The 55973-nt window shown below is 70.7% G+C and carries 53 protein-coding genes and 2 pseudogenes (1 of these 55 running past the window's edge); 23 read left to right on the forward strand and 32 right to left on the reverse strand.

Features of this window, described 5'->3' with window-relative positions; all coding sequences use genetic code 11:
• The first annotated feature begins 176 nt into the window (after window positions 1–176).
• The gene (locus tag H0524_RS16770) at window positions 177–557 is read left to right on the forward strand and encodes a hypothetical protein (RefSeq protein ID WP_218942148.1); all 381 of its coding nucleotides are present in this window, start codon (window positions 177–179) and stop codon (window positions 555–557) included.
• A 432-nt stretch (window positions 558–989) separates the two neighbouring features.
• Here H0524_RS16770 and H0524_RS16775 read toward each other — a convergent pair whose 3' ends face one another.
• From H0524_RS16775 to H0524_RS16785, 3 genes are all read right to left on the reverse strand, one after another.
• Window positions 990–1631, reverse strand: coding sequence for an HAD family phosphatase (locus H0524_RS16775; protein WP_180199490.1), 642 nt, complete (start codon window positions 1629–1631; stop codon window positions 990–992).
• 71 nt (window positions 1632–1702) lie between these two features.
• Window positions 1703–1885, reverse strand: a complete 183-nt coding sequence (locus H0524_RS16780; protein ID WP_018726920.1) for a DUF397 domain-containing protein — start codon at window positions 1883–1885, stop codon at window positions 1703–1705.
• Complete coding sequence (locus H0524_RS16785; protein WP_180199491.1) at window positions 1876–2688, reverse strand: helix-turn-helix transcriptional regulator; 813 nt, start codon at window positions 2686–2688, stop codon at window positions 1876–1878. Before H0524_RS16785 ends, H0524_RS16780 begins: the two co-directional genes overlap by 10 nt.
• A 204-nt stretch (window positions 2689–2892) precedes the next feature.
• On the opposite strand from H0524_RS16785, the gene H0524_RS16790 reads away from it, so the two are divergent.
• A complete protein-coding gene (locus H0524_RS16790) occupies window positions 2893–3603 on the forward strand; it encodes an SDR family NAD(P)-dependent oxidoreductase (protein ID WP_180199492.1) in 711 nt (236 codons plus the stop codon).
• A 12-nt stretch (window positions 3604–3615) separates the two neighbouring features.
• On the opposite strand, the gene rarD is transcribed toward H0524_RS16790, so the two are convergent.
• Genes rarD through H0524_RS16805 form a run of 3 tightly spaced genes read right to left on the reverse strand, consistent with a single transcriptional unit; the run spans window position 3616 to window position 6160 of the window.
• On the reverse strand, window positions 3616–4563 hold the full coding sequence (gene rarD / locus H0524_RS16795; RefSeq protein WP_180199541.1) for an EamA family transporter RarD: 948 nt from the start codon (window positions 4561–4563) through the stop codon (window positions 3616–3618).
• Window positions 4564–4592: 29 nt separating this feature from the next.
• Window positions 4593–5555, reverse strand: a complete 963-nt coding sequence (locus H0524_RS16800; RefSeq protein WP_180199493.1) for a complex I subunit 1 family protein — start codon at window positions 5553–5555, stop codon at window positions 4593–4595.
• Window positions 5555–6160 (reverse strand): NADH-quinone oxidoreductase subunit C, encoded by a 606-nt coding sequence (locus tag H0524_RS16805; protein ID WP_180199494.1) that lies wholly within the window; start codon window positions 6158–6160, stop codon window positions 5555–5557. The genes H0524_RS16800 and H0524_RS16805 overlap by 1 nt, the downstream gene beginning before the upstream one ends.
• Window positions 6161–6336: 176 nt before the next feature.
• Here H0524_RS16805 and H0524_RS16810 point away from each other — a divergent pair, with 176 nt between their 5' ends.
• The gene (locus tag H0524_RS16810) at window positions 6337–7383 is read left to right on the forward strand and encodes a glucose 1-dehydrogenase (protein ID WP_180199495.1); all 1047 of its coding nucleotides are present in this window, start codon (window positions 6337–6339) and stop codon (window positions 7381–7383) included.
• 69 nt (window positions 7384–7452) lie between these two features.
• Here H0524_RS16810 and H0524_RS16815 read toward each other — a convergent pair whose 3' ends face one another.
• The 4 genes from H0524_RS16815 to H0524_RS16830 form a co-directional block, all read right to left on the reverse strand.
• Window positions 7453–8031 (reverse strand): NADH-quinone oxidoreductase subunit B, encoded by a 579-nt coding sequence (locus H0524_RS16815; protein ID WP_180199496.1) that lies wholly within the window; start codon window positions 8029–8031, stop codon window positions 7453–7455.
• Between the two features lie 170 nt (window positions 8032–8201).
• Window positions 8202–9704 (reverse strand): aspartate aminotransferase family protein, encoded by a 1503-nt coding sequence (locus H0524_RS16820; protein ID WP_180199497.1) that lies wholly within the window; start codon window positions 9702–9704, stop codon window positions 8202–8204.
• Window positions 9701–11194, reverse strand: coding sequence for an MFS transporter (locus tag H0524_RS16825; RefSeq protein ID WP_180199498.1), 1494 nt, complete (start codon window positions 11192–11194; stop codon window positions 9701–9703). The genes H0524_RS16820 and H0524_RS16825 overlap by 4 nt, the downstream gene beginning before the upstream one ends.
• Before the next feature lie 42 nt (window positions 11195–11236).
• Entirely contained in the window at window positions 11237–11542 is a 306-nt protein-coding gene (locus H0524_RS16830) for an MGMT family protein (RefSeq protein ID WP_180199499.1), read from the reverse strand.
• Window positions 11543–11555: 13 nt separating this feature from the next.
• Between H0524_RS16830 and proB the strand changes: the two genes are divergently transcribed.
• Complete coding sequence (proB, locus tag H0524_RS16835) at window positions 11556–12713, forward strand: glutamate 5-kinase (protein WP_180199500.1); 1158 nt, start codon at window positions 11556–11558, stop codon at window positions 12711–12713.
• Window positions 12714–12781: 68 nt separating this feature from the next.
• A complete protein-coding gene (locus H0524_RS16840; RefSeq protein ID WP_180199501.1) occupies window positions 12782–14023 on the forward strand; it encodes a glutamate-5-semialdehyde dehydrogenase in 1242 nt (413 codons plus the stop codon).
• A 4-nt stretch (window positions 14024–14027) separates the two neighbouring features.
• Here the strand turns inward: H0524_RS16840 and H0524_RS16845 are convergent, their stop codons facing one another.
• The 3 genes from H0524_RS16845 to H0524_RS16855 all read right to left on the reverse strand — a co-directional run bounded on the left by H0524_RS16845 (window position 14028) and on the right by H0524_RS16855 (window position 18134).
• Window positions 14028–14858 carry a prenyltransferase/squalene oxidase repeat-containing protein gene (locus tag H0524_RS16845; protein ID WP_180199542.1) on the reverse strand — a complete coding sequence of 277 codons (831 nt, stop codon included), beginning with the start codon at window positions 14856–14858 and terminating at the stop codon, window positions 14028–14030.
• Window positions 14859–14980: 122 nt separating this feature from the next.
• Entirely contained in the window at window positions 14981–16231 is a 1251-nt protein-coding gene (moeZ, locus tag H0524_RS16850; protein WP_180199502.1) for an adenylyltransferase/sulfurtransferase MoeZ, read from the reverse strand.
• Window positions 16232–16307: 76 nt separating this feature from the next.
• Window positions 16308–18134, reverse strand: a complete 1827-nt coding sequence (locus tag H0524_RS16855; protein WP_375372007.1) for a hypothetical protein — start codon at window positions 18132–18134, stop codon at window positions 16308–16310.
• Between the two features lie 442 nt (window positions 18135–18576).
• Between H0524_RS16855 and H0524_RS16860 the strand changes: the two genes are divergently transcribed.
• From H0524_RS16860 to H0524_RS16880, 5 genes are all read left to right on the forward strand, one after another.
• Window positions 18577–19236: a TetR/AcrR family transcriptional regulator gene (locus H0524_RS16860; RefSeq protein WP_018819709.1), complete on the forward strand. Its 660-nt coding sequence runs from the start codon at window positions 18577–18579 to the stop codon at window positions 19234–19236.
• A gap of 64 nt (window positions 19237–19300) precedes the next feature.
• Complete coding sequence (locus H0524_RS16865; RefSeq protein WP_018218186.1) at window positions 19301–19528, forward strand: DUF3107 domain-containing protein; 228 nt, start codon at window positions 19301–19303, stop codon at window positions 19526–19528.
• Window positions 19529–20150: 622 nt separating this feature from the next.
• Window positions 20151–21893: a DEAD/DEAH box helicase gene (locus tag H0524_RS16870; protein ID WP_180199504.1), complete on the forward strand. Its 1743-nt coding sequence runs from the start codon at window positions 20151–20153 to the stop codon at window positions 21891–21893.
• A 100-nt stretch (window positions 21894–21993) separates the two neighbouring features.
• Window positions 21994–23208, forward strand: coding sequence for an SAM-dependent methyltransferase (locus tag H0524_RS16875; RefSeq protein WP_180199505.1), 1215 nt, complete (start codon window positions 21994–21996; stop codon window positions 23206–23208).
• A gap of 124 nt (window positions 23209–23332) precedes the next feature.
• Window positions 23333–23749, forward strand: coding sequence for a helix-turn-helix transcriptional regulator (locus H0524_RS16880; protein ID WP_180199506.1), 417 nt, complete (start codon window positions 23333–23335; stop codon window positions 23747–23749).
• A gap of 2 nt (window positions 23750–23751) precedes the next feature.
• Here the strand turns inward: H0524_RS16880 and H0524_RS16885 are convergent, their stop codons facing one another.
• Complete coding sequence (locus tag H0524_RS16885; protein WP_180199507.1) at window positions 23752–25944, reverse strand: RecQ family ATP-dependent DNA helicase; 2193 nt, start codon at window positions 25942–25944, stop codon at window positions 23752–23754.
• Between the two features lie 103 nt (window positions 25945–26047).
• On the opposite strand from H0524_RS16885, the gene H0524_RS16890 reads away from it, so the two are divergent.
• Complete coding sequence (locus H0524_RS16890) at window positions 26048–26869, forward strand: hypothetical protein (protein ID WP_180199508.1); 822 nt, start codon at window positions 26048–26050, stop codon at window positions 26867–26869.
• 46 nt (window positions 26870–26915) lie between these two features.
• Here H0524_RS16890 and H0524_RS16895 read toward each other — a convergent pair whose 3' ends face one another.
• Window positions 26916–27662 (reverse strand): SDR family NAD(P)-dependent oxidoreductase, encoded by a 747-nt coding sequence (locus tag H0524_RS16895; protein ID WP_180199509.1) that lies wholly within the window; start codon window positions 27660–27662, stop codon window positions 26916–26918.
• Window positions 27663–27841: 179 nt separating this feature from the next.
• Here H0524_RS16895 and H0524_RS16900 point away from each other — a divergent pair, with 179 nt between their 5' ends.
• Window positions 27842–29176 carry a TrkH family potassium uptake protein gene (locus H0524_RS16900; RefSeq protein WP_180199510.1) on the forward strand — a complete coding sequence of 445 codons (1335 nt, stop codon included), beginning with the start codon at window positions 27842–27844 and terminating at the stop codon, window positions 29174–29176.
• Window positions 29166–29834 carry a TrkA family potassium uptake protein gene (locus tag H0524_RS16905; RefSeq protein WP_180199511.1) on the forward strand — a complete coding sequence of 223 codons (669 nt, stop codon included), beginning with the start codon at window positions 29166–29168 and terminating at the stop codon, window positions 29832–29834. The genes H0524_RS16900 and H0524_RS16905 overlap by 11 nt, the downstream gene beginning before the upstream one ends.
• A 30-nt stretch (window positions 29835–29864) precedes the next feature.
• Here the strand turns inward: H0524_RS16905 and H0524_RS16910 are convergent, their stop codons facing one another.
• The 3 genes from H0524_RS16910 to H0524_RS16920 form a co-directional block, all read right to left on the reverse strand.
• Window positions 29865–31418: a fused MFS/spermidine synthase gene (locus H0524_RS16910; RefSeq protein ID WP_180199512.1), complete on the reverse strand. Its 1554-nt coding sequence runs from the start codon at window positions 31416–31418 to the stop codon at window positions 29865–29867.
• A 36-nt stretch (window positions 31419–31454) separates the two neighbouring features.
• A complete protein-coding gene (locus H0524_RS16915; RefSeq protein ID WP_180199513.1) occupies window positions 31455–32468 on the reverse strand; it encodes a hypothetical protein in 1014 nt (337 codons plus the stop codon).
• A gap of 175 nt (window positions 32469–32643) precedes the next feature.
• Window positions 32644–33456 carry an inositol monophosphatase family protein gene (locus H0524_RS16920; protein ID WP_180199514.1) on the reverse strand — a complete coding sequence of 271 codons (813 nt, stop codon included), beginning with the start codon at window positions 33454–33456 and terminating at the stop codon, window positions 32644–32646.
• A gap of 335 nt (window positions 33457–33791) precedes the next feature.
• On the opposite strand from H0524_RS16920, the gene H0524_RS16925 reads away from it, so the two are divergent.
• From H0524_RS16925 to H0524_RS16935, 3 genes are read left to right on the forward strand one after another with little or no spacing between them, the layout of a single operon-like run.
• Window positions 33792–34142 (forward strand): type II toxin-antitoxin system RelE/ParE family toxin, encoded by a 351-nt coding sequence (locus tag H0524_RS16925; protein ID WP_255436013.1) that lies wholly within the window; start codon window positions 33792–33794, stop codon window positions 34140–34142.
• 54 nt (window positions 34143–34196) lie between these two features.
• The gene (locus H0524_RS16930; RefSeq protein ID WP_180199515.1) at window positions 34197–34589 is read left to right on the forward strand and encodes a helix-turn-helix transcriptional regulator; all 393 of its coding nucleotides are present in this window, start codon (window positions 34197–34199) and stop codon (window positions 34587–34589) included.
• Window positions 34586–35071 carry a hypothetical protein gene (locus H0524_RS16935; protein ID WP_180199516.1) on the forward strand — a complete coding sequence of 162 codons (486 nt, stop codon included), beginning with the start codon at window positions 34586–34588 and terminating at the stop codon, window positions 35069–35071. Before H0524_RS16930 ends, H0524_RS16935 begins: the two co-directional genes overlap by 4 nt.
• Before the next feature lie 86 nt (window positions 35072–35157).
• Here the strand turns inward: H0524_RS16935 and H0524_RS16940 are convergent, their stop codons facing one another.
• Complete coding sequence (locus H0524_RS16940) at window positions 35158–35997, reverse strand: alpha/beta hydrolase (protein ID WP_309225137.1); 840 nt, start codon at window positions 35995–35997, stop codon at window positions 35158–35160.
• Window positions 35998–36827: 830 nt separating this feature from the next.
• On the opposite strand from H0524_RS16940, the gene H0524_RS16945 reads away from it, so the two are divergent.
• On the forward strand, window positions 36828–37427 hold the full coding sequence (locus tag H0524_RS16945) for a hypothetical protein (protein ID WP_255436014.1): 600 nt from the start codon (window positions 36828–36830) through the stop codon (window positions 37425–37427).
• A gap of 128 nt (window positions 37428–37555) precedes the next feature.
• Here H0524_RS16945 and H0524_RS16950 read toward each other — a convergent pair whose 3' ends face one another.
• From H0524_RS16950 to H0524_RS16965, 5 genes and pseudogenes are all read right to left on the reverse strand, one after another.
• A complete protein-coding gene (locus H0524_RS16950) occupies window positions 37556–37744 on the reverse strand; it encodes a DUF397 domain-containing protein (RefSeq protein WP_180199518.1) in 189 nt (62 codons plus the stop codon).
• A 128-nt stretch (window positions 37745–37872) separates the two neighbouring features.
• Complete coding sequence (locus H0524_RS16955; RefSeq protein WP_255436016.1) at window positions 37873–38127, reverse strand: DUF397 domain-containing protein; 255 nt, start codon at window positions 38125–38127, stop codon at window positions 37873–37875.
• Between the two features lie 11 nt (window positions 38128–38138).
• A pseudogene (locus H0524_RS25440) lies at window positions 38139–38219 on the reverse strand (hypothetical protein); the annotation flags it as partial.
• A gap of 198 nt (window positions 38220–38417) precedes the next feature.
• Window positions 38418–38972: a GNAT family N-acetyltransferase gene (locus tag H0524_RS16960; protein WP_180199519.1), complete on the reverse strand. Its 555-nt coding sequence runs from the start codon at window positions 38970–38972 to the stop codon at window positions 38418–38420.
• Window positions 38969–39757, reverse strand: coding sequence for a GntR family transcriptional regulator (locus H0524_RS16965; RefSeq protein WP_180199520.1), 789 nt, complete (start codon window positions 39755–39757; stop codon window positions 38969–38971). The genes H0524_RS16960 and H0524_RS16965 overlap by 4 nt, the downstream gene beginning before the upstream one ends.
• A gap of 115 nt (window positions 39758–39872) precedes the next feature.
• Between H0524_RS16965 and H0524_RS16970 the strand changes: the two genes are divergently transcribed.
• Window positions 39873–40139 carry a hypothetical protein gene (locus H0524_RS16970; protein WP_180199521.1) on the forward strand — a complete coding sequence of 89 codons (267 nt, stop codon included), beginning with the start codon at window positions 39873–39875 and terminating at the stop codon, window positions 40137–40139.
• A 570-nt stretch (window positions 40140–40709) separates the two neighbouring features.
• Window positions 40710–40937: pseudogene (locus tag H0524_RS24960) on the forward strand (flavin reductase); the annotation flags it as partial.
• On the opposite strand, the gene H0524_RS16975 reads toward H0524_RS24960, so the two are convergent.
• Complete coding sequence (locus H0524_RS16975) at window positions 40933–41187, reverse strand: Smr/MutS family protein (RefSeq protein ID WP_018726495.1); 255 nt, start codon at window positions 41185–41187, stop codon at window positions 40933–40935. The pseudogene H0524_RS24960 and the gene H0524_RS16975 overlap by 5 nt on opposite strands.
• Before the next feature lie 111 nt (window positions 41188–41298).
• Window positions 41299–41661: a M48 family metallopeptidase gene (locus tag H0524_RS16980; RefSeq protein WP_180199522.1), complete on the reverse strand. Its 363-nt coding sequence runs from the start codon at window positions 41659–41661 to the stop codon at window positions 41299–41301.
• A 219-nt stretch (window positions 41662–41880) separates the two neighbouring features.
• Between H0524_RS16980 and H0524_RS16985 the strand changes: the two genes are divergently transcribed.
• Window positions 41881–42606, forward strand: a complete 726-nt coding sequence (locus H0524_RS16985; protein WP_180199523.1) for a methyltransferase domain-containing protein — start codon at window positions 41881–41883, stop codon at window positions 42604–42606.
• Between the two features lie 2 nt (window positions 42607–42608).
• Here H0524_RS16985 and H0524_RS16990 read toward each other — a convergent pair whose 3' ends face one another.
• Window positions 42609–45395, reverse strand: coding sequence for an adenylate/guanylate cyclase domain-containing protein (locus tag H0524_RS16990; RefSeq protein WP_180199524.1), 2787 nt, complete (start codon window positions 45393–45395; stop codon window positions 42609–42611).
• A gap of 117 nt (window positions 45396–45512) precedes the next feature.
• Window positions 45513–45725 carry a zinc ribbon domain-containing protein gene (locus tag H0524_RS16995; protein ID WP_026184886.1) on the reverse strand — a complete coding sequence of 71 codons (213 nt, stop codon included), beginning with the start codon at window positions 45723–45725 and terminating at the stop codon, window positions 45513–45515.
• 56 nt (window positions 45726–45781) lie between these two features.
• Between H0524_RS16995 and H0524_RS17000 the strand changes: the two genes are divergently transcribed.
• The 3 genes from H0524_RS17000 (at window position 45782) to H0524_RS17010 (ending at window position 51506) form a co-directional block, all read left to right on the forward strand.
• Window positions 45782–47053 (forward strand): lytic murein transglycosylase, encoded by a 1272-nt coding sequence (locus tag H0524_RS17000; RefSeq protein WP_180199544.1) that lies wholly within the window; start codon window positions 45782–45784, stop codon window positions 47051–47053.
• A gap of 72 nt (window positions 47054–47125) precedes the next feature.
• Complete coding sequence (locus H0524_RS17005; RefSeq protein ID WP_180199545.1) at window positions 47126–48142, forward strand: N-acetyltransferase; 1017 nt, start codon at window positions 47126–47128, stop codon at window positions 48140–48142.
• An 88-nt stretch (window positions 48143–48230) separates the two neighbouring features.
• Window positions 48231–51506 carry a lamin tail domain-containing protein gene (locus H0524_RS17010; protein ID WP_180199525.1) on the forward strand — a complete coding sequence of 1092 codons (3276 nt, stop codon included), beginning with the start codon at window positions 48231–48233 and terminating at the stop codon, window positions 51504–51506.
• 120 nt (window positions 51507–51626) lie between these two features.
• Here H0524_RS17010 and hemB read toward each other — a convergent pair whose 3' ends face one another.
• The 4 genes in view from hemB to H0524_RS17030 are tightly spaced (at most 13 nt apart) and all read right to left on the reverse strand, a layout consistent with a single transcriptional unit that may run on beyond the window.
• Window positions 51627–52610: a porphobilinogen synthase gene (hemB, locus tag H0524_RS17015; protein ID WP_180199526.1), complete on the reverse strand. Its 984-nt coding sequence runs from the start codon at window positions 52608–52610 to the stop codon at window positions 51627–51629.
• A gap of 13 nt (window positions 52611–52623) precedes the next feature.
• Window positions 52624–54204 (reverse strand): uroporphyrinogen-III synthase, encoded by a 1581-nt coding sequence (locus H0524_RS17020; protein WP_180199527.1) that lies wholly within the window; start codon window positions 54202–54204, stop codon window positions 52624–52626.
• The gene (gene hemC, locus H0524_RS17025) at window positions 54201–55169 is read right to left on the reverse strand and encodes a hydroxymethylbilane synthase (RefSeq protein WP_180199528.1); all 969 of its coding nucleotides are present in this window, start codon (window positions 55167–55169) and stop codon (window positions 54201–54203) included. Before hemC ends, H0524_RS17020 begins: the two co-directional genes overlap by 4 nt.
• A protein-coding gene (locus tag H0524_RS17030; RefSeq protein ID WP_180199529.1) for a glutamyl-tRNA reductase crosses the window boundary here: on the reverse strand, window positions 55169–55973 show its 3' portion. 563 nt of this gene lie beyond the right edge of the window; the window shows 805 of its 1368 coding nt (coding positions 564–1368); its start codon lies off the right edge, out of view — the gene reads right to left on this strand; it ends in the stop codon at window positions 55169–55171. The genes hemC and H0524_RS17030 overlap by 1 nt, the downstream gene beginning before the upstream one ends.

Genomic DNA, 55973 nt, shown 5'->3' on the forward strand with positions numbered 1-55973 from the left:
GGCTGCAATCCGGTGAACGGGAAGATCCACTCCGGGCGGGCTGACGTGATCACCTGCACCCCGAACATCCTGCACGACTGTCCCTAACAGACGGACATCGGGGTTACGAGACATCCCTTAGGGAGGCCGATTGACTACACTCACCCGCCGTGGCGGATGGTGGAGTCAAACCAGGAATGCGAGATGACCGTGCCTGGCCGTCCAACGCGATTCCGGTGTCGGCCGGGCTGGCCGTGGGAGCATTGGCCGTGGCGGTCTATTTCGCGCTATCAGATGCCGAGGTCGCGCTCGTAGTATTACCGTTCGTCGTCGCAGCGGCGTCCAGCGCGGGCCTGACAATCTCTGCGATCCGTTGTTGGCTCAGAGGCGAGGCGATCCCGACTCGGTTCAGCCTGCTTTCCTTGGCACTCGGACTCCTCGGCTTGAACCTCTCCTGGATCGTCGGCGTGGACGGAGTCGGCGCTGCATTCTTATCGGGGTTCGTGTTCGGGCTCGCAGTCGGCAACATCCAGGCAGTTCGTATGGCCCGCGCCAATCGTGGCGAGTCGGTGGGCTGAGCCCGAAGCGCTTCGGTATCCTCTCAGTTCTGGTTGGCCACTTCCAGCCCGAGGCCAACACTGGCATGCCGGCTCAGCGTAAAGGGCTGACCGTCCACCGTCATGCCGGACTTGCTGGGGCAGGGCATTGAAAGCGGAATGGCGCTCACCGGACCGGTGAGCGCCACCCAAAATTAGAGCCAGAACTCTGGTGGCCAAGGGCGCCCAGAGCGTTCGCCGTGATTCTACTACAGCTCACCGCCACAAACACCCCACTGCGCTGGCGGACTGCGGCGGCCAGGGCGTTTGAACGCTCGCTAGCTCAAGTCGAGCAATGGCCAGCGGAAGACACCGCGACGGCCACCTCCGCCCTGGTCCCGAGCCGGGTGATCGAGCCACGCGTGCTGGGCACCACCAGTGGTGGCGGTAATCCCGACACGATCGCGCCGCGGCTTATCGTGGCAGGGGCGTCATTCCGGTAGGCCCACTCAGGACGCCGGTCTGCACGTTGAACGCCGTCATGCCTGCCGAATTGGCCGCCTCGACACCCGCCTGCGTGTCCTCATAGACTAAGCAGTCGGCCGGCTCAGCATCGAGCCGCTGGGCAGCCAGCAAGAAGATATCCGGCTCGGGTTTGCCCCTGCCCCGCGGCACATCACTCCAGGTGACGACGACATCAAACAAGGCTGCAAGGCCTGTCGCTGCGAGCCCGGCAGCCACGACGTTTCCGGACGAGTTCGAGCCGATGCCGAGCCGCTGGCCGCGCTGCCGTGCGGTGCGCGCGACCAGGGCCACTTCGTCGATCACCTTGAGCTTGGGGGCGGCGGCCCGCACGTACCTGCGGCACCTGCCGATAATTTCGTCAATCGGTTCCGGCAGATGGCCAAACTCCTGCTCCCACACGAGCAGCAGGTCCGGCGACGCAATCGCCTGCCGCGGCCAATACCAATCCGGATCTAGCTTCACTCCCACATCTGCCATCGCACGCACCAAGGCCGTAAAACAGACCTTACTGGAGTCCACCAGGGTGCCATCCCAGTCAAATATCAGGGCCTCGTAGGCCCTACCGTCCGGCACGGTCGCGCGCGTGGTCATTGGGTAAACCTCCCAGCAGCGAGCCTTGATCCGACCAGAATGGGTTCACCCACGGACCTGGACGATGGGCACTAGCGTTGCAGCGAGGCCAGGAAGGACCGCCAGGAACCTGGATCGATGTTCAGCGCCGGCCCCGCCGGATCCTTACTGTCCCGCACCCCCACCACACCGGCCAGGTTCGTTGCCACTTCGACACAGTCGTTGGTCTGAGCACTGCGACTGCTCTTCCGCCAGGTAGCACCCGTCAAGTCCATGACTCCGTCACTTCCCTCACCAGTTCGATCGACTTCTGTGGAGGCAACGCCTCGCCAAGGCTAGCTTCCCAGACCCGTTGCAACCGCCCGAGATCCGACGGTTGATCGACTTCCTGCCCACCCACCTGCGTTGCCAGGAACGCCAACTCTGTCTCCTCACGGAGGGTCGCGAGGATGAACGGCCCGCCCATCCCCGGATACTCCTGCCCTGACAGTGGCACGACGTGTAACCGAACACGGGGATGCTCGGTCGCCACCCGGGCGAGGTGAGCAGTCTGGTCGTACATGGTCTTGCGGGTCCCGACCTGACGACGCAGAGCGGCCTCGTCTACCACCGCCACCAGGCGCGGCTGCTCCTCGTCGTAGAGGATGCGCTGTCCTTCCATCCGCTCGTTGAGCCGAGCCTCCACCTCCGCTGCCTCAAGCAGGCCACCCGCCTCAAAGACGGCGCGGGCGTATGCCTCGGTCTGGAGCAGGCCGGGAACGTAGAGCGGTTCGAACCACCGCAGCACCCGCGCCTGCGAAACGATCTCGCCGCCGCCGCGTAGCCACGGTTGGGCACGATCCAGACTGACCAGATTCGCCAACATGCGGGTGAAGAGGCCGCCGGTGTCCAGCGCCTTGTCGAACTGCTCGAGATACTTGCTGGTCGGGGGCGCCTGCCCCAACTCCACCGCGCTGATCATCGACGGTGAATAGTTGATGAACTTGGCCAACTCCTCCTGACTCCAGCCCCGCCGAACCCGCGCCCGCCGCAGCTCCGCCACCAAAAACGCCGCAGCGGTCATCTCTCCAGTCGCCATCTCCAACCGCCCTCCACGAACCGGTTGATCGACTCCAATACCGCGCCACCCGCAACCCCAGCCCCACCCAAAGGCTCTCGCGCAGACGGCCAAACCCTTCCGACCGTAGCCGCGCCCCCAGCACACTGTGAAGCACGACGCCCGCCTCCATTCCCGAGCACACCGTTCTGGACGATCAACTCCACGGTTTGATCACATAGTCGGATGAACAACGTTGGGAAGCGCGTAGCGGTTGTTACGGGAGCCAACCGAGGACTCGGCTACGCGATCACGCGGCGACTGGCCGCGCAAGGCCTACATGCGGTGCTGACGGCCCGAAGTGAACGGGCTGCCGAACAGGCTGCGGCGAAGCTTCGCGAGGAAGGGCTGTCGGTTTCGTCGCACCAACTCGACGTGACCGACCCGGCGAGCGTCGTCCGGGTGATGGCAGACACTGGAGTCACTTTTGGTCGGCTGGACGTGCTGGTAAACAATGCCGCCGTAGCCATCGACCGAGGCCAGCAAGCAAGTGCGGCAGACATGGAGAAGGTTCGCGCAACCATTGATGCCAACCTGATGGGAGCCTGGCGTTGCTGCACAGCAGCCATACCCGAAATGCGCAAACTCGGGTATGGCCGCATCGTAAACGTCACTACCCATATGAGCACCTTCGGGCAGATGAATTCTGGCAGCGTGGCCTACCGAATCTCCAAAACCGGGCTGAACGCCTTGACCTGCATCCTGGCCGCGGAGCTCCATGCGGCGAACATCCTGGTGAACGCCGCCTCACCAGGCAGGGTCGCCACCCGAATGGCCTATGGGAAAGCAGAGCAGACTCCGGACGAGGCTGCCGACACCTTCGCTTGGCTGGCGACGCTGCCAGATGACGGGCCCACCGGGCAGTTGTTCTACCAACGCGAGCCGCTTCAATGGTGACCGTCGATAGGGCTAGCGACGCAGGGACGGTGACGTACCCGCTCCGGGTTGAACCGCGGCCAAAGCTCCTTCCGCAGGTTGCGGGGTGAGGCGACGGGCGGCGCGGACGGCATCGACGGTGAAGACGGCGAGCGCGAGCCAGACCAGGGCGAAGCCCGCCAGGCGAGCGGGAGGCATGGGCTCGCGGAAGATGATGACGCCGCAGCCGAGTTGGAGAATCGGGGCGAGATACTGAAGCATCCCGAGGCTGGTGAACGGCAGTCGGTTGGCCGCACCAGCAAACATCAGCAGGGGAATCGCGGTTGCCGCACCGGCCGAGACCAACAGGGCGGTGTGTCCCGCCGACACCGCCCCGAACGCGGCCCCGCCGGTGCCACCCAGCCACGCCAGGTACGCGAGCGCGGGTAGGGCGAGGACCGCCGACTCCACGAAGAGCCCCTCGGCGGCGGGTAGGCCGAGGCGCTTCTTGACCAGTCCGTACCCGGCGAAGGTGAACGAGAGGACCAGCGCCAGGTACGGTGGGCGGCCGTAGTCGACGGTCAGCACCACGACCGCCGCCCCGCCCACCCCCAGTGCCGCCCACTGCGCGGGGCGCAGCCGCTCCCGCAGTACGAAGACGCCGAGTAGCACCACGACGAGCGGGTTGACGAAGTATCCGAGGGAGGTCTCCACCACCCGCTCGGAGTTGACCCCGTAGATGTAGGTGCCCCAGTTGAGGGCGACCAGTACGGCGGCGATACCGAGCGCGGCCAGGGCCCGCGGTCTGCGCAGCAGCGCGCGCAGGAAGCTGCGGTTGCGCATCGCTGCCAGCACCAGCGCGACGAAGACCACGGACCAGACGATCCGGTGGGCCAGGATCTCCACCGGGCCCGCCGGCCGCAGCAGTCTCATGTAGAGCGGGGAGAAGCCCCAGAGCACGTACGCGCCGATGCCGTACAGGTAGCCGAGCTTGCGAGGCATCACCCCGTAACGCTAAGGGACGGCATGCGCTAAAGGGCGATGCGGACGGTGACGGTCAGGACGAGCTGGGCCAGCGACACGGGGACCAGCACCAGCCAACAGAGCCGTTGGAGCTGATCCGCACGCAGGCGTGGGTAGCTGACCCGGAACCAGATGATCACGAAGCTGACCGCGGCGACCTTGAGCAGCGTCCAGAGCCAGCCGAGCTGCGCGTCGGCGAACGGCCCCTGCCAGCCGCCGAGGAACAGCACGGTGGTGAGCGCGGCGATCACCACGACCCCCACGTACTCGGCGAGCAGGAAGAACGCGAACCGCAGGCCGGTGTACTCGGTCAGGTAGCCGAACACCAGCTCCGAGTCGGCGATCGGCATGTCGAACGGCGGCCGCCGGATCTCGGCGAGCCCCGCCACGAAGAAGACAATCATCGCGGGGGCCTGCCAGATCAGCCACCAGGGCTGCCACGCCTCGACGATGCCCGGCAGGCTCAGGGTGCCGGCCGCCATCGCCACCGACGCGGCGGCGAGCACGAACGGCAACTCGTAGCCGAGTAGCTGGGCCGCGGCGCGCAGACCGCCGAGGAGGCTGTACTTGTTGGCGGAGGCCCACGCCGACATCAGCACGGCGACCACGCCGACGCCGACCACGGCGAGCACGAAGAAGAGCCCGATGTCCAGCGGTTGCCCGACCAGATCACCCGGCCCGAGTGGGATCACCATCAGCACCAGCAGGTAGGGCACCAGGGCCACCACCGGGGCGAGCCGGAACACCGGGCGGTCCGCCCCGTTGGGGGTGATCTCCTCCTTCTGCACGAACTTCACGCCGTCCGCGATCAGCTGCGCCCAGCCGTGGAAGGCGCCGGCGTACATCGGGCCCAGCCGGCCCTGCATGTGCGCCATGATCTTGTGCTCGGCCTGGCCGACCAGCAGCGGCAGGGTGAGGAAGGCGACCAGCACCGCGCCGGCCCGCAGCAGCAGCTCCACCCAGGGCGACATCAGGCCGTCCCCCCGCCCTCGGGGGGAGTCGGCGCCGGGCCCCACTCCCCCGGCGCGGGCACGCCCGGTGGGCGCATCGGCCGCCGACCGCCACCGGCCTTGGACTCGCCCGGCTCCTTCGCCCCCGGCCAGGGTTTGGCCACCCGGGAGGCGAGGACGAACTCCTTACGCAGCGGATGCCCCTCGAACTCCGGGGGCAGCAGCAGCGGCTTGAGGTCGACGTGGTTGACGAAGTCGATGCCGAACATCTCGTGTGTCTCGCGCTCGTGCCAGGCCGCACCCGGAAAGATGTCGACCACCGAGGCGACCCGCGGCGCCGCGCGGGGCACCCGGGTGCGCAGCAGCAGCCCGTGCCGACGCGTACTGGACCACAGGTGCGCCACCACGTCGAACCCGGCGGCCAACTCGTCCACCGCGGAGAGCCAGTCGAAGAAGTCACAGGCCAGTTCGGCGTCGTCCCGGGCCGCGCGCAGCGCGTCGGTCCAGCTCTCCGCGGGTACGTCAACGGTGGCGCGGGCGTAGGCCTGACCGCCGGAGACCGAGGTGGTGACCTCAACCGGGGCGAGCAACGCGACCATCCGCTGGCCTACCTCGTCCAGAGTCATGCCGCCGATCCTATGACCGCCGGGGTCGGTGTGCGTTGCCCAGCGGGGGCCATTCTCCACCGGGCGGGCGGGCGGCCGATGACTCGACCGGGGCTCCGCCGGCCGGTGGGGCTCGACCGGGGGTCCGCGGTGGCATTCGGCGCCAGTGCCCGCCGCCCTCGGCGAAGATGAGGATCATGCGCGCGGTGACGGTCTCTCCCCAGGTCCCCGGCTCGCTCCGCCTGGTCGAGGAGTGGCCCGAGCCGGCCGCCGCGGAGGGCGCGATCCTGGTCGAGGCGCTGGCGGTGGGGATCTGCGGCACCGATCAGGAGATCATCGCCGGCCAGTACGGCGAGGCGCCCCCCGACCAGGAGCGGCTGGTTATCGGGCACGAGTCGCTGGGCCGGGTGCTGGCGGACCCGACCGGCACCCTGCGCCGCGGGGACCTGGTGGCCGCGGTCGTACGGCATCCCGACCCGGTGCCCTGCCGGAACTGCGCCGTGGACGAGTGGGACATGTGCCGCAATGGGCTGTACACCGAGCACGGCATCAAGGGGCTGCCCGGCTTCGCGCGGGACCGGTGGCGGGTGCAGCCACGTTTCGCCGTGCCGCTCGATGCCGCCCTCGCCCAGGTGGGGGTGCTGCTGGAACCAGCCAGCGTGGTCGCCAAGGCGTGGGAGCAGATCGAACGGGTCGGCCACCGCGCCCGGTGGGACCCGCGGAACGTCCTGGTCACCGGAGCCGGGCCGATCGGCCTGCTCGCCGCGCTGTTCGCCACCCAACGTGGACTGAGCGTGCACGTACTGGACCGAAACACGACGGGGCCGAAGCCGGAGCTGGTCCGAGCGCTCGGTGCCAACTACCACACCGCGTCGGTCAACGAGGTGGACCTCCAGCCGGATGTGCTGGTGGAGTGCACCGGCAACCCGACGGTGGTACTGGACTCGATGTGCAAGGTCGGCCCGACCGGCATCGTCTGCCTGACCGGCGTGTCCAGCGGTGGTCGGACCATCGACTTCGACGCCGGGGCGCTGAACCGGACGCTCGTGTTGGAGAACACCGTGGTCATCGGGTCGGTCAACGCCAACCGCCGGCACTGGAAACAGGCCGCGGCGGCCCTGGCCCGGGCCGACCGCTCGTGGCTGGACTCCCTGATCACCCACCGGATACCGATGTCCGACTTCGCCGCCGCGTACGAGGTCAGCGAAGGGAAAATCAAGGTGGTCCTGGACCTCACCGCCTGAGCTGGGGCCGCCCCAGCAGGGAACCGGGCAGCAGGGAACGGGCTCAGGACGGGTCGGGGCGGGGCGGGGTCAGGACGGGTCGGGCGGGCGGACCGGCGGGGCGGTCAGCGACTCGGTGGAGCGGGGGGCGGGGGCGGGGGCGGGGGCGTCGGCCGGCGCGGCCAGGGCGTCCGGGCGGGGAACCCCGCCGATACCGGCCTCCTCGGCGGCGATCTTCTCCTGCAGCCGCAGGATGCCGTGCAGCAGCGCCTCCGGCCGGGGCGGGCAGCCCGGGACGTACACGTCGACCGGGATGAGCTGGTCAACGCCCTTGGTCACCGAGTACGAGTCCCAGTAGGGACCACCGCAGTTCGAGCAGGCACCGAAGGAGATCACGTACTTCGGCTCGGGCATCTGGTCGTAGAGCCGCTTGATGGCGGGGGCCATCTTGTCGGTGACCGTGCCCGACACCACCATGAGGTCGGCCTGCCGGGGGCCGTGCGCGAACGGGATCACCCCGAGGCGCATGAAGTCGTGCCGGCTCATGCTGGTGGCGATGAACTCGATGGCGCAGCAGGCAAGGCCGAAGTTGAAGACCCAGAGCGAGTAGCGCCGGCCCCAGTTCAGCACGAATCGGATCGGCTCGCCCAGCACAGCCGGCACCTGCACCTCGCAGCCTCCCTCGTCCGTTCCCGGTACGACAGTCAACCACAGCGCCCGCGGCAGCGCTCGACGCAACCGGGCCGACGTCGAGCGCGGCAGCGCCCGGCGCAACCGGGCCGGTGTCGACCCGGTTGCGCCGAGCGTAAGCCGGCGGCGCCGCTCAGGGCGTACCCCCGTCAGTCGTGGGACCAGGTGGGTCGTTGCAGCAGGCCGACGAACTCCATGAGCAGGCGCTCCTGCAGCGCCGCCGGAACCGCTTCGAGCAGGGTGTTCACCACGGCCATCCGGTCCGGCACCGGCGCGGCCGGCCCGGCGTCCGCCGTCGCGCCCAGGCCGAGACCGAGCCCGCCGGCCAGGCCGGCGACCAGGTCCGGGGTGAGCCCTTCCGGGGTCAGTGAGCGGGCGAGGGCGAGCAGTTCCGCGGGGAGCGTGACCGGCCCGGCCGCCCGGGTCGCCGCGATGGCGTCGGCCAGGTCAACGCCGAACTTCGCCACCGCCGGCGCCACCGACGCGGTCACCGTCAGGTGCACGGTGCGCGGTAGACCGGCGTGGGCGAGCTGCGGTTGGGTGTGCCAGCCCCGAGCGGCCAGCTCGTCCACGAGCACGAGCAGGTCCAGCTCCGGATCGGTCGCGGTAAAGCAGATCACGGTCGACTCGGGATCGGCCACGAGCCGCAGCCCGTCCGCGGCCCGGACGACGTCGGCCAGCTCCCGCACCGCGTCCCGGGTCGCCGCCGCCAACCGTAGGTAGCCGTCCTCGCCCAGGTGACGCAGGGTCGCGTAGGCCGCGGCGATCGGCCCGCCGGAGCGGGTGGAGGCGATCACTGGGTTGATCATCGTGTAGCCGGGCCAGTCGGCGTGCACGAAGTACTGCGGCTTCCGCAGCTCCGGGTCCCGGTGCAGCAGGATCGACACGCCCTTCGGGGTGTACGCGTACTTGTGCAGGTCAACCGAGATCGAGGTGACCCCGGGTACGGCGAAGTCGAACGCCGGCACCGGTTCGCCGAGGCGGCGGAGCCAGGGCAGGGCCCAGCCACCGAAGCAGGCGTCCACGTGGCAGCGCACCCCGGCGTCGGCGGCGACCGCCGCGATCTCGCTGACCGGGTCGATGACCCCGTGCGCGTATCCCGGGGCGGAGGCGACGACCAGCACGGTTTCGGGGCGGATCGCGGCGGCGATGGCGGCCGGGTCGGGGCGCAGGGTCTCCGCCGACACCGGCACCATGTCCACGGCCACCCGCAGGTAGTGGCCGGCTTTGGCGAACGCGGCGTGGGCGGTGACCGGCATCACGATCCGCGGTTCGGTGACCTCGGGGTGGGCGTCCCGGGCCGCCTTCACCGCCAGGATCAGCGATTCGGTGCCCCCGCTGGTGACCGAGCCCACCACGTCCGGCGCGGCGGTGCCGGGCCCGCCCCCGAGTAGCTGGGCGGCGGCACCGACCAACGCGTTCTCCATCGCGAGCAGGGACGGGAAGGCGGTCGGGTCCAGCCCGTTGACGTGGGCGCTCTCCGCGTGTGCGGCGGCGGTCAGCTCATCCAGCCCGGGAACCGCCGGGTCGTAGACGTACGCGAACAGCCGCCCGCCGTGGGTGGGCCGGTCGCCGCTGCGCAATGCCCGGATTCCGGCCAGAACGCGCTCCGCCGGCAGTCCGTGGGCGGGCAGCCCCGCTTCGTCGATCATTCAGTGGTGCCCTTTCCGTGGGGGTCGGCGACCGTGGTCGTCGCCGAGGGTCCGGATTCGCGAGAAGGTAGCTCCTCCGCGACGGCGTCGAGATCAGCGGGGGTGAGGGAGTAGGGGCGCAGCAGCAAAGTGGCGGCACCGACCAGGATGGCGGGGAGGACGGTGAAGCCGAGGAGGATGCCGAGCCGGGCGGAATCCGGCTGGGTCGCGGCGGCCCCGGTGTCCGACGAGAGGTAGCCGGAGAGCTGGAGCACCAGACCGAAGATGCCCGGCCCCAGCGCCAACCCGAAGGTCTCCCCGGCGGTCCACACCCCGGTGAAGACGCCCGCCTGGCGCCGGCCGGTGCGGGCCTCGTCGTAGGCGATGCAGTCGGGCAACATGGCGAGGGCGAAGACCTGCTGGCCGGCGTACCCGACGCCGACCAGCGCGACCAGCAGGTAGATGCCGACGGCGGGGAGCACCTCGGCGCCGACCAGGGCCAGCGCGCCGGCGGCGAAGAGGAGCGCGGCGGCGACCAGTCCGGTGCGCTTGCCGAACCGCTGCCCGACCCGGCTCCACAGCGGCATGACCAACAGCGCCGGCCCGACGAAGCAGGCGAACAGGACGGTGGGCCCGCTCTCCGGGTTGCGCAGGATCTGGGTGGCGAAGTAGTTCACCCCGGCCAGAATCGTCGCCACCCCGGCGGACTGGATCACGAAACAGGCCAGGAGCACCCGGAACGGCCGGTTACGGCCGGCGGTCCGGAGTTGGACCCGCAACGACGGCTCGCTCTCCTGCACGATGCCGACCGGCGCGGACCGGGTGCCCACGAACGCCCCGACCGCGCCCAGCAGGATCAGGGCGGCGACGAAGAGCCCCATCCAGCGGTGCCCGGTGATACCGCCGCCGCCCGCGTCCCGCACCAGTGGGGCCACCGCGCCGGAGACCAGGATGGCCAGCGCCAGCACCGCGATCCGCCAGGTCATCAACCGGGTGCGCTCGGTGTAGCCGGTGGTCAGCTCGGCCGGCATCGCCACGTACGGCACCTGGAAGAAGGCGAACGCGGTCGCGGTGGCCAGGAAGGCCAACGCCACGTAGCCGCCGGCCGCCGCCCCGGCGCCGAACGGCGCTGCGAAGATCGCGGCGAAGCAGCCGGCGAGTGCGATCCCGGCGCCGAGGAGGTACGGGCGGCGGGCCCCCCACCGGGAGCGGGTGCGGTCGGAGATCCGGCCGGCGACCGGGTTGACCAGTACGTCCCACGCCTTCGGCAGCAGTACGAGCAGGGCGGCGATTCCCGCCGTCACGCCCAGCGTGTCGGTCAGGTAGGGCAGGAGCAGCAGCCCGGGCACGGTGCCGAAGGCCCCGGTGGCCAGCGACCCGGTGGCGTAGCCCAGGTGCACCCGGCGGGGCAGCGCCTCGCCTCCGGGGAGACCGGCAGGGTCGCCGGCCGGCGCCGGGCGGGCGGTGGAGCCAGCAGCAGGTGGACCGGTTCCAACCGGCAGCGCGTCCATGGCGCCGAATATTACTCACAAGTATGGCGGCGGTCACATCCCCTACTCCGGCGACCAGCCCGTCGCCCGCAGGTCAACCCGGTCGCCGCGCAGCGGTGTCCCCTCGGCGAGCAGCCGGGCCCGGGCCGAGAGCTCGTGCCCGGGGGGAAGCCGGCCGGCCGAGTTCACCACCCGATGCCAGGGCACGCCCCCGCCGTGGCGGGCCAGGATCGAACCGACCAGCCGGGGCGACGCCCGCCCCGATCGTTCGGCGAGGGCGTCGGCCACCGCCCCGTACGACATCGCCCGGCCGGGCGGGATGCGCTCGACCAGTTCCAGCACCGCCTCGACGTACTCCTCGGGTTCCACGACGCGCCACGATATGGGAACCGGGACGGGGGTTGACCGACCGACATCGCAGAATGGGCGGGTGCGCGACAAGGTGACGGCGGCTCGACGGGTGGTCGTCAAGATCGGTTCCTCCTCGTTGACCACGGCGGCCGGCGGCCTGGATGACGGGCGGGTGGACGCGCTCGTGGACACCCTCGGCGCGCTCGCCGCCCAGGGCCGGGAGGTCGTGCTGGTCTCCTCCGGCGCGATCGCCGCGGGGCTGGCTCCACTGGGGCTGACCCGCCGCCCCCGGGACCTGGCCACCCAGCAGGCCGCCGCCAGCGTCGGCCAGGGGCTGCTGATCCGGCGGTACGCCGCCGCCTTCGCCCGGCACCGGCGCACCGTCGGTCAGGTCCTGCTCACCGTGGACGACCTGACCCGGCGGGCGCACTACCGCAACGCGTACCGGACCTTGCGCAAGCTCCTCGACCTGGGCGCGGTGCCGATCGTCAACGAGAATGACACGGTCGCCACCGAGGAGATCCGGTTCGGCGACAACGATCGGCTCGCCGCCCTGGTGGCTGCCCTGGTCGACGCCGATCTGCTCCTGCTGCTCTCGGATGTGGACGCGCTCTGGACCGGGGATCCAGCCCGCCCCGGATCGACCCGGATCGCCGAGGTCCACGACGAGCGGGACCTGTCCGGGGTGGCGATCGGCGGTGCTGGCCGGGCCGGGGTCGGCACCGGGGGCATGGTGACCAAGGTGGAGGCAGCCCGGATCGCCACCGGCTTTGGCATCCCGGTGGTCCTGACCTCCGCCGGCCAGGCGGCCGCGGCGCTGGACGGCAAGCCGGTCGGCACGCTCTTCCACCCCGGGCAACGCCGGCCGGCCGCGCGGCTGTTCTGGCTGGCGCACGCCACCGCACCGCGCGGCCGGCTGCAGCTGGACCCGGGCGCGGTCGCGGCCGTCGTCAACCGACGCAAGTCGCTGCTACCCGCGGGGATCACCGCCGTGCGGGGCGCCTTCACCGCCGGCGATCCGGTTGACCTGGTGGACGCCGATGGGGTGCCGGTGGCCCGCGGGCTGGTCAACTACGACGCGGTGGAGTTGCCCGGCCTGCTCGGGCGCTCCACCGCTGAGCTCGCCACGGCCCTCGGACCCGGCTACGAACGGGAGGTCGTCCACTGCGACGACCTGGTGCTGTTGTAAGGCCGGTGCTGTTGTAAGGCCGGTCTCCGGCCCGGCACGATTCCGTCCCCAGATCCCGAGGAGTGCAGATGAGCGTGGTCGAGCAGGCACGACGAGCCCGGACGGCAGCGGCCGAGTTGGCCGTCGCCACGCGGGCCGGCAAGGATGCCGCGCTGCACGCGATGGCCGACGCGCTGGTGGCGCGGACCGCCGAGATCCTGGCCGCCAACAGCGCGGACCTCACCGCCGGAGAGGCCGGTGGGCTGAGCACCGCCAGCTTGGACCGGCTCGCCCTCGACCCGGCGCGGGTGGCCGGCATCGCCGACGCGCTCCGCCAGATGGCCGCGCTCCCCGACCCGGTCGGCGAGGTGGTCCGGGGTTCGACCCTCCCCAACGGCCTGCAGCTGCGGCAGCTTCGGGTGCCGTTCGGGGTGGTGGGGATCGTCTACGAGGCGCGGCCGAACGTCACTGTTGACGCGGCCGGCATCTGCCTGAAATCCGGCAACGCGGTGCTGCTGCGGGGCTCCTCCTCCGCGGCCCGGTCGAACGCCGCGCTGGTCTCGGTGCTGCGGGACGCGATCGCCGACACCGGCCTGCCAGCGGACTCGGTACAGCTCCTCGACGCCACGACCCGCGACTCGGTGAAGGAGCTGATGCGCGCCCGGGGCCTGGTTGACGTCCTGATCCCGCGCGGCGGTGCGGCGCTGATCCGCACGGTTGTCGAGGAGTCAACCGTCCCGGTGATCGAGACCGGGGTGGGCAACTGCCACGTCTACGTTGACGCCGCCGCGGACGTGGCAAAGGCCGTCGCGATCACTCTGAACTCGAAGACGCAGCGCCTCTCCACCTGCAACACGGCCGAGTCGCTGCTGGTGCACACCGCGGTCGCGGACGCCTTTCTCCCCCCGGCGCTGGCCGCGTTCGCCGCGGCCGGGGTGACTGTACACGGCTGCCCGCAGGTCGCTCGGCACTCGACCGCCGTGCTGCCGGCCACCGACGAGGACTACGCCACCGAGTACCTGTCGGCGGAGATCTCGGTCGCCGTCGTCGAGTCGCTGGACGCGGCGGTCGCCCACATCCAGCGGTACGGGACCGGCCACACCGAGGCGATCGTGACCGACTCCCAGTCGGCCGCCCGCGATTTCGTGGCCCGGGTTGACGCGGCGGCGGTGATGGTGAACGCCTCGACCCGGTTCACCGACGGCGGGGAGTTCGGCTTCGGTGCCGAGATCGGCATCTCCACCCAGAAGCTGCACGCCCGCGGGCCGATGGGGTTGCCGGAGCTGACCAGCACGAAGTACGTGGTCACCGGCGACGGTCAGCTGCGCTGACCGGTCAACGGCAGGCGCGGATCGCCGTCAGCGTCGCGTGGACGTCGAACTGGTGCCCGTCCGCACTCTCCCAGCCCCCATCGCTGCGTTGGGTCTCGGCGAGCCGGCGGCGGGCGCGCACCAGGACCCGGTCCTGCGGGTCCACGCCGACCCGGCGCAGCGTCGCGGCCAGCCAGGCGACGTTGGTCGGGGCCATGTCGCCGATCCGCTCGGCGAGCGCCACCTGGATCCGGGCGGACTCCTGGTACATCTCCTGCCGGAACAGCACCGCCGCGCTCAGCCACCCGGCGGCGAGGAACGATGGCCAGCTCCCGTCCGGGTTCAGCCGGGCCGCGAGGGAGAGCGCGGCGCCGTGCACGACGCCCGCGTATGCCCCGCCGACCCGAGCGTCCAACGGTCCGGCCGCCCGAGCGTCCAGGCCGGCGACGCTGAGCCAGAACGCCGCGCTCGCCGTCAGGTAGAAACCCGCCTCCGGGTCCCCCGGTCGGGCCCACTCGGGGGCGGTGTCGGCCAGCGCGGCGTCCTCTTCCCAGCCCCCCTCCGGTAGCTGGCGCGCGGCGAGCCAGTCCAGCGCCCGTCGGGCCGCCGACCGGCCGAGGGCACCGAGGTCGTCGAGTTCGCCGAGGCGGAAACAGGTCGCGTCAACGGAGGCGGTCTCCCCCTCGACGTATGCCGGCCAGCCACCCGCCGGCAGCTGCCCGGCCTCGGCGACGGCGAGCACCTCTTCGGTCGGCGCCGCGCCGGTGCGTATTCGGGCAAGCCGGGCACGCTCCACCACGTCTCCCCGCGCCACCACGTAACCGATCGCGGCCTCGATATCCACCACGGCGGTCACGCTACCTGGGCAGATGCGATACGGCTCCAGGGAATCGGCCACCGGCCGCCCCGCCCTCCGCCGCCCGGTGCTCGCCGCCGCCGAGCACCGGGGCGTTCCCGCGCGGGCCACCTCCGGCCCGATCAGTACGCGGGCAGCGACGGATCGACCTGCTTGATCCAGGAGAGGACACCTCCCTGGAGGTGCACCGCGTCCCGGAAACCAGCGGATTTCAGCGCGGCGAGCGCCTCCGCGGACCGGACGCCAGACTTGCAGTGCAACACGATCTGTCGGTCCTGCGGGAGCTTGACCAGCGCCTGCCCGGAGATGATCTCTCCCTTGGGGATCAGCGTGGCGCCCGGGATCCGGACGATCTCGAACTCGGCCGGCTCCCGCACGTCAACCAGGAAGAGCTCCTTGCCGGCGTCCTGCCACGCCTTCAGCTCGCCCGCGGTGATCGTCGCGTCCGCCGCGGCCTCCTGTGCCTCGGCCGACACCGCACCGCAGAAGTCCTCATAGTCGGCCAGTAGGTCGGTGACCGTGGGATTCTCGCCACAGAGCGCGCAGTTCGGGTCCTTCCGCACCTTGATCTTGCGGTAGCTCATCTCCAGAGCGTCGTAGACCATGAGTCGGCCGACCAGCGGCTCACCGATACCGGCGAGGAGCTTGATCGCCTCGTTCACCTGAATCGAGCCGATCGAGGCGCAGAGCACGCCGAGCACGCCGCCCTCCGCGCAGGAGGGCACCATGCCGGGCGGGGGCGGCTCCGGGTAGAGGCAGCGGTAGCAGGGGCCGTGCTCGGCCCAGAACACCGATGCCTGCCCGTCGAACCGGTAGATGGACCCCCACACGTACGGCTTGCCGAGCAGCACCGCCGCGTCGTTGACCAGGTACCGGGTGGCGAAGTTGTCGGTGCCGTCCACGATCAGGTCGTACTGGGCGAAGATTTCCCGAACGTTGTCCCGGTCCAACGCGGTGTTGTGGATCTTCACCTCGACCAGCGGGTTGATCTCACGGATGCTGGCGGAGGCGGACTCGGCCTTGGCCCGGCCGACATCGGAGACGCCGTGGATGATCTGACGTTGGAGGTTGGACTCGTCGACGGTGTCGAAGTCGACGATGCCGAGCGTCCCCACGCCGGCAGCGGCGAGATACATCAGCGCCGGAGAACCGAGGCCGCCGGCGCCCACACAGAGCACCCGCGCGTTTTTCAATCGCTTCTGCCCCTCGACCCCGACGTCAGGGATGATCAGATGGCGCGAGTAGCGACGGATCTCGTCAACGGTCAGCTCGGCGGCGGGCTCGACGAGCGGGGGCAGCGACACGGTGATCTCCCCGGGGATCGGCGGTGGCGAACTGCGCCATTGTCGCTCGCCGGGCCGGCCAACGGCCATGAGCGGGGACACGTCGCCCGAACTGCGGGAACGGGAATAACCCGCTGACCGGGGACCGGCCGGCGGAGCGGATGCGCTATCCGGCGTTCCCGGTGTCGGCGAGCAACGCCTCGAGACGACGATTCACCGCGGCCAGGGTGGCCCGTACGACCGCCTGGCGGGGGTCGCCGGCGACCAGCGCGGAGCCGGCGAGCTGTTCGACCCAACCGTCGCAGACCAGCAACACCACGACCGTCGCCACCTCGCAGTTGCCCAGTGGCACCAACGTGGCGTGCTCGACGAAGCAGCGCCCTCGGTCCGGCTGCGGCCCCGGCGCACGCAGTAGCTGATCCACTGCGGCGGCGGCTGCTGCCGCGCTGAGCCGGAGCATGTAGCCATCGACCGCCGGACCGGTCGCGAAGCCGGCCGCGGGTGACCCGGCGGCGAGCAGGCGGACCTCGACGGTCGCGTCGAGCCCGAAGGTGCTCACCTGCACGTGGTCGAGCACCACCCGAGGTCCGGGCCGGCCACCGGTGTCAAGCGGGCGGGACGGGGCCAGTTCGGTCGCGCCGAGCTGCCCCCCGCCGTACGACGTCTCGGCTCTCGCCGGGCCATCGGCGGCCCCGCTGACACCGGTGGCCGGCGTGTCCACGGCGGCGGACCGGCCCCGATGCGGTCCGCCGGAGTGCCACCGGCGACGCGGCGGCTCCGACCGGGCCGCATCCCGGCGCTCGTTCCGCGACGGCAGGCCAGTCCGGGCCGCCGGCCGGTCGTGGGCCGGCCCGTCCGGCTGCCGGTGGGCGGACGACACCACGTCGGCGGGCCCCTCGGGCATATTCTGCGGGGCGGCGGCGAGGCCCATCCGTTCCTGGAGGAGCCGGGCGACGTGCCGACTCACCTCGGCCGGGTCGGCACCGTCGGCGAGCTCCAACCGAAGGCTGTGTGCGCCGGACTTGGTACGACGCAACGCCGCGTCGCGGACACCCGCCACCCCACGGACCGCACCGAGAATGGCGTCCACGTCGAAGACCTCTGGACGTTCGCGCAGCCCAGCGGGTTCGTCGGCTTGGCGGAGGTGGGTGGCGATCCGGGCGAGTTCCGGGGCCTGGGTGGGCGCCTCGGCAGCTGTCAGCTCCGACACCACCGGCACATCCGGCTCAGCCGGGACACGCTGCGGCAACATCGCGGACGCGGACTCCGGCGGTCGGTCGACGTCGGCCAACGGCGCCGGCCCGGCCGGCTGCTCCGCGGCCCGGGGCGCGGGGCCGTCCGGCGGCTGGTGCGCCGACTCGGTGCTGGGCTGATACTTCGGCCGGATGCCGGAGCGATGACCCGGCTCGTAGGCCCGCTGCGGCTCGGCCGCCCAGGCCGGACGCGGAACGCTCGGCTGGCGCCCCTCGCCCGCCTCGGTCGCGTCCGGGTCCGGCCGGAACCGACGCCCGGAGGACTCCCGCGGCTCCCCCGCCGCGTCCCGCGAAGTACCGCCCTGGAACCGTGGGCCGGTCGGCTCCGATTCGTCCCATCCATCCGGTTCCGCCCGAGCCCGCCGCCCCGGCGGCTCCAGTTCGTCCCATCCGTCCGGTCCGGTCCGAGCGCGATGCCCCGGCGGCTCCAGTTCGTCCCACCCATCCGATTCCGCCCGAGCCCAGCCGTCGCGCGGCGGCGGCCCGGCGCCCGGCTGCGCGGGCGCCCACTCGGCTCCCACACTCGGGCCGGACCAGCCCTCCGGCGACAGTGTTGGCTGGTCGACCACCGGCCGAGGGCCGAACTCGGCGGGCGGGTCTGGCCGGTCATCCCCGCCGGCCTCGGATGACCGGCCTCCGGCCAGCGTGGGCGGCTGCTCAGCGGCGGGCACGGACGCCGTCGGCCGGCCGCCACCCGCTTCCTGGGCTGGCGCGCCGGAACGACCCGGCGGCGCACTCACCGGGCCGGGCCGGCTGGCCGGCACCTCCGACTCGGGGTGTGGATATCGACGACCATTGGTCCGATATTCGGTGCGGTGGGGCCGAGAACCGGTCCCGGCCGCGCCGGGCAGCGGAGCTGGCAGGTCGCCATGACGCGGAGAGGAGTCGACCCAACCAGCAGACGAGTCAGACCGACGCCAGGGTGTGGTCGACTCCGGCGCCCAGCCTCCGATGGGAGGAACCCACGGACTGTCGGAACGGGAGTGCACCGGCTGTGGACCGGTCTCGTCACCGTGCTCTCCCGGGGTGGCGGCACCGGGTTGCTCTGCATCACTCACCGCGCGCTCCTTGGTCGCCCCCGCTGAGGCTACCGTGTGGTGACAGTGGCGATAAGTTACGGCGGCGGGCCAATTCCGGGACAGGCGGTAACCCTTGACCGGTTCGGGTGATATGCCAGCTCGTATGAAGAACTCGGAGGCTCCCATGACCGCTGTGGGGAACGGCACCCAGACCGCCGGCCGGCCCACCCGCCTGCCCCGTTCCGCCCGCCGCAGACAGCTGCTCGCTGCGGCGCAGGAGGTGTTCGTCGCACAGGGCTACCACGCAGCCGCGATGGACGACATCGCCGAACGCGCAGGGGTCTCCAAGCCGGTGCTGTACCAACACTTCCCCGGCAAGATGGAGCTCTACCTGGCGCTACTTGACACCCACTGCGACACGCTCGTGGCCAAGGTGCAGGAAGCGATGCGCGGGACCCTCGACAACAAGGAGCGGGTAAGCGCCTCGGTCCGCGCGTACTTCGACTTCGTTGACCACGAGAGTGAGGCGTTCCGCCTGGTCTTCGAGTCCGACCTGCGCAACGACCCCGCGGTACGCCAGCGGGTCGAACGGGTCGAGCAGGGTTGCATCGCGGCGATCACCGACACGATCATCTCGGATACGGGCGTAAGCCGGGCCCACGCGGAGTTGCTCGCATCCGGCCTGGTCGGGGCAGCCGAGACTGCGGCCCAGTTCTGGCTGGCCAGCGGGCGGCAGGTGGCGAAGGCGGAGGCGGAGGCGCTGGTCGCCGCGCTCTCCTGGCGCGGCATCGCGAGCTTTCCACTGCAAGGTGAGTCAGCCTGACCGCCGCCCCCGTGATCGGATAGCCTTCGCAAGGCGGCATTCTCGCCCCAGTGGAGGAGGCACAGTGGAGGTCAAGATCGGCGTGCAGTACGCGCCGCGCGAGCTGGTTCTGGAGAGCGCACAGTCGCCGGCCGAGATCGAGCGGATCGTGACCGACGCCATCGCCGGCGACGGCGGCACCCTCTCCCTCACCGACGAGAAGGGGCGACGGGTCATCGTCCCGGTCGACAAGGTCGCCTACGTCGAGATCGCCGAGGCGTCCTCCCGAGCGGTCGGGTTTACCGTCCGCTGACCAGAACCCTGCCACGGCAGGTGCCGAGGCACTTGCCGTGGCGTGTGTGTGCCCGGGAGGCCGCGCGCGACGCCACGCTTCGGGTGCGGAGCGTGGGATAGCGGCGAGCCAGCCCTGGGATCCCCCCCGGTCCGCCCCGGGGCCGGCGGACGACCGGCGCCGCCTCCCCAGGCGCGGCCACCCCGCAGGCGCGTTCGTGTTGTTCTCTTCCGGGCGGCGGCGCGCGGCCACCCCGCAGGCGTGGCTGGCCGGCAAGGGGCTTCGACCGGCCCGAAGGCCGCTCGGTGCACGGCGGAGCCGGCCACCTACCGCTCGGCCTCGGCTCTCCCCGGCCCTTTCCCGGCCTCACCTGCCGGAATCTGAACAGCGCCGGGGATGTTCAGGTAGAATGGAACAGTTGCCGTGGGCACCGACCGACGTTCGATCTCGATCTGGTCCAACAATCGATCTGGTCCAACAATCGATTAGTTCCTGTTTCGAGCTGGTCGCAGCCGGCCCGCGGCGCGCGTGCGGCCCGGTCCGGCTCGGCGATTTCGCCACCCGACCGTGTGGCCCGCGCCACACCGTCCGCGCCTCGAGGACTCAACGGGGCGCACCCACGAGAGGGCACCCCCACATCGAGATGAGCGAACTCACCCACAACCTCATGGACGGCGCCGAACTCGCCGCCACCGCACCGGTACGCCCGGAAGCGCCCACCTTCGCCGAGTTGGGCGCCCGGCAAGAGACCGTTGACGCGCTCCAGGCCGCCGGAATCACTCGGGCCTTCGCCATCCAGGAGTACGCGCTGCCGATCGCGCTGCGCGGCGTCGACCTGATCGGCCAAGCCCCAACCGGCACCGGCAAGACCCTCGGCTTCGGCGTGCCGCTGCTGGAGCGGGTCTTCGCGCCCGCCGAGGGCGGCGACGGCACCCCACAGGCTCTGGTCGTCGTACCCACCCGCGAACTGGGCATCCAGGTAGCCAAGGACCTCAAGGCCGCGGGCAGTACCCGTGGTGTCCGGGTGCTGCCGATCTACGGCGGGGTGGCGTACGAACCGCAGATCGAGGCACTCCGCACGGGTGTGGAGATCCTGGTCGGTACCCCCGGCCGCCTGCTCGACCTGGCCAAGCAGAAGCAGCTGCGGCTGAACCGGGTCCGCGCGCTCGTCCTGGACGAGGCCGACCGGATGCTGGACCTGGGCTTCCTCGACGATGTCGAAAAGATCCTGGCGATGCTGCCGGAAGAGCGGCAGACGATGCTCTTCTCGGCCACGATGCCGGACCCGATCGTCACACTGTCCCGGCGCTTCCTGCGCCGACCGATGACGATTCACGCCGGGCACACCGCCGAGACCGGCCCCTCACCGCAGACCCAGCAGCTGGCCTACCGCACCCACTCCCTCAACAAGATCGAGATTGTGGCACGGATCCTCCAGGCCAAGGGGCGCGGCCTGACCATGATCTTCACCCGGACCAAGCGAGCGGCCGACCGGGTCGCCGCGGATCTGGACTTCCGCGGCTTCGCCGTGGCTGCCGTCCACGGCGATCTCGGCCAGGGCGCCCGGGAGCGGGCACTGCGGGCCTTCCGCACCGGCAAGATCGACATATTGGTCGCCACCGACGTGGCCGCCCGGGGCATTGATGTCAGCGGCGTTACCCACGTCCTCAACTACGACTGCCCGGAAGACCAGGACACGTACACCCACCGGATCGGCCGGACCGGCCGGGCGGGGGCGAGCGGCGTCGCGGTGACCTTCGTTGACTGGGACGACATGCCCCGCTGGCGGATCATCGACAAGACCCTCGGCCTGGAGATGCCGGAGCCGCCGGAGACCTACCACACCTCCCCGCACCTCTACGCCGAGCTGGACATCCCCCCAGAGGTCACCGGCACGCTGCCCACCGGCGCGCGAACCCGGGCCGGACTCTCCGCCGAGGCCGAGGAGGACCTCGGCGGACGGTCCCGTCGCGGCGATGGCCACGGACCCCGCCGTAGCACCGGCCGGGACCGCCGCCGGGGCCGCGGCGGTGACGCCGGTTCGGGCCCTGGTGCCACCACCGAGCCGGGCGAGGCCGCGGAGCGCACCCCCCGGCGGCGGCGCCGCCGGGACGGCGAGGTGGTCACCCCGGGCGAGCCCGCGGTGTCAGCCACCGGGACCAGCGAAGCGGCCACCGCCGACTCGTCGGGCGGTGCGGCGCCGAAGCCACGACGCCGTCGGCGGCGCCGCGGCGGTGGCTCCGACACCGGCACCGCGGCCAAGCGAACCGACAGCGGCACGGCGGCCGAGCCAACCAACACCGGTACGGCGGCCGAGCCAACCAACACCGGTACGGCGGCCGAGCCAACCAACACCGGTACGGCGGCCGAGCCAACCGCCGACTGAGCATTACGCGCCACCGCCGACGTCCCTCGCTGGCACCAGCGGGGGACGTCACGCGCTCAGCCAGCTGAGCGCCCACCGCCCACCCCCGGAGGATGACACCATGCCGGACTCCCTGCCCGCCGCGCTCGCCGAGGTGCGGACACTGCTGCTCGACGCCGGGCTCAACCGGGCGGTGGCCGCCGGGCGTCGCCGGGGGCTGCGCCCGTCGGTGCCGCGTGCGGAGCTACGGCCGGTCGCCCTCAAATCCGGGCCCCGCCTCCAGGTCATCACCGCGAACGGGAGTGCGCCGCTGACCCGCAACCTCGCCCGGGGCGCGGAAGCGGAGGCGGCGGTGGACGCGCTGCTGGCCGAACCCTTCGGCAACTGGCACGTCGAGACCGCAACGACGACCCTGCAGCTCCGGGTCACAAAATCGGGTGCGGCACAGGTGCACCGTACGGCGGCCCCGCCGGTAGCCGAGCCGGTAGCCGAGCCGGTCAGCCACGACCGGACGAAGGCCCACCTACTCGATCCCGGTGACCCGATCTTCACCGTGATCGGTGGGTCGGCCGCCAAGCGGCGGCAGGTGGACGCCTTTCTGCGCGCGCTCGCCGCGACGCTCCCGGACGGGCTCCACGGCCCACTGCGGGTCGCCGATCTGGGCTGCGGAAACGCCTACCTGACCTTCGCCGCGTACCGCTGGTTGACCCAACAGGGCATCGATGTTCACCTGGTCGGCGTGGATATCCGCGAGGACCAGCGCCAACGCAACACCGAGCTGGCGCGCCGGCTGGGTTGGGCCGATCGGGTGCGTTTCGTGGCGGGAACGATCACCGACGCGGTCGTTGGGCCCAACCCCGATCTGGTGCTGGCCCTGCACGCCTGCGACACCGCCACCGACGAGGCGCTCGCGCGGGCGGTGCGGTGGGGGTCTCGCTGGGTGCTCGCGGCCCCCTGTTGCCACCACGACCTCGCCGCCCAGCTCCGCTCCGAGCCCACCCCACCCCCGCACGAGCTGCTGACTCGGCAGGGCATCCTCCGCGAGCGCTTCGCCGACGTGCTCACCGACGCGGTCCGGGCCGGGCTGTTGCGGCTGCACGGCTACCGGGCCGAGGTGGTCGAGTTCGTCGACTCCCGCCACACGCCGCGCAACCTACTCATCCGGGCCCGCCACACCGGGGCGCCCCCGACTGGTGAGCACTGGTCGCAGTACCGGGCCCTGGTCGACGGTTGGCGGGTCACGCCGCGGCTGGCGGCCCTGCTCGGCGAGCCGGCCGGCGCGACGGCGACCAGTGCGACCAGCCGCCACACACGCACCACCAACCCAACCGGCTGACTTAATCCACAGTGGCCGGTCCTCAACCGGAGCCGCCGTACTACCCTCAGACCGCGCACCGTCGAATGTCTATTCTCGATGATGCGAAGGCCGCACCAGGCCGAGGGGAGGAAAATCAGCGGGGATGGCTTCGGGAAAGGGAACCGCACAGGCAGCGTTCGCCCGCTTCGTCCGGCGCGCCATCGACAATGCCCGCGCCGAGCGCGGCTGGACGGTGACCGACCTGGCGGCCCAGACCGGGGTCGGCCGCTCCACCGTCTTCCGCTGGCTCGCCGGTGACTGGCACGACTACCCCGAGTTGGCCAAGGTGCAGAGTTTCTGCGTCGCGCTCGGCCTACCCGTCGCCGCCGCCTTCCGCGCTCTCGGTCTGCCGGAGGCCGGCTCCACGCCGCCCCGGTGCGGCAACGACGGCCCGCTCGAGGCAGATATCCGGGCGATCCTCGAGCGCCTCGCCGACCCGGCGGTGTCGGTCGAGGAGAAGCACCACATCCGGGACCTGCTGCGCTACCTGGCCCAGCGGCCGATCCACCAACCGGACTGAGCTCAACCGGCGACCGCCAGGGCGAGCGGAAGCACCTCCGGCGCTCCCGCCCGACGCAGTTCCCGGGCCACCATCGTCATGGTCCACCCCGAGTCGACGAGGTCGTCAACGAGCAGCACCGGACCGGCCAGTCCGACCAGGGCAGCGGCCAGCTCCGACGACAGGGTCACCGAGCCGTACAGGGCGCGTACCCGTTGGGCGCTGTTGCCGCGTGCTCCGCCCCCGGCGGCCACCGCGACGGTGCCGAGCAGTGGCATTCGCCCCACCGCGGCGATCCGCCCGGCGAGCGAGGCAACCAGTCGCGTGTGACGGGAGCCGACCGCGACCACCCCGACAGGGCGACGCGGCCAGGGGTCGGTGCCGTGCGCCCATTCCCGGAGCACCTCCACCACGGCGGCAACCACATCGTCGGGCGCCGCCACGTCGACCGTGCCCGGCCCGACGAGTTCGCGCAACCGCCCGCCCCAGCCGAGGTCAGAGAGGCGCCCGATGGCCCGGCCTGGCAGCGCCTGCTCGGGAGGGGCGATCCGCCCCCGGAGGGGGACATCCACCGCGGCAAGGCCGGTTGGCCAGAGCTTTTTCGGGGCGATCCCGACACCGGAGCGACCGAGGAACGCCTCGGCCGCCCGCAGCGTGTCCCCGGACAGCTCCGCGGCGAAGGTCGGTGCGGCACACCGGTCACATCGACCACAGTCGGTTGCCTCAACGTCGTCCAGGCACTCCCGCAGATAACGAAGGCGGCAGCCGGCGGTGGTCGCGTACTCCCGCATCGCCGCCTGTTCGGCGGTGCGGGCCGCGGCGACCCGACGCAACCGGGCCTCGTCGTAGGTCCAGGGTTCGCCGGTGGCGATCCAGCCACCCCGCACCCGGCGGACCGCACCGTCAACGTCCAGAACCTTGAGCATCAACTCCAACCGGGTACGGCGCAGGTCCACGATCGGCTCGAGCGCCGGTGTGGAGCGGGGGCGGTCGGTGGACAGTGCGGCCAGTACCGACCGCACCTGATCCTCTGGCGGGAAGGCCAGCGCGGCGAAGTACCGCCAGATCGCGGCGTCCTCGGCACCCCCGGGCAGCAGCAGCACCTCGGCGTGGGCGACGGCGCGGCCAGCCCGGCCGACCTGCTGGTAGTACGCGATCGGCGACGGTGGCGCGCCGAGGTGTACCACGAACCCGAGGTCGGGCTTGTCGAAACCCATCCCTAGCGCGCTCGTGGCCACCAACGCCTTGATCTTGTTATCGAGAAGATCCTGCTCGGCGGCGCGGCGATCCGCGTCGTCGGCCTGGCCGGTGTACGAGGCCACGGAGTAGCCCCGGGACCGGAGGAACTCGGCGGTCTCCGCCGCCGCGGCCACCGTCAACGTGTAGATGATGCCGGAGCCGGGAAGTTCATCCAGGTGATCGGCGAGCCAGGCCAGCCGGTGCGCCGGGCCGGGCAGGTCAACCACACCGAGTCGCAGTGACTCCCGGTCCAGGCTGCCACGCAGCACCAGGGTCTCGGGCCCCCCACCAGCCCCGGACGCGCCACCGGGCCCGGACGCCACCTCGGGCCCGGACGCCGCCTCGGGCCGGGACGCCGCACCGAGTTGCTCGGCGACGTCCTGGGTGACCCGGGCGTTGGCGGTGGCCGTGGTCGCGAGCACCGGCGTACCGGCCGGCAGGTTACCGAGGAACGTCCGCAGCCGGCGATAGTCGGGGCGGAAATCGTGCCCCCAGTCGGAGACGCAGTGCGCCTCGTCCACCACGAGCAGCCCGGTGGTGGCGGCCAGTTTCGGCAGTACGGCGTCCCGGAAGTCCGGGTTGTTGAGCCGTTCCGGGCTGATCAGGAGCACGTCCACCGCGCCCGCGTGGATCTCCCCGGTGATCTCGTCCCACTCGTCGAGGTTCGCGGAGTTGATGGTCCGGGCTCGGATCCCGGCCCGGGCGGCCGCGTCGACCTGGTTGCGCATCAACGCCAGCAACGGGGAGACGATCACTGTCGGTCCGTGCTCGCCGGCGGTCCGCAGCAATGCGGTGGCGACGAAGTAGACCGCCGACTTACCCCAACCGGTGCGCTGGACGCAGAGCACCCGCCGTCGGTCCACCACCAGCGCCTCAATCGCCCGCCACTGGTCCTCACGGAGCCGGGCGTGCGCTCCGGCCAACCGCTGCAGGACTGCCTCAGCCTGCTCCCGTACCGCCGTTCGATCCTGGCCCATCCGGCATTTCTACCAGTGCCCCCGCGCTGGCCGGCGGCCGTCGGCCTACCCGGCTGTGTGAGGATCGACTGCGGTAGTCCCCCTAGCTGGAGAGGCAGCACGCATGACGCGGCGAACCTGCGCCACCCCCCTGGCCCGGCGGGTCACCGTCGGCTCAGCCACCGTCCTGGCCGCCGGTGTTCTGCTGGCGGGGTGCGGATCGGTTGGTAGCGAGCCGCCACCGCCCCCTGAGCCGAAGGACGCCCTGCTGGCCGCGGTGCCGGGCGAGAAGACACCGAAGTTCCGCTTCTCCGGCGTGGACGCCGCGGGCCGGCGGATCACCGGGGCCGTCGACCCAACCGGCAAGGGGATGGAACTGAACATCGCCCCGGCCGGGGCCGAGAACGAAGACGAGGCCGAGAACGAGGCCGATTTCAGCCTGGCGATGTCCTTCCGGGTGGTTGACCAGCGCTCCTGGTTGAAGGTGCACTTCGAGGACGCGGCCGAGCTGAACGAACTACTCGAGTTGCCGCAGCAGTGGATGGAGCTGGACCAGAGCAAGCTCTCGAACCCGCAGGTGTATGACGGCGCCGACATCGGCAACGCCGGTGTGATCATACGGGCGGCCGATGCGGTGCAGCAGCAGGCCGATGGCGCGTACACCGGCACGGTCGACCTGACCGCTGGGCCGGAGATCGCCGAGGCGGTGGCGGAGGTGGACGTCGCCGCGTTGGGCGAACAGGCGACGGCGATCCCGTTCACCGCGGTGGTCGGCAGTGACGGACACCTCGACACGCTGACGATGGCACTCCCCGCCGTTGACGAGCAACCGGCCGCCGAGTACCTGGTGCGGTACTACGACTACGGCAACGCCCCGGCGGTCGCCTCCCCCACCGGCGACGTCACGCCAGCGCCGGAGGCGGCGTACGAGATCCTGGGTGAGTGAGCGGACGGCGGCGGGGTGCCACCACCTTCAGCGGCCCAGAACCGATTCACCGGCCCAGGACCGACCCGCCGTTGACACCGAGTACCTGCCCGGTGACGTAGCCGGCGGCGGGGCTGGCGAGGTAACGGACCGCCGCGGCGACGTCGTCCGGGGTGCCGGCCCGCCCGACCAACGTGTCCGCGACCCGCCGGTCGTGTCCCTCGGGCGTAATCCGACCGCCGAAGAACCCGGTGTCCGCGACGTACCCGGGGCTGACCACGTTGACCGTGATCTGGTCCGGCCCGAGCCGCACCGCAAGGTCGTACGCCCAGCCGTGTAGCGCGGCCTTCGCCGCGGAGTACGGCCCACCGCCGCCCCGCTGCGCCGCGCTCGCGCTGACCAGAACCACCCGGCCACCGGGGCGCCGCAGTGCCGGCCGCAGCGCCTCGGTGAGCAGGACGGCGGTGAGCAGGTTCGCCTCGAGATTGGCCCGCCACTGCTCGGCTACCCCGGCCAGGCTCTCGGGCTCCCCACCGAGGTAGCCGCCGGCGTCGTTGACGACCGCGTCAACGGCCCGGCCCTCGACCGCCTCGATCACCCGGGGAACCTGCTGCGGGTCGGTCAGGTCCGCCACCACCGCCCGGACCGCGCCGGGTCGGGCGAGATCCCAGGAGAGTCGCGCCGTGGTGGCCCGCAGCGCCTCCTCCCGCCGGCCCACGACAAGCACATCGAAACCGTCAACGGCGAGCGCCTCCGCGGTGGCTGCCCCGATCCCGGTGCCACCCCCACTGATCACGGCCAGCCGTTCGCCCATCCACTGTCCCCTCCGAAGCCGCCGTCGATCAGGAGGTTATCGGGGTACGCGCGCACCGGGGGGTCACCGGCCACAGGTCAGCCTGAAGCGCCCGCAGAAGACCGATTTATCGGCGCCGGACAGCCCTCCTGACTGCCATTTCCACCCCACCGCCGATGGCGAAAAGTGAAGATTGTCGGGTGCATTGGCTGTTGCGGCGCCCCGTTCGGCTGGTGCCGATCGGGTTCGGCACCACGATCCTCATCGGCACCCTCGTGCTGATGCTGCCGTGGGCGACCGGCCAGCAGCGGTACACGCCCTTCGTCACCGCTCTCTTCACCTCGGCCTCCGCGGTCTCGGTGACCGGCCTGGCCGTGGTGGACACGCCAAACTACTGGAACGGCTTCGGCCTGGCGGTGATCACCATCCTCACCCAGATCGGCGGCCTCGGCATCGTGACCGGCGCCACCCTGGTCATCCTGCTGGTATCCCACCGACTCGGGCTACGCAACCGGCTACTCGTGCAGGCCGAGACCGCCCAGTTCGGCCTCGGCGATGTCCGCCGGCTGCTGTTTCGGATCGCTGCCGTCTCACTGACCGTCGAAGCGATCATCACCATCATCCTGACCCTGCGGCTGTGGGGCCGGTACGACCACCCCTTCGGCGAGGCGCTCTGGGTCGGCCTCTTCCACGCCGTACAGGCCTTCAACAACGGCGGCTTCACCCTCTACAGCGACGGGCTGATCGGGCTCTCCAGCGACGCCTGGCTCATCCTGCCGATGGCGTTCGGGGCGCTCCTCGGCGGGCTCGGCTTCCCGGCCCTGTTCGAGGCCGTGCGCGGTCGGCGACACCCGGGGCACTGGTCGATCTCCACCAAGCTCACCATCTGGGGCGGCGTGACCCTGCTGGTCGTTGGCTTCCTCGCCCTCCTGGCCGCCGAATGGTCCAACCCGTACACGCTGGGCATCCGCTCGTGGCCGGAGAAGCTCCTCGCCACGTTCGCCCAGAACGCGTTCTTTCGTACCGGTGGATTCAATGTGATCAACGTTGAGGCGCTCGGCGAGGAGGGCATCCCGTTGATCATCGCGTTGATGTTCATTGGCGGCGGGAGCGCCAGCACCGCCGGCGGCATCAAGGTCAGCACCTTCTTCCTCCTCGCCTTCGTGATCTGGGCGGAACTGCGGGGCGAGCCCGATGTCACCATCCGGCACCGCCGGGTCGCCACGGCCAGCCAGCGGCAGGCGGTCACGGTGGCGCTGCTCGGCGTGGCCATCGTGGTCGCCGGCACGGTGATGTTGATCCTGCTGACCGAGGGGATGCCGCACCACGTGGCGCTCTTCGAGGTGACCTCGGCCTTCAGTACGGCGGGCCTCTCCCTCGGCACCACCCCCGGTTTACCCGACAGTGGGCAATGTGTACTTATTGTCCTGATGTATATCGGCCGGGTCGGGTCACTGACCCTGGGGTCGGCACTCGCGCTGAACACCCGACGACGGCTGTACCGCTACCCGGAGGAGCAACCCCTTGTCGGCTAGGGCAGATCAACACAGCGGAGTCATCGTGGTGGGGCTCGGACGCTTCGGCTCCCAGGTCGCCGACACGCTCGTGCAGCTCGATCATCCGGTACTCGCCATCGACCATGATGCGGAGCGGGTGCAGCGGTGGGCCAACCGAATCGACCGGGTGGTGCAGGCCGATGCCACCGAAGAGGGGGCACTGCAACAGCTCGGCGCGGAAGACCTCGAACGCGCCGTGGTATCCATCGGCGCCTCGCTGGAGGCGAGCGTCCTGTCCGTCCTAGCCCTCGTGGACCTGGGGATACCACAGATCTGGGCGCGAGCCCGCTCGCCGGAGCACGCGAAGATCCTCACCTCGGTCGGTGCGCACCACGTGATCTTCCCCGAGGCGGAGGCCGGCGAACGGCTGGCCCATCTCATCGTCAGCCGGATGCTGGACTTCATGGAGTTCGGCGACGACTTCGCGCTCGCCAAGGTCCGCACCCCGGAGAGCCTCACCGGCCGCCCACTGCACGAGCTGAACCCGGAGGACCGCCACGGAGTACGGGTGGTGGCGGCGAAACTGGCCGGGAAACGGTTCCAGGCGGCCACCGACGACACCGTACTGGCCTCCGGCAGCATGCTGATCGTGGAGGGCAGCATCGAGCGGGTGCAGTCGTTCGCCGCGCTCGACTGACCGCGGCGAGGGCCCACCGGCCGGCGGCGATCACGCGGTCGCGAGCAGCTGGTCCACCGGGGCGTAGTCGTCGGTCAACACCAGGGCGTCGCCGACGAACTCCTGCAGCGCCGCACCCTCCAGCACGACCGCGCCCGGGTCAACCTCACTCAGCCGATCCCGGACCGCGGCCAGCGGCAACGGCGCGTCCGAGGCGACAATGACGAAGTTGGAGCCCTGCTCACCGGCGAGCGCGGCCGGCGGGGCGATCAGGGCCACCTGCCGGAACTCGGCCGCGACGGTGGCCACCTCGCTGCGGATCAAACGCAGGGGCGGATAGTCGATCACGTTCTGCACGTACCCGCCGCCGGGACGGATCACCCGGCGTACCTCAGCGGCCATCTCCCGGGTGGCGAGATGCCACGGCACCACCAGATGCCCGAACGCGTCCCCCACCACCAGGTCCTGGCTCTCCGCCGCCTCCGCCGCGACCAGCATCCGGGCGTCCCCCACCACCGCGCGCAGCTCCGGCCCCTGCCGCAGACCGAGCTTCTCCTCGCCCAACTCGACCAGCCCGCCGTCAATCTCGAAGACCACGTTCTCGGTGCCCGGCCGGGTGGCGGTCAGATACCGCGGCACGGTGAAACCCCCTCCGCCCAGATGCAGCGCGTCCAGCCGGCGCCCCGCCGGTGCGATGACGTCGGCGACCGCCCCGATCCACCGGGTGTACGCGAACTCCAGGTGGGTCGGGTCAGCGAGGTCCACGTACGAGTGCCGGGCCGAGTTGAGCAGCAGCGTACGCCCGCTCGCCCGGCCCGGGTCGGTCTCGACGCGGGCGCAGTGGTAGGCCGTCTCGATGTCACACGGGTTCGGGGCGATCGTGGTCAGACCGGCGCCGAGCAGGCCCAGCACGGCCAGGCTGGCCGACACCCGGGCCGGGCCGGTCAGTTGCTCACCCGCCGTTCGCCGGAGCCACCCGCCGAGGATCAGCCCGCTCAGCCCCAGGGAGACCGCCAGGCCGAGCAGGATCACCGTGCTGGGCAGCGCGGCCACCAACACGAAGCCGGTGACCAGGGTGGCGGTGACCGCACCCAGGGTGCCGATCGAGGAGAGCCGGCCGACGACCTGGCCGGTACGGCGCAGGTCGGACAGCTGGAGCTTGACCACCATCGGGGTGACCGCCGACAGCAGCATCGCCGGTACGAAGACGGCCAGCGCGACGAGCAGCAGGATCGCGGACGCCGCCCCGCCCCGCAGCACCTCCCCGGCGTACCGGACCGCGGGCAGGGTCACCGCGGTGGCGATACCGGCCAGCACCAGCGCCGGGGCGAGCAGGGTACGCGGGTCCCGGCGGTCCGCCAGCCACCCGCCGGCCCATGCCCCGTACGCGATCGCGGCCAACGCGATGCCGATCACCGAGCTGGTCACCTGGAGGGTCACCCCGACGTACGGACCGACCAGGCGCAGCGCGGCCGTCTCCAGCACCAGAACCGCGCCGCTGGAGAAGAAGACCAGAAACGCGGCCAGCCCTTTGGGCAGGGCGGGACCAGTCGCCGACCCGAGTTGGGCCGACCGGACGGGAGTCTGGGACGAGGCAGAGTTCACCCGCGCGATAGTACGCAGCTAGGCTGGCCGACCGAGTCAGTACATCGAAACATGAACATGATTGGTGTGATCAGCCGCGGGGCTCCCACCGCCGCTATACGCTCGCCAACCGGTATTCGGCATCCATATCTGTCGATACCAAATGACGTACATCACGCCGAGTCGGCTCGCATTGTTCTTCAGGTAGGTCGCCAGCTGGTCACCGTACGCCTTGTCGCCGCCGGTCGCCGTGACGTTCTCGAACCCACCGGGGGCGGCGGAAAAGTCACAGGCCCTCCCCTTCGGGTGCTCGCCACCACCGCCGCTGCGGTAACAGGAGACATGCCGTTTGAAACCGTCCGCCTGGGACTGCTTGAGCATGTGCAGGGTGCGCGGAGAGATACAGCCGGAGGTGGTCGGGTCGTTGACCGAGCAGGACTCCGACGGCCAGGAGCCGTCCGGGTTCCGGGGCGCCGGCGCGGCACTGGCCGAACCGCCACCGAACCCGGAGCCGCCACCCGAGCTGACCTCGGCGAGCGCCGCCTCCGCCGCCTTCTTGTTCTTGGCCAGGACGTCGAGCTGCTTCTCCTGCTCGCGGATCTCGGAGTCAATCGCGACCTTGGCGTTCTCCGCCGTCTCCCGGACCTCGGTCAGCTCGCGCACCCGCCGGCCGTCCCGCTGGGCCATCACGTCCAGATTCATCGCCCGATTCAGGAACTCGTCGGGCGACGTGCTCTCCAACAACGTCGCCACCGGGCCGAGTCGACCCAACCGGTACGACTGCGCGGCCACCTCGCCCACCTGGGCGGTCAGGTCAGCCAGCTGCACCTCGACCGCCTTCAGCTCCGTGGTCAGCTCCTTCTGCCGACCCTTGGAGTTCTTCAACTCGGCGGTGGCGTCGATGTGCGCCTTGGCGGCGGCGGCCAGCGCGTCCCGCAACTTCTTGCTGCCGCCCTCATTGGGCTCGGCCTGGGCCGGCACGGCGCCGAGCAGCACCGCCACGGCCACCGCGACCGCCACCGCAAGGACAGTCAGCGGACGGGAACCCTCGCGGGGCAGAACTATGCGCACGGTGGATCCTTCCCGGCTGCCGTCAGCCCCCACGAACCCGCTGGTCGGCGGTCCCACCGGCGCCGCGCGGCAGCCAGCGGGCGGAGACCGTCGGCCACGATACCGGACCGACGCCGCTGCGAGGACCCCTCAAATCGGCAGATTCGATTGCACTGACACTGCGTAGCGCGAGTCGTCACGCGCCGCCGAAGAACGCCTCCCGAACCGCTGCCCAGACCCGCTCATCCACCGCCACAAGCAGGCCCTGCCCCTCGACGCCCGGATGGTACTCAGCCCCGTCGACGCGCCGGGCGACCCCACCGGCGGCCCGGACCAGAAGAGTGCCGGGTACGTGGTCCCAGGGCAGGGTGTCCCAGTAGAGCACGAACTGCTGCACCCCGAGGAGCAGGTCCAGATACTCCCGCCCGGCGCAGTGCTGGCCGGGCAGGAGCTCGCCCAACCGCCCACCGGCCGCCTCCACCCGCGGACGCAGGGCCGCCGGCAGGTAGCGGGACATCGCCGCACCCCGTAGCTGGCCCAGGTCAGCCGGCGCTCCGGCCGTACGTACCGCACGCCCGTTCACGTACGCCCCCGCTCCGGGACGGGTGGCGGCGAGCGTGCCGACCAACGGGTCGAACATCCACGCGGCGCTCGGTTCCCCGTCGATCAGCAGGGCCACCATCAACACGAACGGCGGGCGACCGGCAGCGAAGTTACTGGTGCCGTCGATCGGGTCCACCAGCCAGACCGGACCGGCCCGGTCCAGGTGCCGCAGCAGCCCCGGGTCCTCGGCGACGGCCTCCTCACCGACCACCACCGAGTCGGGCTGCAGCCGGCGCAGACCCGCGGAGATCAGCTCCTCCGCCCGCCGGTCGGCGACGGTAACGAGGTCGCCGGGGGCCTTCTCCTCGATATCGGCTTCGTCCAGCCGGCGGAACAGCGGCAGCACCACCTGGTCAGCCGCCGTACGCAGGAGCGTGCCGACCTCGTCGAACAGGTTCTCAGTCACGGGACGGACGTCACTTCTCGACCGCCTCCCGGGCCACCGTCTTCCTCATGCCCCCGTTCTACCGCCTCCCGGTGCCCGCCGGGCCCGTCCAGGAAATCCCCGCTGGCCGACGGCGGCAGCCGGGCCGCCGTCACTTGCCCGCGGTCCACTACTCCAGCGGTCACGACCCCGATCTCTGCCTTCACGGCAATAGACGGCCCTGACCTTTGCCTACGTCACCCGACAGGACCGAGTTGGACACTCAGCGTTCTATCGACAAAGCTGTCGGCCATGCCTTGTGCATGGCCTAGTTCACACTTCCAGGCCTGGTTGACCAGGCCACCGGACCCTGCCGCATGAGCCGACGTTGGGACTTCTACGAGGCGCCCGGCGGGGGTGATCCGGTGCGCCGAGAGATCCTTAAAGCGAGGCTCACGAAGGCGGAGGCCGCCAAGCTCCAAACGATCATGGATCGGGTTGCCGAAGGGCGCACCCGACCTGGCGACGTCAAGCCGCTGCGCGACGGGGTGTTCGAGGTGCGCGTCCGGGTAGGCGAACGGCGACTGAGGTTGGCCTACGGCGAGGGGGCGACCAACCTGGTACTACTGGCGCTCCACTTCTTCCAGAAGCAGCGCCAGAACGAGAGTCGCCATGTCGGCATCGCGGTAGATCGTTTCCGTGACTGGCAGTCACGACACGACAAGTAGTGTCATTATCGCTTCCAGGCGATACGCTGGGCGGCAACCAAGGGGAGCCAAAACATGGGGAACGAACTTTTCGGTCTACTAGGACTAGATTCGGACAATCCTCACATCCGGGCAGCCCTGGCAGACGCCCGAGACGTCGAACGCCTGATCGACACACTCGTCGGTCTGCGGGTTCGTCAAGGCCTTACCCAGGCGGACCTGGCCAGCGAGATGGAGACAACTCAGTCGGCCGTCTCGAAATTTGAACGAGCCGGCGGGGATCCAAGGATCTCCACCGTCCAACGCTACGCGAGGGCGTCGGGCGGCCGAGTGCGACTGATGGTAGAGGTTTCTGGCCTTGCCGCATCCTGGAAGGCGAGCTACCACATACCAGCATCCGTCGACAGCGAAAGTGACGAGATGGAAGCTCCCGCCGAATTGCGCCCCGTGATCGAACTGGCTTCATGACCTCAAAAACTGTCACCACCGCCGCAGAGTTCACCTCGCTTCTCAGCCTCGAGAACGTGCGCGTTTACGAGGTATCAGCACGGCGACGTGACGGCTTTGACATGAAAGAGATACCGGTCGACGGTGACTCCTCAGATTTACATGTCCAGCAGGCACTATCAAATGGTGAGTTCATCTTCCGCGCGCAGATAGAGCTACGCGGAAGCAAAGCAGTGATCAAGGTCGACGTTGCGGCGGTATTCGGCCTGACCACACCAGTGAGCAGGCCGACAGATCAAGTTCTTGACGACTTTGCCCACCAGGCCGGCCTCCCGACCATAATGCCGTACCTCCGGGTACATGTACAGCAAGCAGCGAGATTGATCGGCGTACCCGCTCCATTGCTCAAGCACTACTGGGGCAATGAGTTGCGGCAACTTGAGATCCGCCAGCATCAGCACGGAGAGAGTAAAGAGGCAGGCCGCGCCGAGCCCTCCGCTTAGCGACAACTCTCCCTCTGCCTACCTTCAGACAAGGAACTCGGTGAGGACCAGGCCGACGACGGTCCAACGCCCTTGAAGAAGCGGCATCAGCTGGCCAGGAACGCGTCGACTATTGCCACGAAGGCCGCCGGATCGTCGACCCAGGGGAAGTGGCCACATCCCGGCTGCGTCACCAGCTCAACGTTGTCGAACAGAATGGCGAGCTGCCGTACCGCTGCGGCTGTCGGCCAGATGTCGTACTCACCGGCAAGAAGCAGGGTCGGTGCGCCGAGTTCCGCCAGGCGCGCGGGCAGCGTCGGGTCGGGTTGGTACTCCTCGTAGAACCCGTCGGTGGCGGCCTGCGCGAACTGGACCGGCTCGGCCGCCGCCTGCGCCTGAGCCGCCGAATTCCAGCGGCCGTACAACAACGGCGCCGCCTGCCAGCGGTACCGCTCAAGCTCTTCCCGGCTCTTCGCCTCGGCATGCAGCGCCGTCACCGCGGCATGGTGCCACGGCTCGTGCGCCCGCCCGGCGAGCACGCTGTCAACCTCGATGTCCGACTGCAACCCGACCACCCGCAGCGACGGGGCGACCAGCACCAGATGGTTCAGCCGTTCCGGATGCCGGGCGGCATAGAGCAGGCAGGTCCCGCCGCTGGCGGAATGCCCGAACAGGTCAACGCTGTCGAAGCCCAGGTGCTGCCGTAGTGCCTCGACGTCGTCAACCAGGCGATCGACACGATAGGTGGCCGGGTCAGCGGGGATGCTCGAGGCGCCAGTGCCCCGGTTGTCCAGCAGGATCAGGGTACGACAGCTGCTAAGCCCACCCAGCTCTCCCAGATACTCCACCGCCTGCCCAGGGCCACCAGGGATGCAGACCAGCGGAGGACCGGACCCGACTGTCCGATACGCCAGCTCGGTGCCGTCATAGGAGCGAAAGCTTTCCACGGAGGAGATTCTGCCAGGAAGCCGCCCTCCCATGGGGACAGTCTGGACCTTGTCGACCCATCGTCACAGCGGGTTGAACATCATCAGCACTTCGTCTCTCGTGTCGTCGGGTGCCAAGCACAGCTTGTTCGGCCATCGGCCGACCTCGCGCCACTCAAGCCGACAATAGAAGTCAATAGCCGGCCACGCTGTGGCTTAAGTTCAGCAAGTATGGCGTCGGTGGCCGCCGCGACCTCGACGGCCGTCACCGGCGGGAATGGGAAGCCAGCGGCCCCACCCGCGTTGGTCACCTCCACCCAGCAGTCGATTAGGTCCTGCCTGAGCAGCGGCGTGACATCCTGCCGCCGCCGAAAGTCGGTAAAGCTGAGTTCCTGGTGTTCGGCCACTCCGGCACTGTTCCAGATCGCTGCGCTGCCGCCAGTCCCTCGACTGCCTCAGTCGTCCGCATCTTCGGCACCTCTGCATAAGCGTGTCGACCACCAGAGGCGCGGCGGCGGGCCATCCGGCCCAGATTCGGCGGCGCGAGCGGCCTGCGAAACGGGCCTAGCCGACACGCTGATCGCACACGCCCCGTGCTGACTGCGACGGCCTACGCTCCAAGGAACCCAAGCCACCGCAGTCAGCACGGGAGCGGGATGCCCGACCACCACTGGAGCGATCTGCCCACCTCGGTACGACGTGGCATCGAGTCGCACATCGGCCTGGTCCGGGCGACACGCTCCGCCACAACCGGCGCCACCTCGGAGATCGCCGCCACTCTGAGCGCCGACTGTGGGCCGGTGTTCTGCAAGGCCATCCGGACCACTCACCCCATGTCCCGGATGCATCGCATGGAAGCACGCGTCAATCCATGGCTCCCTGACACGGCACCGCGACTACGGTGGGTCATCGAATCCGAGGGCTGGCTGGCCCTCGGATTCGACCACGCGGAGGGCCGGCACCCGGACCTATCGCCCGGCTCGGACGACCTGCCGGCTATCGCCGATGCTCTGACCGGGCTGTCCCATGCGCTGACGCCCTGCCCGCCAGTTCGCGTCCAGCCCGCCACCGTCCGATGGCAGGGCAGAATCGCCCCCCACCTCGTTGACGGCGATACCCTCTGCCACACCGATGTCACGCCGCTGAACTTCCTTGTCGGTCTGGGCGTGGTACGTCTCGTTGACTGGTCCATGCCCATCAGGGGTGCGGCGTGGATCGATGCGGCTTTGATGATCGTCCGACTCATCCGGGCAGGCCACACGCCAGCAGAAGCCGAGTCCTGGGCAGATCAGATCCCGCCCTGGAAGCAGGCGCACCCAGAAGCAGTCGGAATCTTCGTGTCCGCTCTCGCGGACCTGTGGGAGCAACGTCTACGCGAAAACCCAGTCCCCCACCGAAGGCAACTGGCGGAGGCCGCCCAAGCCTGGGCGGTCCACCGCATCTGCTCTTAGGCCCTGACAGGGATTGGGCATGGCCTTCTGCATCAGCGCCTTCGAGGGTGAAGAGTTCGACATCTGTCAGCACGTACCCCGGTTAAGCCCCCCGGGTTGACGCTCCGGGGGCCCTAGTTGCTTGCTTGTCAGCGCCGCGTGTGCTGCACGAACGCCCGCCACGCCTCCGGACCGAACACCAGAGCCGGCCCGGCGGGGTCCTTGCTGTCGCGAACGCCGACGACGCCGGAGAGGTTGTCGGCCACCTCCACGCATTGTCCACCGTTGCCCCCACTGCGGCTGCTCTTGCGCCAGATGGCGCCCATCAGGTCAGTCACCGCCCATGTCCTCCAATGCCGTTTTAATCATCTTCTTAGATGTACGGGGTAGACCCGGGCCGAGGCGCACAGCGAGCTAATCGCCCACGACGTGCTCGCGATACCGCCGGCACCACGAGCCACCAGACCTACACGCCCACCGGCATGCATTCTCCATCATTGATACCTTCACGGAAAGCCATCCACTCTGCCGACGTGAACCGCAGCTCCTGCCCGTCCTTGTAGACGTGGACACCGCTCGGTAGCTGGGTGACCCATGGAGGCTCATGGCCCTTCCCCACCGCATGGATGAGGTCTTCCCACTCGGAGTAGGTGGTGGCCAGCTCCGGCCCAGCCGGGTCTTTGCTGTCGCGATATAGACCATCTGCCCTGTGTGCGCCCATTCGACACAGTTCCCGCCGGAGCCACCGGATCGGGTGCTTTTACGGTAGTTGCGGGGATGGGTCGTGGCTGAAACTCCAGAATCGGAACGGATTGGCGGAGGACGTACCCGAAGATCGCTTCATACCGGGCGAGATCGGTGACCTTTGTAGGTATGCGGCGGAGCTCGAAGAGTCGCGTCAGGCGCCAGCACGATCGATGCCATGCTGGCCGACATAGGCCCCCGGTGCCGCGAACCGGGGGCTTGGACTGCCGCCAGGCAGCGTGCCCTCGTGGGAGTGCGAAAACTCCGTTAGGCGTCCTCCGTCTTGAGCTTGCCGTTTTCGTAGGGCTGGGCTGGCCGCTCGAAGCAGGCCCCCGACACTCGCGAGGAAATCGTGCGGACATGGCGGAATCCCTGCTTGCGGTAGTAGTCGTGTAGCCGCAGGTTGGTTGTCCAGGCGTCCAATCGTAGCCACGTCAGGCCGGCGTCGTAGGCCCGACCACCTGCCCAGTCCAGCATTTCGCCGCCTAGGTGGTCGCCCGAGTGGATCAGCGGGATCATCATTTTCGCGGCATACAGCGCGTCGGCGGGGTCGTCCTCCGGATACCACAGCGCCTCGGGGTTCCGATCCGGCTTCCATAGGCCGTCTACGTCCACGTACGCGGACAGGGTGATCGTGGCCATGGGAGTATCACCGTCCCAGACCACCCATGTCTGTCCGGCTGAGACGGTCGATGCCACGGCGGACCGTGGTAGGGGGATCGACCACTGCTCCTCACCTTGTCCGGCAAGCCATGCCACGCGTTCGCGTCGCCAGCTCATGATGACGTCGACATCGCTCAGCCGGGCAGGGGTGATGATCATTCGTGTGCTTCTTCCGGTCGGAAATGCGCGATGGTGTCGGCGTCGCCGTGAGTACTGACGATCCGGTTTCGGTCGCCGGCAAACGGGGTGACGGACACACGGATTGGCCGGTCAGCGGTGTATCCAGTGCGGATGTAGTGCAGCACCGGCGTGCCAGGTAGTAGCCGTAGCAGCGTGGCCTCCTCCGGCGTGGGCATCCGCGCGGCGTACTCGTCGTAGTAGGCCACCTGCGGGTATCCGCGCTCGGACAACAGCCTGGTGGTGCCCTGCGGGATGTCCCGGGGCGACAGCAACTCCGGTACCGCCTCGACCAAGTCCATGGGGTAGTAGGTGTCCTGCACCGAGGATGGCTCGCCGTTGACGTAACGGACGCATCGGCGCAGCGCTGCGGCGGACTCGGATTCCACCTGGAGACGCCTGGCCAGGTCCGGCGGCAGAACCTCGATGGTCAGCCGGAACTCCTGTGCCGCCTCGTATCCCTGCTGCTTCACCTCCGAGCGCCACGCGTCCGTCTCGGCCCATGGGCTGGGCATCTCCGCGCGGTGCGCGTGGAAGATCAGCGTAACCTTCTCGCGGACCCGCATACCGCCGGTGCGTCCCGGCAGCCGCTCGATCAGCCCCTCATTGACGAGCAGCGCGGTGGCGTCACGGACCGTGTTGCGCGAAACGCCGTACTGCTCCTGAAGTCGGGCCTCGGTCGGGAGCCAATCGCCCACCTCAAGATCTCCGGAGACGATGCGCGCTCGGAAGTCGTCTGCGATCTGACGGTACTTGGGTTTCGCCACGCTCCCCACCCTCCTGGTTTGGTCCCAACCAATTTAACCGGCTGAGCCGGATGGGCTTGACTGCGCTCCACAGTGCTGAAATCGTTGGTATGAAACCAACGTTACAGTTCGTCGGGTGATCGTCACCGAGGGAGCAGGCATGGACGGTGAGGGTAGGCAGGTCACGCCGGCCAACCTCCAGGCGGGAGAGCTCTCCCGGGAGATGGAAGGCGTTAACCGCGTACTCGCCAACGCCGCTGTATTGCTGGCTGGCCTTGACCAGGCCGACAGCGCGCGGGATCTGAGAAATCTGACGTACTCCCCGTTGCGCACCGCAGTCGAACAGGCTGTTGAGTCGGCCGCTCGCGTGACGGAGTTCTTGCGGGCGCAAGCCCGAATGTAGACCGGGCTCAGGTTCGTTCCACCCCTCCGCGAAGCGACAGCCCTACGCCCATCAGTCCGGATGCACTGTCGGACCGCCCACTTCATTGGAACTGGGGGGGCTACCCCTCCAACATCATCAAGGAGACCCAATGCGAATTCGCTGGTTCCGCCGTCGAAGGGGTAACCCGCCGACACCGGCGCGCTGCGCTAACAAATCTCACAACCCTGCGTTGGCGCAGCGCGCTAGGCCGGTCAATCTGCCGGCGTGGATGACCCAACCCACCGTCGCCAACCCCCAGGTAGGCCGCGTCGGCTGGCTCACCCCGGCCCAGCAGTGGCGAGCCAACGGAGGCCGCTGGTGACCGCGCACCAGCCGCCCGCCCAGAGCGCCGACAGGCGAGACTGAGGGGACGTCGATGGTTGTCGTTGCTACTGTCGCAGTCGTTGGGCTCGCCGTTGGCGTGATCCTGGGCCTGGTGACCAAAAGCCGTTCGGGCAGTTGGTGCCCCCGGTGTGGCGACCTCAAGCGCTGCCTACGTGACCACCACACGCGCGGGAGCCGGCCGTGGTGAGAAAGGCACACGAGCCCATGCGCCCGCTCTGGCGGTGCCGGGCCTGCGGCGCCGACTGGCCCTGCCAGCCCGCGCGGCTCGCGTTGCTGGCGGAGTATCGCGGCAGGAGGTCAGCCCTGCTGGCCCACCAAGGCAAGCTCCTGGCCGAGGCAACTGATCAGCTATCCCGACTCAACGGCACCAGGCCGGACCTCAGGGAGAGGTTTGTCAACTGGTGCTGGCGGGCGGGACCCGAACACCCTACTTCCAGCGGAAGTGCACGAAGACCCGGCCGAAATTCTTCGAGTCCTTCTCCACCCGGTGATAGAGCGCCTTGACGTCCTTCTGATCAAGGAACCGCAGCACCCGCTTCTTGAGCTGGCCGGACCCCTTGCCTGGGATGATCTCCACCAGGGTGGCCTTCTTCGCCACCGCCTCGTCCATGATTGCGCGCAGGGCCCGGTCGATGTCGGTGCCCCGGTTGTAGATGTCGTGTAGGTCCAGCTTCAGCTTCACCGCCGGGCCTCCACCGGGTCGATTCCGTTGCCAGCACCATCGTAGGTGGCGGGGCGGGCGACCGGACGCCCGGTGATCGGCGTCGGCGCGCAGTAGCCGGACGACTGAGGGTCAGCGACCGACCCGGGCCTGCACCCGGCGCAACGCCGCCTGATAGTCGGCGTTGCCGTGGTGCATCGCCGCCGCGATCCGCAGATGCCGCAGCGCGTCGACCGGCCGATTCAGCCGCTCCAGTGTCCGGCCCAACACGTGGTGGGCGTAGTGGTCACTCGGGTCCCGATCCACCAGCTCGCGTAGCTGCTCCTCGGCTCGGCGGAGCTGCGCCGAGGAGAAGTACGCCCGGGCCAGCAGTTGGCGCACGGCGGTGTTGCCGGGCTCGGCCGCGAGGACGGGCTCGAGCAGCCGAGCCGCTTCGGACGGGTCCCCAGCTTCGAAGTACCGGGTCGCCCGTCGATACTCGGCCAGCAGATCCATCCGACCCCACCCCCTCATGTCGTGTCGGCACCCCGGCACCGGCACCGGCACGGCGCGGGCACTCCGCGCAACACCGGCGGCAGCCAGCCGGCCTACCGGTCGAGGATAGGTTCACCGGCCGAGGGCGGGAACCCGAAGCGACCCATGGCCGGCCTCCGCCCGCCGAGACAGGGGGCATATTGGGCGGGTTTCCGGGTAACGGGCGGCCGGAGGTGGGCCATGGTCGCGCTGCCAGTGAACCCGCCCTCAGCCCAACGGCTGCGGGCGGTTGACGAGTTCCTCGCCGAGGCCTGGGCAGACCAGGTGCGGCACGACAGCCGGCTGCGGGATCTCGCCGTCGGGGTGGAATTCGACCGGGGAGTAGCCCACCTGACCGGGGAGGTCGACGAGCCGGATGACCTACGCCTGGTACGGGATCAGGTCGGCCGGCTCGCGGGGGTCCTGGCCGTCTGGGCCCGGGTCCGGGTCGGGGCCCGGGATCCGGTCGTGGTGGACCTGGGCTGCGGGGGGACCAAGCAGTGGCCGGACAACCTGGGCCTGGACATCTTCCCCGCGGTCGGGGTGGACGCGGTAGCCGACCTGTCGCGCACCCTGCCCCTGGCCGACAACTCGGTGGACGTCTTCTTCGCCGTCCACATCCTGGAGCATTTGATCGACTTCCTGCCGTTGGTGGACGAGGCGCACCGGGTGCTCCGACCCGGTGGCGTCCTGCACGTCATGAGTCCCTGGTGGGGGCATGTCAACGCGGTCGCCGACCCCACCCACGTACGGCTGCTCGACATCCAGACCATCAAGGGCATCTGCCTGCAACGCCCGCCGGACGCGCCGCGCTGGTACCCCCTGCACGCCGGCTGTGACGGGGCCAGCGTCTTCGCCGACCTGACCCTCCTACCGCACGGTGCGCCCGCCCCCACCCAGGCCCACCTGGCCCGCTTCTTCGCCTGAGCTCAGTCGGGCTCGGGACCGACCCGGCTGGGATCCGGCGTGCTCGGGGCGTGCAGTGGCCGCTCCAAGGGGCTGGTGAGCGCGGCTGGGGCAACGCCAGCGGCGAAACGGGTCGAATCAGCGGCCAGGTCCGGGTGTTCGACGCCGAGGGCAACCGCCGCCGCCTCCCGAATGCCCAACCCCGCGCCCTCGCCGTACGTCCGGTCGAAGCTGACATCGCCCAGCGCCGCCCGCACCTGCGCCTGCCACCGCGCAAGGTAGTCGCCGTTGATGCCCGGCGCCGCGCCCAGGGCGGCCCCCCGCGCCTGCGCCGCGCCGAAGAGACGGGCGGCGGTCAACGGATCGCCCCCCGCGGCACAGCGCACCGCGATCGCCTGCATGGTGTCGCAGGCACGGCGGTGGAAGCCGTGCGCCATCCGGGACCGCAGCGAGGCCAACAGATGCTCGTGCGCGGCGATCAGGTCGCCCCGGGCGAGCGCCACCAGGCCGAGCAGCATGTCCACCGTCCGGCGGCCCCGTTCCACCGGGCGTCCCGCCTCGACCGGGCGGGCCGCGCCGAGCAGCTCCGCCGCCTCGTCCAACGCACCCCGACGCCACAGCAGCTCCGCCAGGCTGAGGACGGCGAAGAGGGCGTCCTCCACCACGTCCTGCCGCTGCGCCCAGTCGATGACCTCCCGGCACACCTGTTCCGCCTCGGCGAACTGCCCCAGGTCGACCAGGGGAGCCGCCCGGCTGGCCAGCACCCGGGCCAGCAGTCCGGCGTCGCCGGCCCGGCGGGCCACCGTCTCCGCCCGCTGCGACAGGCGCAGCTCCGCGCCGAAGTCGCCGTCCGCCCCCGCATGCAAGGAATGCGTGTGCTGCGCCGCCGCCAGCTCCACGTCCGGGATGTGCTCATCGGTCTCGACGCTCCGGTCGTACAGCCGGGACAACCAGAGCCGGCCCTTCCCGGCCAGGCCCCGCTCCCGCCACCACTGGTCCATCCCGACGACGAGCGCGAGCCCCGCCCGGGCGCTACCGCCCGTCGTGCACCACCGAAGCGCGGCCCGCAGCTCCCCGGCGAGCGGGTCGAACGCGTGCAGCGAGAGCGTTACCGGCCGGCCGTCCGTCCCCAAGCCCAACCGCTGTAACGCGTGTGCGGACCAGGCCACGTGTCGATTCCGCGCCGCCTGCTCCTCACCCGCCGCCACCAACCGGCCAGCCGCGTAGGCGCGAATCGGGTCGAGTAACCGATAGGTGCTGCCACCGGCCTCCGGCTCGGCCACCACCATCGACTTCTCCACCAGCACCGACAGCGGATCGAGCTGGTCGCCGCCCAACAACCACTCCACCGCCGCCAGATCCACCGGCCCGGCGAACACCGCCAGCCAGCGCAGCAGCCGGGCCGCCCCCGGGCCCAGCTGCTGGTACGACCAGCGAAGGTTCGCCCGCATGCTGTAATGCCGCACGGCCAGCCCGCTCTCGGAATCACCCCGGCCGGCGTCGAGCGCACCCAGAACGTCGTCGAGACGGTCGGCGAGTTGCCCGACCGAGAGCACCCGCAGCCGGGCAGCGGCCAGTTCGATGGCGAGCGGCAGGCCATCCAACCGCCGTACGACCCGACGCAGGTCCACCCACTCCGCCGGGTCGGGCCGCCGGCCGCCCCGCGCCGCCGTGGCGCGGTCGAGCAGCAGGGCAACCGCGTCGCTCTCCGCTCCGGCCACCGGCGGGTCGACCGAGAGTGGAGGAATGCGCCACACCACCTCGCCGGGAAGTCCGAACGACTCCCGGCTGGTCGCGAGCACCCGCACCCCCACCCCACCGGCGAGCAACTGGGAGATCACCTTGGCGGACGCCGACAGCTGGGCGTCCCCGGTGTCCAGCAGCATCAGCATCCGGCGGGCAGCGGCGTACTCCACCAGGGTGTCCACCATTGAGCGGCCCGGCTCCGGACGGAGGCCAAGCCCGGCGGCGACCGCGTACGCCACCAGGCCCGGCTCTGCCACCGTGGCGAGGTCAACGAACCAGACACCGTCCGGATGGGACTCGACCAGGTCGGCGGCGAGCTCCACCGCCAGCCGGGTCTTGCCGGATCCCCCCGCGCCGACCACCGTGACCAGGCGGTAGCTCTCCACCAACCGGCGCAGCTCGGCCCACTCGGCCTGCCGGCCAACGAACGAGGTGATCGGGGTGGGCAGGTTGTGCGCCACCGCGTCCGCGGTACGCGGACGCGGGAACTGCCGCTCCAGACCTGTGGCGGTCAGCTGGAAGAGCCGTTCCCGGTCGTCGAAGCCACGCAGTCGGTGCAGGCCCAGGTCGACTAGGGAGGTGCCGCCGGGCAACGGGTGGGCGTGCCGCACGGTAGCCGCGGAGCAGAGCACCTGTCCACCGTGCGCGGCGGCGGCGATCCGAGCGGCCCGGTGCACCTCCGCACTCACGTACTCGCCGTCGCGGGGCTCCGCCCACCCGGTGTGCAGCCCCATCCGCACCCGCGGGGTGGCGTCCGGGGTTGGCCAGTCGTGGCTGGTCAGGGCGCGTTGGGCGGCCAGGCAGGCGGTCAGCGCGGCGGACGCGTCGGCAAAGGCCAGGAAGAACGAGTCGCCCTCGGTGAGCAACTCCGCCCCCTTGGTGGCGACGATGGTCCGGCGCAGCAGGCGCCGGTGTTCCCGCAGCACTGGCCGGTAGTCCGGCCCGAGCAGTTGGGCCAGCCGGGTGGAGCCCTCAATGTCGGTGAAGACGAAGGTCACCCACCCGGTCGGGAGGTGGATCCGTGGCGACATGCGTGGAACCTCCGCCCAGGACGTCTGGTTCATGCTGCCTGAACCCAGCCCGTCACATATCGCAAGAATGACGGCCCGGTTCTTGCTCCAACGTGCCACTCCGCGCCGACGTCGGCAAGCGCGGATGAGACGTTGACGAATCGAACCGGTTTAGCAGCCGCAGCCCCCACCGCAGCATCCCCCACCTGCGCTGGGAGCGGTCCCGCCCGATCCGCTACGGCCGATTGTCGCGACTGTGGACAGGAGTTTGACCGTCTCGTCGTGCCCCTGCGGGCAGCGGGCCGGCTCGGCGGCCTGGGCCATGGGTCGATTGACCTCGAAGGTGCCGCCGCAGACGCGGCAACGAAACTCGTACCGGGGCATGCTTCCAGCCTACGACCGCTCCGGACGACCAACCGAACATGGGTAATACTCAACGGGTGGTGGACGGCGAGGAGAACCAGACCATCCCGCCCCTGCGTCCGGCCGCACCGGACGGGGGAGCATCGAGTGGATCCGGCGTGACCGCCGGTCGACGGCCCGGGCCGGTGCCCCGGCCGCGCCGACCGTGGCGGCAACCGCCGACGGACCCGGACGCAGAGCTGACGCGGGTCGACCCCACCGGTACGGCGACAGGTTCCCACGCGCCCTCCCACCCCGACGCCGACCCCGCCAACAAGAACGAGCCGCCCAGCCCCACCGACACCGACACCGACACCGACACCGACACCGACACCGACACCGACACCGACACCGACCCGACCAACGAGAACGAGCCGCCCAGTGCCAGCGAACCGACGGAGCCGGCGCGGGCCGCGACCACCCGGCGCCGCCGAATCCCCTTCGCGCACGCCATCCGGGTCTCGCCCACCCGACTGGCGGTCGGCGCAGCCCGATCGATCCACCGCTGGTCGCGCCGTCCCAGCGGCCAGCTCACGCTCCCTGGCGGTTTCCTGCTGCTCCTGGTCGCGGCGACCGTGGCGGCCGGCGCTCTGCTGTTGCCCGCCGTGGTGCCCTCCGGCCGGGACAACGCTGCCACCACCGCCGGTGCGACGGACTCCGCGCCGGACGGACTGCCATCCGCCGGTGCCCTGCCCCCCGCCGACGCCACGTTGACCGCTCCACCCCCCAACCTCGGCCGACCCGCCGACACGCTCACGAGTTGGGCAGCCCAGACCGGCGCGAAGGTCGACATCGCACCGGTCGCGTTACAGGCATACGGCTACGCCGAGCTGGTCCTCGCCCAGACCACCCCCAGCTGTGGCCTGAGCTGGACCACGCTCGCCGCGATCGGGCACGTCGAGTCGGCGCACGGGCAGGCCAACAACGCCCGGCTCGGCGCGGATGGGCGGGCGGCCCCGGAGATCATCGGCCTGCCACTGGACGGGCAGGGCGGGCGGATGCTGATCCGCGACACCGACCAAGGCACGCTGGACCAGGACACCACCTACGACCGGGCGATCGGGCCGATGCAGTTCATTCCAACGACCTGGGAGGAGATCGGCGCTGACGCGGACAACGATGGCCGCAAGGACCCACACGACATCGACGACGCCGCCCTGGCCGCCGCCAACTACCTGTGCAAGGGCGGCCGGAATCTGACCATCGCCGCCGACTGGTGGAATTCCATCCTGTCGTACAACAACGTACGGCAGTACGCTCAGGACGTCTTCGACAAGGCCAACCAGTACGGGCAGGCAAGCCGGAGCTGACGTTGATCATCCACGTTTCCGGGGATTCCCCTACTTCCCCCGAGCAGCGGTAGGCGGCAAGCTAGACGGGTGATGATGCGCGAATGGGACCTTAAGGCCGCGTCGTCCGCCGAGATGGTGTCCCTGCTGGACACGTTGAACGCGGTCCTCGCCGCCGATCTGCCGCAGGACCCGCCCTGGCAGGGGAGCTTCCTGCGGGAGTATCTGACCGAGATGATGCCGGGCGAACGACGAATCGCCTGGGTGGCCGAGGCCAACCCGGTCGAGCCCGGCGGGGTGGCCATCCCGGGGATGGTCAACGTGCTGCTGCTCGGCAGCATCGGCGTGCTCGAGGTGCTGGTGCACCCGTCGGCCCGCCGCAGCGGCCTCGGCCGCGAGTTGGTCCTGGCCGCTGCCCGCCGGGTCTACCAGGAGGGGTTTCAGACGATCGGCGTGGAGGTGGTCGGCGACACCCCGGCCGTTGCCTTCTTTCAGACGCTCGGTTTCACCCGAGAGTTTGTCGAAACCCGCAGCGTGCTCGACCTGGTCGGAGTGGACTGGGCGGAGTTGGGCAGGACCGCCGACGGGATCAGCCCGGGGTACGAGATCCAGTTCCACCCCGGTGGGCTGCCCGACCAGCTCATCGACGCGTACGCGCGGGCCAAGGCGGAGGCGCGCGATGTCGAGGAGGGCGAGCTCCGCCCCAGCTCCTACGACCCGCAGCGGCTCCGGGACAGCCTCGACTGCCTGCACCGACGGGGGATGACCCCGTACATCGTCCTCGCGCTGCACAAGCAGACCGGGGAGGTGGCCGGCCTGACCGAGGTGGTGGTGCCGGCGCAGCATCCGACCCGGGCCGACCAGTACGACACGATCGTCGTACCGGCGCACCGCGGGCACGACATCGACCGGGCGACGAAGGCCCGGATGCTGTTGGAGCTACGCTCGGCCGAGCCGACGCTCACCGAGGTGCAGACCTGGAACGCGCAGGACAACGAGGCGATGCTGAAGGTCAATGCCGAGCTGGGCTACCGCCCCGACCGGGAGTGGTACGAGTACAGCGTTGACGTGGCCGAGTTGGTGCACCAGCGCGACGCCACGCACCAATAGTTCACCATCGGGACCTTCAGGGGATAGAGCGAGGTAGGGCGCACCCTCTACCCTTCGCTCGTTCCCATCCACCCACCGTGGAGGCTCCATGCGCCCGCGTAGCGCACTCGCCGTCTTCGCCACCGTCACCGTTACCGCGAGCCTCGCGGCCGTCGGGGTCACGCCCCACGCCGCCAGCGCCGCCCCAACCGACCTGTTCATCTCCGAGTACGTCGAAGGCTCGTCCAACAACAAGGCGATCGAGCTCTTCAACGGCACCGGCGCCCCGGTCGACCTCGCCACCGGCGGCTATCAACTGCTGCTCTACTTCAACGGCTCCACCACGCCGTCCACCTTCACCCTGACCGGCACGGTTGCGGCGGGAGACGTCTTCGTCTTCGCCCACTCCTCGGCGAACGCGGCGATCCTCGCCCAGGCCGACCAGGTCACCGGTGCCGGACTCTTCAACGGCGACGACGCGGTCGTGCTGCGCCGCGACAGCACCGTGCTCGACGCGATCGGCCAGGTGGGCGTTGATCCGGGCAGCGGATGGGGCACCGGCCTGACCAGCACCGCCAACCACACCCTCCGCCGGCTGGGCAGCATCGCCTCCGGTGACACCGACCCCGGCGACAGCTTCGACCCGGCCACCGAGTGGGCCGGCTTCGACACCGACACGGTGGACGGGCTCGGCGCGCACCGCCTCGGCGGTGATCCAGGGGACACCCCCGCCACGATCACCTGCGGCGACCCCCTGGTCACGCCGGCGGGCACCGCGGCGTCCCGGGAGGTCACCGCGACCGACCCGGACGATGAGATCGTCGACCTGGCGGTCACGTCAGTCACCCCGACACCGGCCACCGGCACGATCAGCCGGACGGCGTTCACCCCGGCCGGAGCGGTCGGTGGCACCGCCCGGGCCACCGTCAGCGCGAGCGCCGACCTGGCCGCCGGGGCGTACTCGGTGGTCCTGACAGCGACCGACACCGACGGCAGCACCGCGACCTGCACGCTGCCGGTGCAGGCCACCCGGGAGCTGACGGTCGGCGAGGTGCAGGGCCCGACCACCGACGCCGAGGAGGGTGACACCGACCGCTCGCCGCTCGCGCCGGCCAGCGGCAATGGTTCCAGCAGCGCGCGGTACGACGTCCGCGGAGTGGTCACCCAGCGCACCCTGGCCCGCGACTCCGCTGGCCGGGACCAGCACGGGTTCTTCCTCCAGAGCCGCGCCGACGCGACCGACGGCGACCCCACCAGCTCCGACGGCATCTTCGTCTTCATGGGCTCGAACACCTCGCTCATCGGCGGTTACGTGCCGACCGTCGGCGACGAGGTGGTGCTCCACGCCCGGGTCTCCGAGTACTACCACATGACGCAGCTCTCCAGCGCCTCGCTGGTCCGGCGGATCTCCACCGGGCTGGACATGGACCGGGTGGTCGCGGTGACCGACGCGGTACCCCCGGCCGACCTGGCCGACGCGCAGCGCTTCTGGGAACGGCACGAGGGGGCCCGGCTGCGGGTTCGCGCGGACAGCCAGACCGTGAGCGGGCGCACCGTCTTCGCCTCCAGCGCCGACGCCGAGACCTGGCTGGTCGACCGGGATGACCCGCTCCTGGACCGGAGCGACCCGGACACCCGCCGGGTGTTCCGCGACGCCCACCCGCTGGACAACGACCCCACCCGGCTCTTCGACGACGGCAACGGCCAGCGGATCATGCTGGGCAGCCTGGGCGTCAAGGCCGCCAGCGGCGACAACACCACCCTGCTCGCACCGGCACGCACCTTCGACACGCTGACCGCCGACGCGGTGGGCGGCCTCTACTACTCGTTCCAGAAGTACGGCGTTCAGGTCGAGTCCGCGGCGTTCGCGGCCGGAACCGACCCGGCGACGAACCACCCGCCGCAGCCGGCCCAGCGGTCGACGGAGTACGCGGTCGCCGCGTACAACGTGGAGAACCTCTACGACTTCCGCGACGACCCCTTCGACGGCTGCGACTTCGCCGGAAACGACGGCTGCACCGGCGTACGACCGCCGTTCGACTACGTGCCGGGCAGCGAGCAGGAGTACCGGGACCAACTCGCCGCGCTCGCCGACCAGATCACCAACGACCTGCACTCCCCCGACCTGATCCTGGTCCAGGAGACCGAGGACCAGGACATCTGTGTGGTGGACGGCGGCACGCTGGCCTGCGGTGACACCGACGACGCCGATGGCGCTCCGGACTCGCTCCAGGAGCTCGCGCTGACCATCGCCGACAACGGTGGCCCGGCCTACGCGGCCGCCTACGACCGCAGCGGCGCCGACAACCGGGGCATCACCTCGGCCTTCCTCTACCGCACCGACCGGGTCGCGCTGGCCGCGGCGACCGCCGACGATCCGCTGCTCGGCGCCGCACCGACCGTCGAGTACCGCGCGCCCGGGCTGCCGTCCAACGCCGACGTGCAGAACCCCAAGGCGCTCAACGCGGTCCTGCCGCCCGACGTGGACACCAGCACCGGCAAGGACGGCGACAACGTCTTCACCCGCGCGCCGCAGCTCGGCCGGTTCACCATCGAAGCCGCCCCCGGTTCGGGAGAACGGCTGACGCTCTGGGCGGCCAGCAACCACTACTCGTCCGGCCCCGACCGCCGGGTGGGACAGCGCCGGGAGCAGGCCGCGTACGGCGCGGCGATCGTCTCCGCGGTCACGGCGGCGGACCCGGACGCCCGAGTGGTGTTCGGTGGGGACCTGAACGTCTTCCCCCGTCCCGACGATCCGATCGCGACTGCCGCGGACCCAACCCCGTCGGACCAGCTCGCTCCCCTGTACGAGGCGGGGCTGCGCAACCTCTGGGATGATCTGCTCGCCGACGCGCCGTCGTCCGCCTACTCGTACAGCTTCGCCGGCCAGGCCCAGACGCTGGACCACCTCTTCGTCACCGCGGCGCTCCACGCTGATCTGGTGCAGATGCGGGCCGCGCACATCAACGCCGACTGGCCGGCGGAGTACGCGGGGGACGGCTCGCGCGGCGCCAGCGACCACGACCCGCAGGTGGCCCGGTTCCGGTCCCGCGCGACCCTGACCGTCGCCGACGCCTCGGTGGTCGAGGGCGATCGGGGCCGCAGCGAGCTGGCCTTCACCGTCACCGTCTCGCGTCCCCGCTCCGAGCCGACCCTGGTCTGCGCCCTGACCCTGGGCCGAAGCGCACGGCCGGGCGTTGACTACCGGTCGTACGCCGGTTGCCAGACGCTGCCGGCGGGCCAGACGACGCTGACCTTCCCGGTGTCGGTGTACGGCGACCGGCAACGAGAGACCGACGAGAGGTTGACGCTGCTGGTGGTGGGGGGCCCGGGGCTCCAGATCGCCGATCGGTTCGGCACCGGAACCATCGTCAACGACGACTGACCGCCCACCGGCGACCTTGGAAGCGTCACGGCCCGCCGGCCCGGTACTCGACCGGGCCGGCGGGCCGTTGCGGTGCTGCGGGCCCGGCTGCCGGCGGCGGGCCGGCCGGGCGCGGCGGCGTCAGCAGCGCTGACGCAGCAGCTGCGCGGCCTCGACCGCCCAGTAGGTGAGGATGAGCTGCGCTCCGGCCCGACGGATCGAGGTGAGCGTCTCCAGCATCGTCTGCTCGCGGTCGATCCAGCCGTTCGCGGCAGCCGCCTCGACCATCGCGTACTCGCCGGAGACCTGGTAGGCGGCGACCGGCACGTCAACGGCGGCCCGGACCGCGGCGACCACGTCGAGGTACGGCAGCGCCGGCTTGACCATCACCATGTCGGCGCCCTCGGCCACGTCCAGCGCCACCTCGCGCAGGGACTCCCGCAGGTTCGCCGGATCCTGCTGGTAGGTCCGACGGTCGCCGTCCAGCGTCGACTCCACCGCGTCCCGGAACGGGCCGAAGAACGCGGACGCGTACTTCGCCGCGTAGGCGAGGATGGTCACGTCCTGGTGGCCGGCGGCGTCCAACGCCCGCCGGACCGCGCCGACCTGGCCGTCCATCATTCCGGACGGCCCGACCACGTGCACCCCGGCCTGCGCCTGCGCCACCGCCATCTCGGCGTACGCGGCGAGGGTGGCGTCGTTCGCCACCGACCCGTCGGGCGCCAGCACACCGCAGTGCCCGTGCGAGGTGAACTCGTCCAGGCAGAGGTCGCTCATCACCACGGTGGCGTCGCCCACCTCGGAGACGACGTCCCGGATGGCGGCGTTCAGGATGCCGTTCGGCTTGGCCCCGCCGGAGCCGAGCTCGTCCCGGTCAGCCGGTACCCCGAAGAGCATGATCCCGCCAACCCCGGCCTGGACCGCCGCGACCGCCGCCTTGCGCAGCGACTCCCGGGAGTGCTGGAGCACCCCCGGCAGGGACGGCACGGACCGGGGCTCGGTCAACCCCTCCTTGACGAACAGCGGCACGACCAGCTCGGCCGGGGCAACCCGGGTCTCGGCGACCAGCCGCCGCAGGGCCGGGCTGCGACGCAGCCGCCGGGGTCGATGCTCGGGATACGGCACGGGTCCTCCAGGGTCAGCGGAACCGGAGGGCGGTCGGCCCCTGCACCTTCGAGCCGCGCCGCTGCTTCGCCGGCATCGCGGCGAGCTTCTCGCGCAGCTCGACGGCGTAGCCGGCCAGCGCCTCCACCAGGTCGGGGACCGAGGCGTGCGGTGGCTGCACATCAACCCGAAGGCCGAACTCGGTAGCCGTCTCCGCCGTCTTGGGCCCAATAACCGCAACAACGGTACGCGCGTGGGGCTTCCCGGCGATGCCAACCAGATTCCGGACCGTGGACGAGGAGGTGAAGAGCACCGCGTCGAACCCACCCGACTTGATCGCGTCGCGGATCTCGGCCGCCGGCGGCGCCGCCCGAACCGTCCGGTAGGCGGTCACGTCATCAACCTCCCAGCCGCGCTCGGTGAGCCCGGCGGCGAGCGTCTCGGTGGCGATGTCGGCGCGCGGCAACAGCACCCGACCGACCGGGTCGAGCACCTCGTCGTGCGGCGAGAACTCGGCCAGCAGCCCCTCCGAGGACTGCTCCCCGGCGGGGACCAACTCCGGCCGGATCCCGAAGGCGCGCACCGCGTCGGCGGTCGCGTCGCCGATGCAGGCGATCTTCACGCCGCCGAAGTGCCGGGCGTCGAGGCCATGCTCGGCGAACTTCTCCCAGACCGCGCGGACCGCGTTCACCGATGTGAAGATCACCCAGGCGTACCGGCCGTCGACCAGTCCCTTGACCGCCCGCTCCATCTGCGCGGGGGTACGCGGCGGCTCGACCGCGATGGTCGGCACCTCGCAGGGGATCGCGCCGTACGCGCGCAGTCGGGCGCTCATCACCCCCGCCTGCTCCTTGGTCCGCGGGACGAGCACCTTCCAGCCGTACAGCGGGCGGTTCTCCCACCAGCTGAGCTTGTCCCGCTGGTCGACGCCCTCGCCGAGGGTGAGCACCACCCGGCCGGTGAACCCGAGTGCCGCCGCGACGAAGGAGTCCACCGTTGACGTGGTCGTGTACTGGGTCTCGCCGGTGCCGTCCCCGGTCACACCGACCACGGTCGCGTCATCGACTCCGGCGGCGAGCAACCCGTCCCGGATCGCGGCGAGGTCCCCGGCGTCCACCGCGAGGGCCAACGGCCCCCGGGTGACGGCGGCGGCCAGCGCCTCGAAGTCGAGCGTGGTGACGTCCTCGACGTCGGCCGCCGTCCGGACCCCGGGCAGCGGCACCCCCGCGTAGGTCGCCACTCCCTCGGCCTGGCCGACGCCCGGGACCACCTCGAACTGGCCGGCGGTCCGGGCGACCGCCTGCACCTCCCGGACCACCGCCTCGTGGCCGAACGGGTCACCGGCGACCAGGTGCACCGCATTCAGCCCGGAGCGGGCCGCCGAGATCAGGGCCTTCGCCACGTCGCCCGATCCGCCCTCGGCCAGGGTCAGCTGAGCCTCCTGCTTCGCCTGGGCGCGGACGACGTCGAGCAACGCCTCGGGGACTCCCCGGTCGTATACCACCTGGTCGGCGCTGACCAGGGCGTCGTATCCCCGGCGGGTCAGCAGGCCCGGATCGCCGGGGCCGGCCCCGACGAACGCGATGCGGCCTACGGGCTTACGGGTGCGGGTCATACTGTGCTCCCAAATTGCTGGGTCCCCGGGCCAAGGTTCCGTTGCTGGCCGAGGATCGAGTCGGCGCCGAGGTCGAGCAGATCAGTGGCGAGGGCCTTACCGATCTCCACCGCATCGGCGGGCGTTCCGGTGCGGGACAGCCGGAGGTCACGAGTGCCGTCCGGACTGATCACCGCCCCGCGCAGGTAGATCTCTTCACCGACGTCGCCTTCGGCGAGTTCGGCGTGGGCGGCGACCGGGGCACTGCACCCGGCCTCCAGGGTGGCGAGCAGCGCCCGCTCCGCGACGACCGTGGCGCGGGACGGTGCATGGTCGAGTACCGCGAGCAGCTCGACCAGAGCCGAATCGTCGGACCGACACTCCACCGCCAGCGCTCCCTGGGCGGGAGCGGGCAGCATCAGCATCGGGTCGAGCGTCTCGGTGATCGTGTCGGCGCGATCCAGGCGGGCCAGCCCGGCCCGCGCCAGGACCACCGCGTCCAGGTCGGCCTCCGGCCCGAGCACCCGCGCCAGCCGGGTACCGACGTTACCCCGGATCGGCTGGACCTCGAGCTGAAGCCCGAGCGCGTGCAGCTGGGCGATGCGACGCAACGCACCGGTGCCGACCCGGGCGCCGGGCGGCAGCTCGGCGAGGGTACGACCGCCGGTGGCCACCAGCGCGTCCCGGGGGTCCTGCCGGGGTGGGACGGCGGCGACGTACAGGCCGGGGGCCGCCGCGGTCGGCAGGTCCTTGTACGAGTGCACCGCGAAGTCGATGGTGCCCGCGGCGAGGGCGTCCCGCAGCGCGGAGACGAACACGCCGACACCGAGCTGGTGCACCGGGGCCGCAGAGCGGTCGCCGGTGGTCACCACCTCGACCAGCTCCACCGGGGTGCCGGTGGCCGCGGTGAGGGCCGCTGCGACCTGCCCGGACTGGGCCATCGCCAGGGCGCTGCCCCGAGTACCGAGGCGTAGGGGGACCTTCATCACTCACCTCCGGTGGGGAGCGGATCGGCGTCGCCGCCGAGTTGGGGGTCAACGTCGGGCGCCATCACTTCGGGGACGGTGCCGACCGGGGAGGTCTGCGGCACCTCCAGGTCGAAGAGCTCACGCAGCAGCGCCGCGTACTGGTCGCCGCCGGGCTCGGCAGCGAGCTGGCGGACCCGTACGGTCGGCTGGTGCAGCAGCCGCTGAACGACCCGGTGTACCGTCCGGGCGACCTCGGCCCGCTGGTCGTCGGTCAGGTCCGGACAACGCTGGGCGAGCCGGCCCAACTCGGCCGTGACCACGTCGTCAGCACGGCCCCGCAGGGCGGCCACGGTCGGCGCGACGTCAGCTCCCCGCAGCCAGGTGAGGAAGGCGTTGACCTCGGCGGCGACGATCTGCTCCACCGCGGCGACGTCGGCGGCGACGGGGCCGTCGGCCACCAGTGCCGCCATCCGGTCGATGTCGATCACCCGGACGCCGGGCAGGTCGGCCACGCCGGGCTCCACGTCCCGCGGGACAGCCAGGTCCAGCAGGACCAGCGGCCCCCGGGACGGGTCCCGACCAGCGAGTGCCGGAGCCACCACCGCGCGGGTGAGGACCGCCTCGGGGGCGGCCGTGGCAGCCACTACGATATCCACTGTGGAAAGCGTCTCGGTGAGGTCGGCGATCGGTGCGGCGCGACCGCCGTACGAATCGGCCAGCCGGGCGGCCCGGTCGGCGCCCCGGTTGGTCACGGTGACCGGCCCGGCACCCAACCGGGTGAGGGTGGCCACGCCCAGCGAGCCCATCGCTCCCGCCCCCACG

It is taken from the genome of Salinispora sp. H7-4 (assembly GCF_013416675.1).
In the GTDB taxonomy this organism is placed as follows: domain Bacteria; phylum Actinomycetota; class Actinomycetes; order Mycobacteriales; family Micromonosporaceae; genus Micromonospora; species Micromonospora vitiensis.

What these genes read in the sequence shown, in the direction of transcription:
- H0524_RS16770 (WP_218942148.1), top strand. Translation starts at nt 177, where the DNA reads ATGCGAGATGACCGTGCCTGGCCGTCCAACGCGATTCCGGTGTCGGCC.
- H0524_RS16775 (WP_180199490.1), bottom strand. Translation starts at nt 1,631, where the DNA reads ATGACCACGCGCGCGACCGTGCCGGACGGTAGGGCCTACGAGGCCCTG.
- H0524_RS16780 (WP_018726920.1), bottom strand. Translation starts at nt 1,885, where the DNA reads ATGGACTTGACGGGTGCTACCTGGCGGAAGAGCAGTCGCAGTGCTCAG.
- H0524_RS16785 (WP_180199491.1), bottom strand. Translation starts at nt 2,688, where the DNA reads ATGGCGACTGGAGAGATGACCGCTGCGGCGTTTTTGGTGGCGGAGCTG.
- H0524_RS16790 (WP_180199492.1), top strand. Translation starts at nt 2,893, where the DNA reads ATGAACAACGTTGGGAAGCGCGTAGCGGTTGTTACGGGAGCCAACCGA.
- rarD (WP_180199541.1), bottom strand. Translation starts at nt 4,563, where the DNA reads ATGCCTCGCAAGCTCGGCTACCTGTACGGCATCGGCGCGTACGTGCTC.
- H0524_RS16800 (WP_180199493.1), bottom strand. Translation starts at nt 5,555, where the DNA reads ATGTCGCCCTGGGTGGAGCTGCTGCTGCGGGCCGGCGCGGTGCTGGTC.
- H0524_RS16805 (WP_180199494.1), bottom strand. Translation starts at nt 6,160, where the DNA reads ATGACTCTGGACGAGGTAGGCCAGCGGATGGTCGCGTTGCTCGCCCCG.
- H0524_RS16810 (WP_180199495.1), top strand. Translation starts at nt 6,337, where the DNA reads ATGCGCGCGGTGACGGTCTCTCCCCAGGTCCCCGGCTCGCTCCGCCTG.
- H0524_RS16820 (WP_180199497.1), bottom strand. Translation starts at nt 9,704, where the DNA reads ATGATCGACGAAGCGGGGCTGCCCGCCCACGGACTGCCGGCGGAGCGC.
- H0524_RS16825 (WP_180199498.1), bottom strand. Translation starts at nt 11,194, where the DNA reads ATGGACGCGCTGCCGGTTGGAACCGGTCCACCTGCTGCTGGCTCCACC.
- proB (WP_180199500.1), top strand. Translation starts at nt 11,556, where the DNA reads ATGGGAACCGGGACGGGGGTTGACCGACCGACATCGCAGAATGGGCGG.
- H0524_RS16840 (WP_180199501.1), top strand. Translation starts at nt 12,782, where the DNA reads ATGAGCGTGGTCGAGCAGGCACGACGAGCCCGGACGGCAGCGGCCGAG.
- moeZ (WP_180199502.1), bottom strand. Translation starts at nt 16,231, where the DNA reads ATGGCCGTTGGCCGGCCCGGCGAGCGACAATGGCGCAGTTCGCCACCG.
- H0524_RS16860 (WP_018819709.1), top strand. Translation starts at nt 18,577, where the DNA reads ATGAAGAACTCGGAGGCTCCCATGACCGCTGTGGGGAACGGCACCCAG.
- H0524_RS16870 (WP_180199504.1), top strand. Translation starts at nt 20,151, where the DNA reads ATGAGCGAACTCACCCACAACCTCATGGACGGCGCCGAACTCGCCGCC.
- H0524_RS16875 (WP_180199505.1), top strand. Translation starts at nt 21,994, where the DNA reads ATGCCGGACTCCCTGCCCGCCGCGCTCGCCGAGGTGCGGACACTGCTG.
- H0524_RS16880 (WP_180199506.1), top strand. Translation starts at nt 23,333, where the DNA reads ATGGCTTCGGGAAAGGGAACCGCACAGGCAGCGTTCGCCCGCTTCGTC.
- H0524_RS16885 (WP_180199507.1), bottom strand. Translation starts at nt 25,944, where the DNA reads ATGGGCCAGGATCGAACGGCGGTACGGGAGCAGGCTGAGGCAGTCCTG.
- H0524_RS16890 (WP_180199508.1), top strand. Translation starts at nt 26,048, where the DNA reads ATGACGCGGCGAACCTGCGCCACCCCCCTGGCCCGGCGGGTCACCGTC.
- H0524_RS16895 (WP_180199509.1), bottom strand. Translation starts at nt 27,662, where the DNA reads ATGGGCGAACGGCTGGCCGTGATCAGTGGGGGTGGCACCGGGATCGGG.
- H0524_RS16925 (WP_255436013.1), top strand. Translation starts at nt 33,792, where the DNA reads ATGAGCCGACGTTGGGACTTCTACGAGGCGCCCGGCGGGGGTGATCCG.
- H0524_RS16930 (WP_180199515.1), top strand. Translation starts at nt 34,197, where the DNA reads ATGGGGAACGAACTTTTCGGTCTACTAGGACTAGATTCGGACAATCCT.
- H0524_RS16935 (WP_180199516.1), top strand. Translation starts at nt 34,586, where the DNA reads ATGACCTCAAAAACTGTCACCACCGCCGCAGAGTTCACCTCGCTTCTC.
- H0524_RS16945 (WP_255436014.1), top strand. Translation starts at nt 36,828, where the DNA reads ATGGAAGCACGCGTCAATCCATGGCTCCCTGACACGGCACCGCGACTA.
- H0524_RS16955 (WP_255436016.1), bottom strand. Translation starts at nt 38,127, where the DNA reads ATGGGCGCACACAGGGCAGATGGTCTATATCGCGACAGCAAAGACCCG.
- H0524_RS16960 (WP_180199519.1), bottom strand. Translation starts at nt 38,972, where the DNA reads ATGATCATCACCCCTGCCCGGCTGAGCGATGTCGACGTCATCATGAGC.
- H0524_RS16980 (WP_180199522.1), bottom strand. Translation starts at nt 41,661, where the DNA reads ATGGATCTGCTGGCCGAGTATCGACGGGCGACCCGGTACTTCGAAGCT.
- H0524_RS16985 (WP_180199523.1), top strand. Translation starts at nt 41,881, where the DNA reads ATGGTCGCGCTGCCAGTGAACCCGCCCTCAGCCCAACGGCTGCGGGCG.
- H0524_RS16990 (WP_180199524.1), bottom strand. Translation starts at nt 45,395, where the DNA reads ATGAACCAGACGTCCTGGGCGGAGGTTCCACGCATGTCGCCACGGATC.
- H0524_RS16995 (WP_026184886.1), bottom strand. Translation starts at nt 45,725, where the DNA reads ATGCCCCGGTACGAGTTTCGTTGCCGCGTCTGCGGCGGCACCTTCGAG.
- H0524_RS17005 (WP_180199545.1), top strand. Translation starts at nt 47,126, where the DNA reads ATGATGCGCGAATGGGACCTTAAGGCCGCGTCGTCCGCCGAGATGGTG.
- H0524_RS17010 (WP_180199525.1), top strand. Translation starts at nt 48,231, where the DNA reads ATGCGCCCGCGTAGCGCACTCGCCGTCTTCGCCACCGTCACCGTTACC.
- H0524_RS17020 (WP_180199527.1), bottom strand. Translation starts at nt 54,204, where the DNA reads ATGACCCGCACCCGTAAGCCCGTAGGCCGCATCGCGTTCGTCGGGGCC.
- hemC (WP_180199528.1), bottom strand. Translation starts at nt 55,169, where the DNA reads ATGAAGGTCCCCCTACGCCTCGGTACTCGGGGCAGCGCCCTGGCGATG.